The sequence below is a fragment of the Variovorax guangxiensis genome (genome assembly GCF_003952165.1).
GTDB lineage: Bacteria > Pseudomonadota > Gammaproteobacteria > Burkholderiales > Burkholderiaceae_C > Variovorax > Variovorax guangxiensis.
The window spans coordinates 1-55,905 of the sequence record NZ_RXFT01000005.1; the positions used below are offsets into that span (position 1 = coordinate 1).

The following is a 55,905-nucleotide window of genomic DNA, read 5'->3' on the forward strand; positions in this document are numbered from 1 at the left end:
GCCTCGGCGAAGCCGCCGATGCCCAGCGAGAAATCCGTCCAGTGGTCTTCATCTTCTCCCTGTACTGCCATCACGCGCTCCCTTCGGCGTTCGAGTTTTCCTTGATCCGTCCGAGCCAGCGCACCTTGTAGAACTCCGGTGCGTCGGCACGCTGCGCTTGCGTCGAGCCGTCGCTGCTGGTGATGGCTCCCCCGCGGTCGGCCGCTTGTGCGCCGGCGGTCGCCGGGCCGCGCGGTGGTTGCTCGCCTTCGCGCACGAGCCTGAACACCTGCCTGGCCGCCGTCGAGTTGTTCTCGTCGAGGTGATGGAAGATGAGTTCCTGATCGAAGGCGGCGTTCGGGTCCTGGTTCACCAGCTGCGGCGCGCGGCTCGCAGGGCCCACGAAGCTGTGGGTCGCGGCGTGTTCGCGCCACAGGCCGTTGGTGCCGTGCACGATGCCCTGCGCGTTCCAGCGGCTGAAGCTGGAGCCGCCGTTGATCAGCACTTCCTCCTTGGCCGTGATGGTGATGCGCTCCGCCTCGAGCTTGATGTTGAGCCTGCCCAGCAGGTTGATGCTGTTGCGCAGGGCCTGGATGTCGATGTCCGCGTTGCCTGCGATCAGCCGCATGCCGGCCTTGCAGGCGAACAGGCGCACCGCGTCACGCGCGCTGGCGAGCAGGCTCCTGCCCGCGCTCACACTGGTGTGCGCACCGCTGGTGAGAGCGTTGTGCCCCGTGCTGGCGACATGCGTGGAGCCCTGCGTAGCCGCTTGGATGCCGGCCGGGCTGGCCAGGGTCAGGTGCGGCCGTGCGAATTCGGAGAACTCGCCCTGCATCGCCGCGTCGGGGCTGCCCCTGATGGCCTCGTCCTGCTCCTTCAGTTCGCGAACCACCTCGTCCTGGTCGCCCGCTTCCTGCGCCCCGGCGTCGTGCGCCATCCGGCCCAGGCCTGCATGCAGCTCGCGCCCCTGCGCCAGCCGCTCCACCGTCTCGCGCATGTCCGTGATGTGGGCCTGTGCATTCGGCCGCGCCTCTGTGGTGATGAGCAAGCCGGCGCTTGCGCGCACCGCGCCGTGTCCGTCGGTGCGCAGTTCGAAGCCCTGGCCGCGGTCTTCCTGGCGGCCTGCGGTGCTCTCGATGCGGCCGATGTGCCCGAGGCTGATGCTGCTGCTGAGGTGATCGCTCTTGAGCTGGGCCTGCGGCTTGCCGCTCGTGTCGTCCAGCGCGAGATGGTTGCCGCGTTCGCCGCCACCGAGCTCCCGGCTGCGATAGCCGGCGAGGTGCTTCTGCGCGGGCAGCGCCCAGGCCGGCATGAGGTCGGCGTTGTGCACACGGCCGATGACGATGGGGCAGTCCGGATCGCCGTTGAGGAAGTCGACGATGACCCCCTGCCCGATTCGGGGCAGCGCCACCTCGCCGAAGTTCGCGCCCGCCCAGTTGGAGGACACGCGCATCCAGCAGCTGGTGTTCTCGTCGTGGCGGCCGAGCCGGTCCCAGTGGAACTGCACCTTGATGCGACCGTGCTGGTCGGTCCAGATCTCCTCCGCAGCGGGGCCGACCACGACCGCGGTCTGAGGCCCATGCGTGCGCGGCTTGGGTGTCGTGCGCCGGGGCCGCCACGCAAGGCTCGTGGGCTGGGCCTCGAACGCGAAGCGCTGCACCGAGCCTTCCGAGGATTGCCTTCCCTCGGTGGCCTGGAGGTTCTCCTGCAGGTCGTAGCTCACGCCCAGCAGCAGGTATTGCCGGTTCTGGTCGGCGCGGGGATGTTCCGCCAGGCGCATGGTGAATCCCGGCGCAAGGTCGCGCCTGTTGGAGCGGCCGCTGGCACGGCTGCGTTCGCTGTGCTGCTCCTCGTTGCGGATGGCCGCATAGGCGTCGCCGTCTTCCAGCCGGGTGTAGCCGCCGGGCCACTCGTATTGCTCGTAGCGGTCGTGGTCGTGGCCGATGGCCTTCTGGCGCGACTGGCTCAGGTCTGCCCTGGGGTGCAGGTCGTCATAGTCGTCATGCAGGAAGCGGCCGGGCCGAACCTCTTCGCAGGCCGTCCATTCGTAGACGCGCTCGCCGGCATCCGGGCCACCGGTCATGCCGGCCTGCTCGTCGACATGAAAGCGAAGTTCTTCGCCGCCGGGCAGCGGTCCGTGCGATCCGGCGATGTCGTCGGCGAAGACCAGCACGTGCTGAGCCGCTTCATGGCGGAAGAAGTAATAGACGCCTTCGTGCTCGCAGAGGCGAGAGATGAAGTCGAAGTCGCTCTCGCCGTACTGCACGCAGTAGTTCCAGCGGCGGTAGCTTCTGCCCAGCCTGCGTTCGAACGGATGGCCGTAGCGCTCGAGCACGGCCGCGACGATCTCGGGAACGCTCTGGTCCTGGAAGATCCTGAAATCGGAGCGCAGCGTGGCGAGCCACAGCCATGGACGCAGCTGCATCCGGTAGAAGCAATGGCGGTCGTCCTCGCCCGAGAGACCGAACCGGGTGGCGATGCCGTCGAGGTGCCGCGCCTCGCCGCTTTCGGTCTGGATGACGACGGTGGCGGACTTTCCCAGCATCGCGTTCGGATCGACCGCGTCGTGGCTGCCCAGCAGATCGAGATCGAAGCTGTAGAGCCGGCTCAATTCCTCGCGGCCGGCGAGACGATGGAATCGAAGGGCATCGCCCGCGGGCGTGCGGACGCCGACGCGCCGCCTCATGGCAGAAAGGCGCGTGCGAGCGCGCCGTTGACGTTGGACATGGAACTCCCTGGACAGACCGTCTCTCGTGCCGAGGACGAAGACTTTGTTTGTTCGGGATTCTGTGTGCCGAGGCACCCATGTCGATGACATCGCGCGAGCCGGCCGCGCCTTGCGTGAACTACTGCGCGATCATTCTTGCGTGCATGAAGAGGCTTGCCTCTTCGCGCAACGGTTCGTTAACGCCGCTCAGGAAGAGCGTTCACACGCCTCAGAAATCGGCGCAGCCGTTGCGCTTCTCGGTATCGACGCAGCTCGACAGGTTGGGCCGCGAGCGCACGCGCGACCATTCGCGCGCCAGCACGTCGCCGCCCTGCGTCGCGCGGTCGCCGTCGAGCGGGCCGGTGGCGAAGCAGATCGGCGGCGGGCCGATGTTGCGGTCGTACACCCAGGTCGCGGGCAGGTCGCGCAGCGCGTCGGGGCGCGGCAGGTCGGGCATCTGGTTGACGAACAGGTTGCCCGGGACCACGTTGACCGCATAGCCCTCGGCCGAGGTGAAGGCGCCGTTGATCGGATACACGCCCGGCGGGCTCGCCTGCAGCGCGGGCGAGAACATGAAGCCCGAGAAGCCTGCGCCCGTGTCGCCCAGGATCAACCCCGTGACGAGGTAGCTGAAGAGCGGGTTCGGATAGCCGAAGGGCCTGCTCGCATTGCCGATGAGCACCGTGGCCACCGGCTGCTGCGCGTAGATGAAGTGGTTAGCGCCCGCCGGGATGCTCACCGCGCACAGGCCCGAGTAGGAGCAGTGGTACAGGTTGGGGTACAGCCCCGAGCCCGCGAGCCCTCCGCGCGTTTCTCCCACCCAGGTGTCGGCCCACACGCGCCACGGCGCGCCGGCGATGGTGTAGCCGCCGGTGTTCTGGAAGCGCGATCCCGCCACCAGGTCGACCCCGCCGGTGCTGCTCACGTTGGTGCCCAGCAGCAGGTCGCCACTGAGCGTGCGCACCGCCACGGTATCGGCGGCCATCGAGCTGGCCGACACGATCTGCGGCAGGTTGCCCGCCGCGTCGTAGCCGGTGACGCTCACCGAGCCGAGCTTGACGGTGTCGACGTCCACGTAGCGGAAGGCGCCGGCCGCGCTGCCGCCGAGCGTGTCGGCGCTGACGTTGTTCGCGGCCTGGTCCAGCAGCACGCTGCCGCCGGTGGAACGTGCCAGCAGCGTGCCGGCGGTGATCGGTGCCGACGCGGTCTGCGTGATGTTGCCGCCCGAGATCAGCCCCACGGTCGCGGCCGTGAGCGCGCCGCCGAGCTGGATGCCGCCTCCACCGCCGGTGTTCTGCAGCGTCAGCGCGCCGGGCACGGTGAGCGGACCCACCACGTTGATGCCGCCAGCGTGCGCATTGCTGCCGGCCACGATGGCGGGCGCGTCCAGCCGCGTGAACTCGTCGGCCGACACCGCGAAGCCGTTGGCCGCGGTGCCGCCCAGCGTGATGGGGTTGGCTGTACGGTCGACCGCGTTGCCTGCGGAGTCGACACCGCCGGGGCGCAGGTTCAGCACGCTGCCGGCGCGGACCGTGCCGGTCAGCACCACCGCGTCCGTGCTGCCGTCGTTGCTCGCGCGCAGCACCACGTTGCGGTTGCCGTCGATGCGGCCTCCGGTGCCGAGCGTGATGCCCGTGCCGTTGGCCTGCGACTCGCCCGCCACGTCGATGTCGCCGGTGCCCAGCGTGGTGACCAACGCGTTGTTGGCTATCAGCACGCCGCCCGACTTGTCGCTGGAAACGCCCGGCGTCACCAGGCCCTTGATGCCGATGTTGCCGTCAACGCTGCGCACAGTGACGTTGCTCAGGTCGACCGCCTGCACGGCCAGCGGCCCGGTGCTCGGGTCCGTCACGCCGCTGCCGATGCCCACGATGGAGATGTCGCCGCTGGTGGTGAGGATCTGGCCCGGCCCGGTGCTCGCGCCGATGCGCACCCCGGTGCCTCCGGGCGCCGTGCCCGAGATGGTCACGTCGCCAGTACTGCTCTGGATGGTGGCGCCGCTCAGCTGCACCGTGGCGGTGAAGCCCGAGAAAGTGGGCGTGCCGCGCTTGCCCGTGATCTGCACCGCGCCGCCGGGGCCCGCGTCGCCCAGCGCGGTGGTGCGCGTATCGATCGTGGTGTTGGTGATGCCGATCGCCTGGTTGCCCGTGGGGCTGGTATCGGCCGTCATCACGACGTCGCCGCCGTTGGTGGCGATCTTCGCGCCGCTCAGGAAGATCGCTCCGTTCTGCCCGCCCACGCCCGCGTTGAGCACCACGTTGAGCGCACCCGAGTTGGACTGGATCGAGTTGTTGTTGAAGGCGCTGATGTTGTGCGCCGCGTCGAGCTCGAAGGTGAGCGGCGCCGAGCCCTTGCTGCGCACGATGGCCGCATCGGTGGCGAAGGTGATGTTGCCGTCGGTCGCGAGGCCGCCGGTGCCCGTCGTGATCGTGACGCTGGTGCCGCCGTCCAGTGCGTTGTTGATGTCGCCGTCCTGGATGGTCGAGTTGGCGAGCGGGTCGAAGGGGTTGCCCGTGAGGCTGCCCGATGCGGTGCCGTGCGCGATGTTGACGTTGTACGGGTCGATGGTCCAGGTACCCGCCGTACCCACCGGCGCCGACGCATCCACGCGCAGCCCCGTCAGGTCGAAGTGCGGTGCCGAGGTCTCGATGCTGCCGCCGTTGCCTGCGCTCGCGCCGCCGCGCGCCGAGATGCTGCCGTAGCCGCGCAGCGTGTCGCCGGCGATCACGTTGATCGTGCCGCCATTGCCGGAGGCCGATTTCGCGTCGGCGCGCAGGCTGGCCTGGTCGCTGATGGCGATGCTGTTGGTGGCTCGCACGTCGATGGTGCCGGACTGGCCCGCGCCGCCGGCGTCGATGGTGGTCACGTCGTCGAACGCATCGATCACGAGCACGTTGCGCCCGGCGAGACTGACGGTGCCGCCCGCGCCGGTGCTGCTCGACACGTCGAGCACCGGCACGAAGACGGTGCCCGACGGCACGTCGCGAACATTCACGCGCCCCACCAGCACGTCGCCGCCGCGACCGTCGATGGCGATGCGCCCGCCCTCGGCGCGCACGGTGCCGCCGGCCTCCATCGCGAGCGCCACCGCCGATGCGTCTGCGCCGATGGTCGCGACTGCGCCATCCACCGTGAAGCTCTTGCCCCCGGCCGTGCCGGAGATCGTTATGTCGCGCCCCGCGCCGGCCGTGATGCTGCCGCCGAAGATGGTCACGCCGTTGCCCGCGGCGTAGGACACGCCGCCACCGCCGTTGGCGGCCGATGCCGAGGTCAGGAAGGCGCTGTTCGCGGTCAGGCCCTGCATGTCGCCGCCGGTGCCGTCGATGGCCACGCGCCCGCCGGAGTCGATGGTCGCGCCGCGCATCGAGATGCCGCCGATGTTGCTCGTCGTCACGTCGGGGAAGGAGCTGTCGACGAAATCCACCGTGCCGCCGTACACGGCGACCGGATCGGTGGCGGTCCAGCTGCGCGAGCTGCCGGTGATGCTCACGTCGCCGGTGCCGGTGCGCAGCACCGTGCCGTTGCCTTCGGTGTTGTCGAGCAGCACGCCGCCCGCGCCGATGCCGCCCACGCCGGTGATGGCGATGTTGCCGCCGCCGGTGGTCAGGCTGGTGCCCGAGACCTGCACGCCGTCCGAACTCACGTAGTAGTTCGGGTCGCCGGCCGAACTGCTGGTGCCCTGCCCGCGCAGCACGATCGAGCCGCTGCCGCCGCAGTTGCCGGAGGCCATCGCGCAGGTGTTCAGCGAGCTGTCGAACAGCGAGACGCCCGCGCGTCCGACATTCGGTCCGCCGTCCGTGGGCGCGATGCCGCCGACCGCGTAGCCGTTGGCCGCGTCGCCCTGGCCGTAGAAGCGGATGTTGCCGCCGTTGGTGGCGATGCTCGCGTTGTTGAGTTCGATCACGCCGCCGTCGGAGCCGCCGGTCGCGTTGGCGTTGAAGTCGACGTGTAGCGCACCGCTTTCCGAGCGGATCGACGAGCCGCTGAACATCTGGATGTCGCGCAGCGAATCGACCGTGAGCCGCGCGTCGCGCCCCTCGGTCTTGACGATGCCCGCGCTGTCCTGGAACACCACGTCGTTCGACTCTCCGTCGTTGGAGCCGGTGCGCAGCGTCACGTCGGTCGCGCGGCCCAGCGCGTTGCCGATGGCGACGGAACTCACGCGCGTGTCGGCGGTGTTCTGTCCGTAGTCCGCAGGTTCGTAGACCGGCACGGTGTTGTCGACATTGAGCGTGCCCTTCGACTCGACCACCCACTTGCCGTTGGCGCCGCTCGCGCCGCCGGCCGCATCGACCTGCGCGAGCTCCGTCACCTCCACCTGCCGCGCGGTGGTGGTGATGGTGCCGCCCGCGCCGCTGCCGGCGCCGCGCGCCTGGACCTGGCCGGAAACGTGGACGTAGCCGGCGCTCAGGTCCACCGTGCCGCCCTGCCCGTTCGCGCCGGTGGCGTTGCTGCGCAGCACCGAGTCGGCAGACATGCTCACCGCGGCGTTTCCCGTCACCTGGATGCTGCCGCCGTTGCTGCCGCTGGCGTCCGCCGCCAGGCCCGACAGCCGCACGTAGTCCGCGCTCGCGGTGATCGATCCGCCTGCCACGCCGGCCTCGGTGCCGCTCGCGTCGATGGTTCCGCCCAGCAGCATCTCGTTGCTGCGCGCGCCCGACTGGCCGCCGTCGAGCACGATCTCGCCGTTGCGGGAACTCAGCGAGCGGGCACGGATCACGCCGGTCTGGCTCACCACCAGCTGGCGCGCATCCACGTCGGCCGCGGCGGCCATCAGCACCACGCGGCCGCCGTCGGCCGCGACGTTGCCGGTGTTCATCAGTTGCGCGGTGGTGGTCTTGTCGGTGGCCTGCAGGTCGGCGAGCTTGAAGGTGGTCTGCCCGTCCAGCGGCACCTTGAAGGTGGTGAGGCCGTCGCCGTCGAAGTCCAGGTTCATGGTGAGCTTGCTGGCCGACACCAGGCCCACCGAACCGCGCGCGACATTGATCTCGCCGTCGTTGCGCACCGAACCGCCCACCAGCGCCACGGTGCCGCCCGGGCCCGCCGTGATCGACGCGCCCTGCTCCAGCCGCACCTGCGCCAGGCTGTTGGCCGGGCCGGCGAAGACCAGCTGCTCGCTCTTGTCGAAGGCCTTGCTCTCCGAACCGGCGGGCATGAAGTTGTCGTTGGCGATGTCCAGCGTGGAAGCCACCAGCCCACCCACGTTGACCGACGCGCCCTTGCCGAACACGATGCCGCTCGGGTTGATGAGGAATACGCTGCCGCCCGGCAGGTTCGGGTTGCCGATCAGCGAGGTCCGCAGCGTTCCGTCGATGCGCGAGGCCTGGATGCTCATGCCGTCGCCCACCACGCGGTTGAGCAGCACCGCGCGCGTGCTCGGCTGCGCGATGTTGACCGTGCCGCCCGCGCCGATGGAGAAGGTCTGCCAGCTGGCGATGCCGCGCAGCGACGGCTGGTTGATGTTCATCACGCTGCCGTTCTGCGTCATGGTGACGCCGCCGGCAATGGAGTTGAAGCCGGTAGGCAGCACCTGCGCCATGGCCGGCGCGGCGCCCGCGCAGATCAGCGACAGCGCGATGGGCCGCAGTTGCAGGCGCCGAAATTGCGCGCGCGAGGATGGGTTGCGTTGCTTCATTTCAGTGTTCCACCACGCTTTCGCGTGACCCGCAATGCTTGAAACCGGCCCGGACGATTCGCGGGACACCGCGGAACCGGCTCTGCCGGGCCGTCGGTGTCGCCCCCGGCGAGGGGGTTGGCGAAGCGACACGAAGTGCGCGAGGCCTGGGGGAGTGCCATTTCAGAACGCCTTGATGAGCTGCACGAAAAGGCGCGGGTTGCGGCCCCCGCCGTCGGTCTGCGCCGGCGGCGTGCCGGCGCGCCAGGCCAGCGTGGCATTGATCGAGAAATTGCCCGGGCGCGACCAGCTCAGGCCCACCCCGTAGCCGCGCAGGCTGTGGCTGTTGACGCCGTCGTAGGGCATCGGGTTGCGCACGATCTTTCCGTGCGCGGCGTCGTAGAACAGGAAGGGCGTGAGCTCCTCGTTGAGCGACCAGCGCCATTCGACGGTGCCGATCACGCCCTGGTCCACCAGCAGTTCGCCGGAAGGGTAGGCACGCACAGCACGCGCGCCGCCGAGCGCGAGCTTCTCGGACGCGTCGAGGTTCTTGCTGGCCCACTGGCCTCCGACCGACAGGTACAGCGAATGGCGCGGCACGATCGACTGCAGGCGCGAGAACTGGAAGCTCAGCTTGGTGAAGCCGCCTTCGGTGCGGTGGCCGGTGATGCCGCGGTCGAAGTCGCGGCTCTCCGGGTCGCGAATGGAGAGGTTGCCGTGGTACAGGGTGCCGGAGCTGGCCCAGTAGCCGCCGCCGAGCAGCTCGTCGCGGCGTTCCCAGGTCCAGCCCAGGCTCAGGCCGTTGACGCGCTTCTTGGAGTTGAAGTCGGCCGCGCGCAGCTCGTCGGTGAGGTCCTTCACGTCCACGCCCAGGCGCAGGAACAGGTTCTGCTGGCGCTGGCGGATCAGCGGATAGCTCAGCGAGAAGTCGAGCACGTTGGCGCGCCCGCGCGCGTCGAGGTCGGCGAACTGCCCGCCCAGCTCGTAGCTCACGCGCGAAAGGCCCACGCCCGCGCGCAGCCCGCTGGTGCCGATGGGCGCCTCGTAGGCGATGCGGCCGAACTGCAGCGCGTTGCTGTTGGAGACCATCAGCCGCATGTCGAGGTTGTCGCCGATGCCGAAGGGGCTGAGCCAGCGCGCCGTGCCGCCCAGGCGGTAGCGGCCCGACTCCCTGGTGCCGTGGTTGTCGCCCTCGGCCGTGAAGGCCCATCGCGGCGCGGCGGCCACCTCGACCGAGAGGTCGGTGGTGCCGGGCTGCGTGCCCTCCTGCAGGCCCGAGGACACCTTGATGCCCGGCTGGTCCGACAGCAGCAGCATCGCGCGTTCATAGTCCGGCGCGCTCACCGCCGCACCGGGCTGCAGCGGCGCGAGGAAGCCGCGCACGCGCGACTCGGCAATGGGCGCATCGGGAGCGACGGTCACGTCGACCTTGCCGAGGCGGCCTTCGATCACGCTGATCTCGACGATCCCGTCGCGCACGGTCTGCACCGGCACCACGGCCTGCGCGAGGAAGTAGCCGCGCTCCTTGTAGCGCGCGGTGATGGCCTTGGCGAGCTCCTCCAGGTCGGAGAGCGTGACGTCGCGGCCGATGTAGGGGCCGGTGATGGCTTGCAGCTCCTCGTTGCTCAGCGCCTTCACGCCGTTGAGGCGCAGGTCGTTGAGCTTGAAGGTCGCGCCGGCGGCGCCGCCCGTGTTGCGCGGCGGCGCGGGCAGGCTCTGCGGGGCTACTGCCCCCGTGGGTGCCTGCGCAATGGGGCGGTCACAGCTTCCGCAAGGGTCCTTGGTCGGCAGCAGCTGTGTGTCGTTGTTGTCCGCTTCGGCGGCATGCGTGCGCTGGGCCGCGACGAGCAGCGTCGCGCTGACCAGGGCCGTGACCGCGAAGGCGATCGGCGTGATCGGCGTGGGGCGTTGGCAGGATTTCATTTCAGCCTCCCACCGTCAAACGCCAGTTGCCGATCAGGTTGAACGGCGCCCAGAAGAAGGGATGGGACATCTTGGGATCCTTCAGCACCGCGAGCTGCCCCGCCTGCATGGCCTTCTGGATGTCGCGGCCCTTGGAGAGTTCGCCGTAGAGCGTGCTCATGAGCACGGCGGTGGCGTCGTCCGACACCGGCCACAGCGATGCGATCAGGCTGGAGCTGCCGGCCGAGAGGAAGGAGCGCGTGAAGCCCAGCACCTCGTCGCCCTGCGCGATGCGCCCGAGGCCCGACTCGCAGGCCGAGAGCGTGACCAGCGCGGTGCCGTCCATCGGCAGCCCGAGGATCTCGTGCGCCTCCAGGAAGTTCTGCTTGCCGCCCTCGTTGGCCAGCAGGATGCGCGAGTACAGCGGATCGACCGCGTCGGCCTCGGCGTGTGCCGCCACGTGCATCAGCGGCGAGCGCGCGGCCACGTCGCGGAACTGGGTCTTGGTGGCGGCCGCGCCCATGTACACCGTGTTGCGCGGGAAGAGCCGCGCGAGCTGCTTCACCTCGGTCTCGGCGCCGGGCAGGTCGTACTTGTCCTCGATGCGAGGATTGCCGAAGGCGGTGAGCGATGCGTTCACGCGCGGCGTGCGCTGCGCCAGCTGCACCGCGATGCTCATCGACGGCGCCACGGCCACCGGATGCGTCTCGATGATGTAGCGCCCGTCCAGCCGCAGCGCCTGGAACGGCAGGTAGTGCAGCGGCCCGTGCGGCACCACCACCAGCCGCTGCCCCGGCGCGAGGCCCAGCGGCCCGAGCAGCGCGGCGCCCAGCTTGTCGGCGTTGGTGATGGCGGCGCGGCGTCCGCGCACGATGGAATTGCGGAAGGTCTCGACCAGCTCGTTGAGCTCGTCGCGCTTCACCGCCACCGTCTTCTCCGCGATGCTGTCGGGGCTCACCACCCACACCACGAGGCGGTCGGGCAGCGAGTGGAACTGCACCACGCGCTCGTCGGCCGCCAGCGTGCGCTGCAGCGTGGCGAGGTCGACGGTGTTGGCGGCCTGCTCGTTGATCTTCGCGCGCCCGCGCACCGCGTCGAGCAGCGCGCGCGAGCGGCTGTGCTCGCTCACCTCGAAGGCTTGGCGCGCATCGCCCGCGTCGCTGTAGATGGACACGCCGCGCTCGAACACCGTCTGCAGGTCCGAGAACAGGCCCATCTTGAATTCCTCGCTGCGGAACCTGGCGCGCACCTTGTCGACATCGCCCAGCGCGCGGCCCACGGCTTCGGCCGCCGCCTGCTTCTGGCCCAGCGCGAGTTCGCTGCGCGCCACGCCGTCCCAGGCCCATAGGCGGTAATACTCGGTGTCGGCACCCACCTGCCGCGCGGTGAGCGCGCGGTAGGCATCGCGCGCCTCGGCCGGCTTGTTCTCGGCCAGCAGCAGCCGGGCGCGGGTGCGGTCGAGCTGCGCGGTGAGCGGTGCATCCTTGGGCGGCGCCATGCTGCCGAGCACCTCGCGCGCCCGAGCGGGGTCGCCCGATTCGATGAGCGCATTGACCAGCGATGCCTGCACCAGCGGCGCATAGCGCTGCGAACTGTTGGCCAGCGCCTCGTCATAGCTGAGCACGGCACCCGAATAGTCGCCGCGGCGCGAGCGCACGTCGCCGATCACCTTCTGCACCGGGCCGACCACCAGCTTGGGATCGCGCGCCTGATGCTTGAGAGCCTCGCGTGCGAACTCCTCGGCCTTCTCGAGCTGGCCCGAGTAGCTGTAGACGATGGCCAGGTCGCGGTTGGCCATGGCCATCAGGTTCGGATCGTTGGTGGCGTCGGCCAGGTGCAGCGCCTTGCTCGCGGCGCGCACGCTCTGGCGGAACTCGCCCGCCTCGGCAAGCGCGACCGCCTGGCTGCAGTACTGATAGCCGGAGAGCTTGACCGAGTCCTGCCCGTAGAGCACCGCGCCTTCGCTGGTCAGCGCCAGAAGGGTGTCGGTGTCCGCAAGGCGGGCCTGCTCCGCCTTGCTGGCGGCGGCTTCGGCGCTCGTCGCCTGCTGCGCCGGTGCCGGAAGGCTCCAGCCCATCAGAAGAACGCCAGCCAAACCGAGCGCACCTGCGATGCCAGCACGATGACGTGCAGGGCGCTCCCTTCCCCATCTCGAAAACCACGCCATTGGACCCCCGCGTCTGGCCCTGTGGGCCCGCCGCGGCGGACCATCGACGTCGCGGGAATGCGCGCCGTTCAGGCCTCGGGGAGAAAGTCTAGGAGCGGCCCCCAGGCGCGCCTATTCGCAATACGGTCTAGGGCTAAAGAACTAACAGGCAGCCGAAGGGCCTGCCCTGCGCATTCGGTCACGGCGCGCCGCAAAGGGTGCGGGGGGCTTCGCGGCGAATACACATCGGCTTACATAATGCGCGCCTCAGAGCCCGCGCATGAACGCAGCGGGCCGCATCAGGGAGGTTCCATGTCACATCACAGCCGGGCCGGTCGGGCGCTTGCGCGCGCCCGCGCATACGCATGAAGCGGCGCAACGAGGCCGCGCCCCCGCCCCCCGATGCACGCAAGCTTCGCCGCAGGTCGAGCCTGTGCATGGCGGGGTGCGGCCAGGCCGTCGAATGCGGACCGCTCGGCTGGTGGCCGTGCTGCTCGAAGTCCTGCCTGAAGATCTGGAAGAACCGGCCGCCGGCGATGCCTGCCGAGCGCATCGAATGGCCGCCGCGGCAGCAGGCCGCGGGCGGCGGCTAGCCGAGATCGCCGGTCAGGCGGGCACGGCGTCGATGTTCGCGCGGTCCCAGTGCCGGTGCTTCGCTATGGCGGCGGCGAAGCGCTGCGCGATGCCCGAGGCGGCCGTGCTGTCGCCCAGGTTGGTGACCGGCGTTTCGGCCACCACCACGCCGGCGGGCGCGTCATCGGGCGAGGTCTGCTCGTCGATGCCCAGCGTGGCCAGCAGCCGTGCGCCCTCGCCCACCGTGCAGATCGCCTTGCAGTGCTTGTAGGCCTCAAGCACGAAGTGCACCGCGTCGCCCATGCCCGCGAGCGCCGCGGCGCCCTCGGCACCGGCGGGCACCAGCACCGCGTCGAACATCACCGAGGGCGTGTTGACGAAGGTCGCGTCCACCTCGATCTGCCGCCTGGATGCGCTGGCGACGGTGCCCAGGCGCGGCCCCACCACCTTGCACTGCGCGCCGGCCTGCTCGAGCGCATCGCGGATCGGCTTGAGCGAGGCCGAGTCGACGCCGTCGGCAACCAGGATCGCGATCTTGCGCGTGCGGATGGAGCCGTCGCCGGTGTCGGCCATGCTCAGCGCGGGCGACTCGTCGATGGGCAGCGACATGCGGTGGTCGCGGAAGCCCGCCCGCCCCGCGGCCGCCTTGGCATCGGGCTCGCCGATGCCCAGAGGCTCGGCGACGCGGCGCGCGAGCTTCTCGTCCACGTGCGCGAGGTTGTCGACCATGCGCTGGCGGATGGCGGGCACATCCAGCTTCGACAGCTCGAAGCGGAAGGCCGCGATGATGTGCTCCTTCTCGGCCGCGCTCTGGCTCTCGAAGAACAGGCGCGCCTGCGTGAAGTGGTCGTCGAAGGAGGCGCTGCGCCGCCGCACCTTGGGCGGGTCGATCTCCTCGGGAAAGGACTGGAAGCCGTGGCTGCCGCCGTCCACCCGGAACTCGGTGCCGCTGCCCAGAGTGTTCGGCTCGTAGGCCACCTGGCCGCGCGCGATGGTCTGGCGGTGCATGCCGTCGCGCTGGAAGTTGTGGAAGGGGCACACGCCCCTGTTGATGGGCAGCTCGTGGAAGTTGGCGCCGCCCAGGCGCGATATCTGCGTGTCGGTGTACGAGAACAGGCGCCCCTGCAGCAGCGGGTCGTTGGTGAAGTCGATGCCCGGCACGAGGTGGCCGGGATGGAAGGCCACCTGCTCGGTCTCGGCGAAGAAGTTGTCGGGGTTGCGGTTGAGCACCAGCCGGCCGATCTTCTGCACCGGCACCATCTCCTCGGGAATCAGCTTGGTGGGGTCGAGCAGGTCGAAGCCCAGCGAGTGTTCCTTGTCCTGCGGTATGAGCTGGACGCCGAGCTCCCACTCGGGGAAGTCGCCGTTCTCGATGGCTTCCCACAGGTCGCGGCGATGGAAGTCGGGGTCCTTGCCGGCGATCTTCTGCGCCTCGTCCCACGCCAGTCCGTGGATGCCGAGCTTGGGCTTCCAGTGGAACTTCACGAAGTGGCTCTCGCCGCGGCTGTTGATGAAGCGGAAGGTGTGGACGCCGAAGCCTTCCATCATGCGAAGACTGCGCGGGATGGCACGGTCGCTCATGGCCCACATCAGCATGTGGGTGCTCTCGGGCATCAGCGAGACGAAGTCCCAGAAGGTGTCGTGCGCGCTCGCGGCCTGCGGCATCTCGTGGTGCGGCTCGGGCTTGACGGCGTGGATGAGGTCGGGGAACTTGATCGCGTCCTGGATGAAGAACACCGGGATGTTGTTGCCCACCAGGTCGTAGTTGCCCTCGCGGGTATAGAACTTGACGGCGAAGCCGCGCACGTCGCGCACGGTGTCGGCCGAGCCGCGCGAGCCGGCCACGGTGGAGAAGCGCACGAACACCGGCGTCTTCGCGTCCGGGTCCTGCAGGAAGTCGGCGCAGGTGAACTGCGACATCGACTTGTAGACCTGGAAGTAGCCGTGCGCCGCGGAGCCGCGCGCATGCACGGCGCGCTCGGGAATGCGCTCGTGGTCGAAGTGGGTGATCTTCTCGCGCAGGATGAAGTCTTCGAGCAGCGTGGGACCGCGCACGCCCGCCTTCAGCGAGTTGTGGTTGTCCGGGAGCTGCAGCCCCTGGTTGGTGGTGAGGGTCGTGGGGTGCTCGACGGTGAAGCCTTCGAGCTGCTGCTGCTTGGGGTTCGCGGCATCGGCGGCGCCCGCCTTCACGGCGCTGGCGCGGCGGCCCGCGGCGGCCTTGTTCTGAGGTGACATCGTGGACTTGCTCGGATCTTTCATCGCTGATGGTTCATGCAAAGGAAGGCGGGTTTCATCAGCCCGCTTCGCCGTTGTCCAGGAACATGTCGAGCACGTTGACCAGGGCGATCAGGCAGATGCAGCCTGCGACCGCGGCCACGCCCCATACGAGGATCTCGTCGCCCCAGGTGCTGGTGAACGAGTCGAAAAGTGTCGAAAACTCCATGGTTCCCCTCCGTATTTCGCCCCTCTGTTGGCGAACTCACTTGCAAGAATCCGAAGGTTATGTTTCAGGCGGTGCGCGCACCGTAGTGGCGCCCCTTTCCCCGCTGTGGGAGAAAACGCGTGGGCGCGGTAGGAGCCCGCCGACAGCGCATCGCGCCCGCCTACGAAGCTTCGCGGGTCCCGCCCGTGGGAGCCGCGCGTGCGTCTGCCTATCATGGCCTGACCATGTTGATCAGAATCGGCTTCGACATCGAACTGGAGGTGACGGCCCCCACGGCGCTGATCCACATGCTGCAGGTGCACCCCTCGCGCGAAGGCGATCTGCAGGGCGGCGAGAACCTCGTGCTCAGCCCCTCGTTGTCCACCGACAACTACCTCGACGGCTTCGGCAACCGCTGCGCCCGCGTGCACGTTCCGCAGGGCGTGACCAGCGTGCAGCTGCGCAACCATGCACTCATCTACGACACCGGCCAGCCCGACCCGGTGGACTTCGACGCGCTCCAGCACATGGCGGCCGACCTGCCGGTGGAAACGCTTCCCTTCGTGCTGCCCAGCCGCTACTGCGAGGTCGACAGCGACCTGCTGGCGTTCGCGTGGGCCAGTTTCGCGCACACGGCGCCGGGCTGGCCGCGCGTGCAGGCGATCTGCGACTTCGTGCACCGGCACCTGCGCTTCGACTACGGAAACGCCCGGCCCACGCGCACCGCGCTCGAAGGCTTGCGCGAAGGCACGGGCGTGTGCCGCGACTTCGCGCACCTGGCGATCACGCTGTGCCGCGCGATGAACATTCCGGCGCGCTACGTGACGGGCTACCTCGGCGACATCGGCGTTCCGCCCGCGCCCTACCCGATGGACTTCAGCGCATGGTTCGAGGTCTACCTGGGCGACCGCTGGTACACCTTCGACGCGCGGCACAACACGCCGCGCATCGGCCGCGTGGTGATCGCGCGCGGGCGCGACGCGGCGGACGTGCCGATCACCATGGTGTTCGGCGCGAACACGCTGAAGCGCTTCGAGGTGACGACGGAGGAAGTGCTGCGGTAGGCGTTGCCCTCCCCGGAAGGGGGAGGGAGAAATACCTTACTTGCTGCCGTAGCCGAGCAGCTTCATCGCGGCAGCGAGGCTCTTGTGGCTGCGCTCCATGCCGGCCCATGGCTTGTTGCCGGTTTCGAAGCGCTCGGCGGCGTTGGCGACGGTCCACTGCGCGGGGCCGGTGAGCGAGGGCAGTTCGTCCCACGCGAGCGGCACCGATATGCCAAGCCCCGGGCGCGAGCGCGCCGACCATGCGCTCACTGTCGTCGCGCCGAAGCCGTTGCGCAGGTAGTCGACGAAGACCTTGCCCACGCGGTTGCGCGGCCCGCTCTTGGCGACGAAGCGCGCCGGAATGGTCTGCGCGAGATGCGCCACCACGGCCTGCGAGAAGCCCTTGACGGTATCCCAGTCGTACTGCCGGCGCACCGGCACCACCACGTGCAGCCCCTTGCCGCCGCTGGTCTTCAGGAAGGACGGCAGGCCCAGTTCGTCGAGCAGCGTGCGCACCAGCATCGCGGCCTCCTGCACCTGCGGCCATTCCACGCCCTCGCCGGGGTCGAGGTCGAAGGTCATGCGGTCGGGCCTGCCGATGTCGTCGGAGGTGGCGTTCCAGGTGTGCAGCTCGATGACGTTCATCTGCGAAGCACCGAGCAGGCCTTCCTTGGTGTCGATCTGCAGCAGCGGCTCGTGGCCCGGGTCCAGCGCAGGGTCGAGCTGGTTCACGCCGGGAATCTCGCGGGCCTGCAGATGCTTCTGGAAGAACAGCTCGCCGCCCACACCGTCGGGCGCGCGCACCAGCGACACCGGCCGGCCGCGCAGATGCGGCAGCATGAGCTTGGCCACGCTGTCGTAATAGGCGGCGAGCTCGCCCTTGGTGATGCCGCTGTGCTTGTCGATCACGCGGTCGGCGTGGGTGATCTTCAGGGACATGGACTTGCTCTTTCCTTCACTGCGGCTCTTCGCGGGCTGCGACCTGGCAGCCTCGGCCTCGATCATGCGCACCCGCTGCGGCCGCTCGCGCCGTATCTCGCGCGCGGGCTTGTCGCTGCGCAGGCCCTGGAACACGGCCTGGCGCACGCGGTGTTCGCGCGTCCATTCGCCGAACGAGATCTCGGCCACCAGCGAAGGCCTGACCCAGTGCGCCTTCACGCCGCGCGGCGCGGGTTCGAAGGGGCAGTCGTCGGTGGCCAGTTTGTCCAGCTTCGCCTTGATGTCGGCGAGGCGGTTCGCGTCGAAGCCGGTGCCCACGTTGCCGCAGTAGCGCAGCCGGCCGCCCGCCTCGTCGTACACGCCCAGCAGCAGCGAGCCGAAGCCGGCGCGCGTGCCCTTGGGCGCGGTGTAGCCGCCGATCACGAATTCCTGGCGCTGCTGGTTCTTGAGCTTGATCCAGTCCGGCGAGCGCCGCGACATGTATGGCGAGCCCTTGCGCTTGGCGACGATGCCCTCGAAGCCGATGCGCGCGGACGACGCGAGCAGGTCGCGGGGCGAGGCGTCGAAGGCATCGCTCAGGCGCAGTGGCGCGGGCGGCTTTGCGCCGAGCAGCGCGGCCAGCCTCGCGCGGCGCTCCTCGACCGGCAGGTCGCGCAGGTCCTCGCCGTCGATGAAGGGCGCGTCGAAGAGCCAGTAGACGATGGACGAGGTGGCGCCGCGGTCGAAGGCGTTCTGCAGCGCCTGGAAGTCGGGCGCGCCATTGGGACCGTCGACGGTGATCTCGCCATCGAGCCAGGCCGAACCGGTGGGCAGCCTGGAAAGCGCCTCGACGAGCGCGGGCAGCTTCGCGCTCCAGTCGTGGCCGTTGCGGGTGAAGCAGCGCACCTTCCCCTTGCCCTCGATGCGCGCCAGCAGGCGGTAGCCGTCGAACTTGAGCTCGTAGAGCCATTCGCCGGGCGACGAAGGCGGGGAGGACGCGAGGGTGGCGAGCTGGGGTTCGAGGGTGGCGGGCAGCGCCGCCTTCTTCCTTTTGGGCTCCGCGTTCTTCGCCGGCGCGCTGCTTCCTGTCTTCGCCTTGGCTTTCTTCCTCGGCGCCTGCCCCACTTCGTCCACGCCGAGGCCGGTAATCACGCTCGCGGGCTCTGCCTCCACCACGTCGTAGTCGTCGAGCGCGCGCGCCTCGCCGTCGCGCTCCTTGATGAGCAGCCAGGGCTCGTGCGATTCGTCGCCCTTGCCGTGCATGCGCACCAGCGTCCAGTGGCCGTGCAGCTTCTCGCCGCGCAGCTCGAACTTGAGCTTGCCGGCCGCCAGCGCCTTGCGCGCGTCGCCGTCGGGCAGCCAGTCGCCGCGATCCCAGACGATGACGGTGCCCGCGCCGTACTGCTTGGGCGGAATGGTGCCCTCGAAGTCGGCATACGAGATGGGATGGTCCTCGACATGCACCGCCATGCGCTTCACGCCGGGATCGAGACACGGCCCCTTGGGCACCGCCCAGCTCTTGAGCGTGCCGTCGAGTTCCAGCCTGAAGTCGTAGTGCAGGTGGCTCGCGTGGTGCTTCTGGATGACGAAGCCCAGCGCGCCCTTGCCGCGCCGGCCACCGGACCTGGGCTCCGGCGTGCGGGAGAAATCGCGCTTGCCGTGGTAGCGCGCGAGCGCCTTGCGAGCGGTGGACGAAGACGAAGACGAGGAGGATGGGGTGCGTGCCATGGCGTGCGGTCCTCGGCGGGCTCAGGCGGCGCGGCGGTGGCGCGCCGGCGCCCTGCTGCGCGTGGTGCCGCCGGTGCTTCTCGCGGCGGTCTTGCCGGTCTTGGGTTTCTTCGCGGCGGGGCGCCTGGGTCGCGGCTCCTCCTCTTCTTCTTCGGCATCCTCGCTCCTGGACCTGGCACCTCCGCCCTTGCGCAGGCTGCGCTTGAGCAGCTCGGTCAGGTCGATGACCTTGGCGCCGCGGCCTTCGGCCTGTTCGCCTTCTTCCGGCTCAGGCTGCGTCACGGTCTCGGTCTGGCCGGCCTTCACTTTCTTTTCGACCAGCCGCAGGATCTCGTCCTTGAATTCGTCGCGGAATTCCTCCGGGTCCCACTCGGCGCTCATGTCCTCGACCAGTTCCTTCGCCATCTCGAGTTCGCGCGGGCGCAGGCCGGCCTTCTTCGCGTCTTCGGAGGGCAGCGGCAGGTCGGTCCACGGGCGGATGTCGGCGCCCCAGCGCAGCAGGTTCAGCACGAGGCCGGGGCCCACGGGCACCAGGGCGGCCAGATGCTGCCTGGTCTGGATGACGACGCGGGCCACGCCCACGCGTCCGCTGCGCTGCAGGGTCTCGCGCAACAGCGCATACACCTTGGCGCCTCGGTTGATGGGCGCCACGTAGTAGGGCCGCTCCAGGTACACGAAGGGAATGCCGTTGGCCGGCACGAAGCTCTCGATCTCGATGGTCTGCGTGGTCTTCGGGTAGGCGGCGGCGATCTCCTTGTCGCTGAGCACCACGTACTCGCCGCTCTCGTACTCGATGCCCTTCACGATCTGCTCGCGCGCGATCTCGCGGCCGGTCTTCTTGTTGATGCGCTTGTAGCCGACGGGGTCCATGGTCCTCTTGTCGAGCCAGTCGAAGTCGATGCCGTGGTCGACGGTGGCCGAATACAGCGCCACCGGTATGTGGACGAGGCCGAAGCTGATGGCGCCCTTCCACAGGACGCGCGGCGCGGGTGCTTTTTTCGAGACGGGCATGTGCTGCACACTCCTTCCCCCTCGAATGTGCGCCGCCCCGGCGCGCGCGATGTAGGAGCGCGGCCCCAGGCGCCGTCAGGCCGCGCCGGTGGCTCCGGCGGCCCTGGCGACAGGTCCGAGCTGGCGCTCGCTGGGGCGCGCGAAGTAGAACCACTCCGCCCCCGGCAGCGCCATCGCGTTGGGGAACACGATGAAGCCGTCGTCCGGCGCGCTCAGCAGCGTGCCGTCGTGGCGCATGCCGATGGGCTCGCCGCGCTGCACTTCGTCGAAGGTGGCCCAGTCGCGCACGAAGCTGTCTTCCTCGTGCAGTCGGTCGGTCACGCTGGCAAGGCGCAGCAGCTTCGGCGGCTGCGCGGGGCCGCCCGACAGGCCCTCGGGCAGCGCGGCCATGCCCAGCAGTGCCAGGGTGCGGCGGATGGCGCGCCACGCCACCTCGGGCGCCTGCGGGTCGAGGTGCTGGCCGCATTCGAGCGTCACGCCATAGCCGCCGCGGCTGCGGATGTATTCGTTGGTGCCGCGGCCGAAGTCGAGCTCGGCCTCGCTGGCCGGTGTGCCGCCCGCGCGCTGCGCGAGGCCGGCGGCGTAGATGTCGAGCCAGCCCTCCACCACGATGGGCGTGCCGATGTGCAGCGCGAGCTGGCCTTCCTCGTAGGAGCGGGCGAAAGGCTCCAGCGTGCCGGTGTTGTCGCGCGGGCCGATCATCGCGAAGGCCTCGCCCTCGCTCTGGAAGGAATGCAGGTCGAGCAGCACCTCGTGGCGCTCGATGATCGGGGCCAGCACGTTGGTCACGCGGGCTTCGTAATCGGCCGGCGACCCGGTCGGCCGGAACATGCGGTTGAGGTTGCGCTCGCCCTCGCGCTGCAGGCGGCGCCGCGCGAGCGGGTTGGCCACCGGCACCATGGTGAGTTCGCCGCGCAAAAGCCGCAACGAGCCCGACTCGAACTCGCCCAGCACGCGCTCGATGCCCAGGGTGCCGGAGATCTCGTCGCCGTGTACGCCCCCCATCACGAGCAGCCGGGGACCGGGGTTCAGCGAGGCGAACGAATGGATGCGCAGGCTGTCGGTTGCCGCGTCGGCGAAAGGATCGGAAGACATCCGGGGATTATTGCGGAGCCCCTCGCCCGCAGGCAAAAGCGCTATGCGTTCGATAGCAGCAGGCTGCGGCCCGCAAAGGCCGAGGCAAGGCCTACAGGGAGTGCCTCGGCCGTCCTACCGGGCAGGCCGAAGCGCCGGCGCAGGCTCTGTGGCTGTCGAAAGGAGTCCATGCATGAACAGCAAGAGCAACCCCGGCAAGGCGCAGCCCACCGATCCGCTGAAGGATGCCGGCGGCGGCAACACCAAGGTGGAGCAGGGCGGCGAGTCGTCGCCGCGCCTGCCGCACGAGCGCGACCAGTCGTCGGACAGCCAGCAGGCCAGGGAAGGCAGCCAGCCCGAGATGGGCCGCAAGGCCCATGACGACGTGGAGCGCGGCGTGGTCGACACCGACCGCGGCCCGCCCAGCGACCGCGTCTACAACGAGAAGCTCAAGCGCTGACGACGCCCGCGAGCTGCTTGCGCATCTCGGAGATGACGGCGCCGTAGTCCTTGGCGTTGAAGATCGCGCTGCCGGCCACGAAGGTGTCGGCGCCGGCGGAGGCCACGCGCGCGATGTTGTCGGCCTTGATGCCACCGTCCACCTCCAGGCGGATGTCGCGCCCGCTCTGCTCGATGCGCTTGCGGGCCTGTTCGATCTTGCGCAGGGCCGAGTCGATGAAGCTCTGGCCGCCGAAGCCGGGGTTGACACTCATGATCAGGATGAGGTCGATGTCGTCGATGGCCCAATCCAGCGCCTCCAGGCCCAGCCCCGGGTTGAACACCAGCCCGGCCTTGCAGCCGGCCGCCTTGATGGCCTGGATGCTGCGGTGCGTGTGGGGCGAGGCGTCGGGGTGGAAGCTGATGTAGTCGGCGCCCGCTTGCGCGAAAGAGGCCGCCAGTGCGTCGACCGGCTGGATCATGAGGTGCACGTCGATGGGCACCGGGGTGCCGTCGGCGGTCTTGGCGTAGGGCTTGAGCGCCTGGCAGATCATCGGGCCGAAGGTCAGGTTCGGCACGTAATGGTTGTCCATCACGTCGAAATGGATCCAGTCGGCGCCGGCCGCGATCACGTCGGTCAGTTCTTGGCCGAGGTGCGCGAAGTCGGCGGACAGGATGGAGGGCGCGATGCGGAACGGGGTGCTCATGGCCCCCATTCTCGCAGCCGGCGCAAGCCCGACAAAAGGCCTGCGTTAGCCTCCGTTACCATCCGCCCCATGTCACACAGCCCCTTCAGCGTACAGGTCGAACCCCGCTACCTTGCCGACCAGTCCTCGGCCAAGGACAGCATCTACACTTTCTCGTACACCGTCACCATCACGAACACCGGTCCGGTGTCCGCCCAGCTGATTGCCCGCCACTGGCTGATCAACGACGCCTCGGGGCATTCGCAGGAGGTGAAAGGACTGGGCGTGATCGGCCAGCAGCCGCTGCTGGCGCCCGGCGAGACCTTCCGCTACACCAGCGGATGCCGCCTGCAGGCCTCGAGCGGCACGATGCACGGCAGCTACTTCGTGGTGACCGAGGAAGGCGAGCGCTTCGACGTGCCTATTCCGATGTTCGTTCTCGAAGCCGACATAGGCGGCGCTCCCGTCTCCCGCGTCCTGCACTAGGCACTCCCCCAGGCTTCGCGCACTTCGTGTCGCTTCTCCTTCCCCCTCGCCGGGGGCAACACCGGCGGCCCGGCAAAGCCGGTTCCGCGGTGTTCGCCGCATAGATCCCCACTCACACCCATGGCTGCCGCATCGCGCGACTTGCAGGGGCTGCTTGCCGGCCTCGATCCCACGGCCGATGTGGCGCAGCGCCACATCTGGCTCATCGACATCTTCGACTGGGTGCGCGGCGACCGCGCCTCCCCGCAGGCGGCCATCGGCCGCGTGCAACTGCTGCTGGACGCCGTCGAGGCGCGGCCCGAGCTGCGCGAGCGGCTGCGCGCCTGGTGGCGCGTCTTCACACAGACAGTCGACCTGACGGCGCTGCTGGCCGACTACGGCTTCGCCCCGCGCACCGCCTTCGCCAGCGAGCTGAGCGAGCGGCTGCGCCGCAAGATCCTGCCCGGCACGCCCGAGACCACCGACGCATCGGACCTGTTCCGCATGGTGCTGCCCGGCGTGTTCGACGCGGGCTGGATCGCCCTGCTCGACGAGACGCAACTCGGCCGCATCGGCGCCCTGCTGGCCGACGCCGCACTCGATGAAGACGGCGCGCCGCGCTGGCGCCACACGGTGATGGACGCCGTCACCTACTGCAGCAGCCAGGTCGTGGCCGCCGGCTTCTCGCCCGAGCTGCGCCTGCGCATGAGCACCGACGCGGTCGGCGAAACACGCCCCTTCCACGCGCTGATGGCCGACCTCGACGAACTGCGCGAGCAGATGTTCGACCGCCCCGGCGAGCCGCACGACGAAGAGGCGCTGCAGGCCGCCTTCGTGGCCTTCCGCGACCGGCTGGACGCCTGCCGCGCCGGCGCGGCCTCGGTCTACACGCACCTGGAAGACAACGGCATCTCCGTCGGCCTGGTGTTCCGGCTGCGCCAGCTGCGCGAGCGGGTGCTGCGCATCCGCGAGCTGCTCGACTGCCTGATGGCGGCCAACCCCGGGCCCAGCGTGGCGCGGCTGGTGGGCCGGCTGGTGCTGGCCGGCGGCGAGCGCAACAGCATCCGGGCGCTGATCGCCTCCAACTCCTCGATGCTGGCCGCCAAGGTGACCGAGCGCAGCGCCGAGACCGGCGAGCACTACATCACCCGCGACCGTGCCAGCTACCTGCAGATGGTGAAGAAGGCGGCTGGCGGCGGCGCTTTCACTGCCCTCACGGTGCTGTTGAAATTCGGCATCTACGCTCTGGGGCTGTCGGCCTTCTGGAGCGGCCTGAGCGCGGGGCTGATGTACGCGGCCAGCTTCGTCGCCATCCAGCTGCTGCACCTGACGCTGGCCACCAAGCAGCCCGCGATGACCGCGCCGGCAATGGCGGCGCGGCTTCGCGACATCAGGTCGGACGCGGGCGTGGACGATTTCGTCGACGAGGTCGCCAACCTGGTGCGCTCGCAGGTGGCGGCGGTGCTGGGCAACGTGCTGGTGGTGGTGCCGGCGATGGCGGCTGTCACGCTGCTGTTCCAGTTCGCGCTGGAACGGCCGCTGCTGGACGCGGCCCATGCGGCGGCCACGCTGAAATCGCTTTCGCTGGCCGGGCCGACCGCGCTTTATGCGGCAATCACCGGCATCCTGCTGTTTTCGGCCAGCATCATCGCCGGATGGACAGAAAACGCCTTTGTCCTGCATCGACTGGACTCTGCAATGCGTTACAACCCCCGCATCGGCGCTTTTCTCGGCGCCGCACGGGCTCGTCGCTGGGCCGATTTCATGCGCACCAACATTTCAGGCTTCGCCTCCAACATCTCGCTGGGACTCATGCTCGGGCTGCTGCCCGCGTTCGCGGGTTTCTTCGGGCTCGGGCTGGACGTGCGGCACGTGACACTGTCGGCCGGACAGATCGCCGCCGCGGCGGCATCCACCGGCCTGGCTGTGTTGCAGCAGCCTGCGCTGTGGTGGGCGGTGGCGGCGATCCCGGTCATTGGCGCGCTCAATGTGAGCGTGAGTTTCTACTTCGCTTTCCGCCTGGCGCTGCGCGCGCACAGCGTGAGCCTCGGTGACCGCGCGCGCATCCGCAGCGCGATCTGGGCCCGCTGGCGCAGCCGTCCGGTGAGCTTTTTCCTTCCTGGATGAATTTGACGAGCTTCTTCAACGATCTGCTGGGTTTCTGGTCCGAGTGGGTACGCCCCTCGGCCGGCCTGCCCACCGTGCTGTGGTCGCTGCTGCTGGCGGCGGCAGCGGCCTCCGGCCATCTCGTGCAACGCTACCTCGGGCTGCCCAAGGTGATCGGCTACTCGCTGGTCGGGGCGGTGGTGGGCTTCGCCGGCTTCGAGGGCGCGATCTGGCCGCTGCGCGGCATCAGCCTCTTCCTGCTCGAGCTCGGCGCGGCCGTGGTGCTGTTCGAAGCCGGCGGGCGGCTGCCGCTGCGCTGGTTCCGCCACAACCCGATGGTGCTGGTGCAGAGCCTGCTCGAAGCCACGCTCACCTATTTCGGCGTGTACTGGATGCTCACGCTGCTGGGCCTGCCCGAACCGGTGGCCAACCCGATCGCGCTGATGGCCATCGTCGCCTCGCCGGCGGTGCTCAGCCGCGTGATCATCGACACCCGCGCCGCCGGCCCCGTGACCGAGCGCGCGATGACGCTGGCCACGCTCAACACCTTCTATGCGCTGGCGCTGGGCTACGCGCAGGCCGGGCTGATCGAGCGCGCACCGCAGACCATGCTGCAGAAGCTCTACCCGGTGGCGGTGGTGCTGGGCCTGTCGTTCGTGGTGGGCGCGATCATGGCGCTGGCGCTGCGCTCGGCGCTGCGGGTGATGAGCCCGTCGAGCGAGAACACCTCCATCCTGCTGCTGGCGATCATCGCGGCCGGCGCGGCGCTCACCGCGCACGTGGGCGGCTCCGCACCGCTGGCAGCGCTGATCGGCGGCGTGCTGCTCAAGACGCTCAACCCCAAGCCCTGGGCCTGGCAGCGGCAGCTGGGCACGGCCTCCTCGCTGCTGACCATGCTGATGTTCGTGCTGGTGTCCATCGTCGCGGCGCAGGCCGACTGGACCCTGCCGGTAGCCAGCGTGGTGCTGGCCGTCATCGGCATCCGCCTGCTGACCAAGATCGCCGGCGTGGCCGTGGCCAACCCCGGCAGCGGCGCGAGCTGGAAGCAGGCTTTCTGGGTCGGCTGCGCGATGTCGCCGCTGTCCTCCATCGCACTGCTGATCGCCTCCAACTTCGCCACCGCCTCGCCGCTGCTGGGCACGATGATCACGCAGGTGGCGCTGCCCTCGATCCTGCTGATGGAGGTGGTTGGCGCGGTGCTCGCCACGCTGGCCATCCACGCGGTGGGAGAAAGTTCGGTGCCTTGGGCGCCACGGGCCTTCAGCATCACCGAGGACACGCAGCGATGAGCACCACCGCAACCACCCCCATCGACCCGGACAGCGACGACGTGCGCTCGGCGCCGCTGCCTGCCGACCCAGCGAGCCGCGCGGTCAAGCTGGAGCCCTTCAACAAATCGGAGGCGCTCTCGCTCGGCGTGGAACTCGAGCTCCAGCTCGTGAACACGCACGACTACGACCTCGCCCCCTACGCCGAGGACATGCTGCGCCTGATGGCCCAGACCCCGTTGCCCGGCAGCGTGGTGCCCGAGATGACGTCGAGCATGATCGAGATCTCGACCGGCATCTGCCACTCCGCGCAGGACGTGATCACGCAGCTCTCGCCGATCCGCGAGGCGCTGATCCGCAACGCCGACAAGCTCAACATCGCGGTGGTGGGCGGCGGCACGCACGCCTTCCAGCAGTGGCACGAGCGGCGCATCTACGACAAGCCGCGCTTTCGCGAGCTCTCGGAGCTGTACGGCTACCTGAGCAAGCAGTTCACCATCTTCGGCCAGCACGTGCACATCGGCTGCCCCGACGCCGACGCGGCGCTGCTGATGCTGCACCGCATGTCGCGCTACATCCCGCACTTCATCGCGCTGTCGGCGTCGTCGCCCTTCGTGCAGGGGCAGGACACGCAGTTCGACTCGGCGCGGCTGAACTCGGTATTCGCATTCCCGCTCTCGGGCCGCGCGCCCTTCACGCTGAGCTGGAAGGAGTTCGAGGCGTATTTCGAGCGCATGACCCGCACCGGCGTCGTGCGCAGCATGAAGGACTTCTACTGGGACATCCGCCCCAAGCCCGAGTTCGGCACCATCGAGATCCGCGTGTTCGACACGCCGCTCACGGTGGAGCGCGCCGCCGCGCTCGCCGGCTACGTGCAGTCGCTGGCCGCGTGGTTCCTGCAGGAGCAGCCCTTCGAGCCGACGGAAGACGACTACCTCGTCTACACCTACAACCGCTTCCAGGCCTGCCGCTTCGGCCTCGACGCCGTGTACGTCGACCCGGCCACCGGCCAGCACATGCCGCTGCGCGACCACATCCTGATGACGATGACCCAGCTCGAATGGCACAGCGAGGCGCTCAACGCCACCAGGGCGCTGGGCGAGCTGCGCACCAGCGTGGAGTCGAACCGCAACGACGCGCGCTGGCTGCGCGAGAAGCAGGGCAAGGAACGGCTGCTGGCGGAGGTCGTGCGGCAGGCGGCGCTGCGGTTCCGCGGAGCGGCTTAGAGGCTCCCTCTCGCTGCTTAGTGCAAACAGGGATATTCGGCGCAATTTGACGCATCGGCCACGATCTTTGTGCGTTCGGTATCCCTTATCCTTGCCGCATGGCAACCCAAGCACTCATCAACCCAACGCTACTGCGATGGGCACGCGAGCGTCTGGGCCTCAGCCTGGATGACGCTGCGCAAAGTGCGAACGTAAAGCCGGAGCGCCTTGAAGCCTGGGAGAGCGGAGAGAGCCGCCCTACGTTTCGCCAAGCTCAGCACCTGGCACACGCTTTTCACGCTCCTTTTGGATATTTGTTCCTCCAAGAGCCTCCGGAGGAACTGCTCCCACTCCCCGACCTAAGAACCGTTGGTGGAGTACCCGTCCCGCGACCCAGCATAGATCTTCTCGACACAGTGCGCATCGCACTGCAACGGCAGGAGTGGTACTTGGAATACCAGAAGGATCACGGTCGCGACCCACTGCCTTTTGTTGGGCGATTCACTGCGAACTCGCCGGTGGTAGAAGTCGCCGCAGATATCAGAAGTGTCTTGAACGTGGCCGTCGAACAAGGTCAGCGTACCTGGGAAGCTTACTTTCGAGATCTCATTGAAGCAGCCGAGCGTGTGGGCATCCTCGTCATGCGAAGCGGCATTGTCGGCAACAACACTCGTCGAAAGCTCGACGTCAGCGAGTTCCGTGGATTTGCGATCAGCGATCCGCTGACTCCCGTGGTCTTCATCAATTCTGCTGATGCACCAGCCGCCAGGCTTTTCACTTTGATGCACGAATTGGCGCATATCTGGATCGGTGCCAGCGGCATTTCGAGCGTTGCCCCGGGCAATAGTCGCCGAGAGGAGACTTTCTGCAACGCGGTCGCTGGAGAGTTTCTCGTCCCTCGAGAATTGTTCTGGCAGCTTTGGCACGCAGGTCCTGCAGAGTTGAGCCTTCTGGTGGCGGAGCTGGCTCGGCGCTTTCACGTCAGTCGCCTTGTCATCATGCGTCGCGCTTTCGATCTGGGACTCATCGATCAAACAACGTACACAGACCACTACCTAGCAACTCTTGCAGAGTTCAGAACCCAAGATAACAACGGCGGAAATTTCTATCGAGCTGCCGGCGCAAAAAATAGCCGGCGTTTCGCACAGGCGGTAGTGACAGAAGCGCTCAGCGGCCGCTTGCTTCTTCGAGAAGCGGGACGCTTGCTCGGTGTGCAACCCAACAAGATTCGGGAGTTCGCGGAGCAGATCGGCGTATGAGTTATCTCCTCGATGCGAACACACTCATCGAAGCGAAGAATCGCTATTACCAGATGCGCTTCTGCCCTGGCTACTGGACTTGGCTCACTCGGAACAAGGATGCAGGCAGGTTGGCGAGCGTGGAGAGCGTGAGTACTGAACTGCGGCGAGGCAACGACGAGCTCGCGCAGTGGGTAGTGACGCAGTCGGATCTGTTCTTGTCAGAGTCAGATGAAACGACGCAACATGCTTTTGCCGAGATTGCCGCACACGTCGCCGATCAAGCAGCGACCATGAAAGCCGGTGCGTTGGAAGAATTTCTCAGCGGAGCCGACCCGTGGTTGATCGCCAAAGCACGCGTCACTGGATACATCGTGGTAACTCACGAGCGGCTGAACATGGAGAGCCGCCGAAAATTTCTGATCCCCAACGTGTGTTCGCACTACGGCGTTGAGTGCATCAATACATTCGACATGTTGAATCGGCTGGAAGCTCGCCTCGTTCTAGCGGACTGAACTACGAGTGGCTCCAGCGAGGATCGTGCCGGGAGTTCCCTCCGGCGCCGCAGCGCTTATGCTCTCACCCCCATGGGTGAATTCGACCTGATCGCGCGCTACTTCAAGCGCCCCGCCACGCGCTCGCCGCTGGGCGTGGGCGACGACTGCGCATTGCTCGCGCCGGCCGCGGGCATGCAGCTCGCCGTTTCCTCGGACATGCTGGTCGAGGGACGGCACTTTCTTTCCACCGTCGAGCCGGCCCGGCTGGGCCACAAGGCGCTGGCGGTGAACCTCAGCGACCTGGCCGCCTGCGGCGCGAAGCCACTGGCCTTCACGCTCGCGCTGGCGCTGCCCGGCGTGGACGAGCCGTGGCTCGAAGGCTTCTCGCGCGGCCTGCTCGCGCTGGCCGACGCGCACGGCTGCGAACTGGTAGGCGGCGACACCACGCGCGGCCCGCTCAACATCTGCATCACGGTGTTCGGCGAAGTGCCGGCCGGCGCGGCGCTGCTGCGCTCGGGCGCGCGCGCGGGCGACGACATCTGGGTGAGCGGCACGCCAGGCGAGGCTCGGCTGGCGCTCGAAGTGTTCCGGGGCACGATCGCGTTGCCGGCGGACGCCTTCGATACGGCGCGCAGGCGCATGGAGCAGCCCACGCCGCGCGTGGCGCTCGGGCAGGCCCTGCGCGGCATCGCCACTTCGGCGGTGGACGTGAGCGACGGGCTGATCGGCGACCTGGGCCACATCCTCGCGTCGAGCGGCGTGGGCGCCACGCTCGACGTGGACGCGGCCACCGCGCTGATCTCGGTCGACACCGGCAACCTGGGCGAGGAACTGCGCCGCACCTGCGCGCTCTCGGGCGGCGACGACTACGAGCTGGTCTTCACCGCGCCCGCCTCGGCGCGCAACGCGGTCGGGCAGGCAGGCATGGACAGTTCAACGCGCGTCACGCGCATCGGCCGCATCGAGGCCGACGCCGGCCTGCGCATCGTCGACGCGGCCGGCGCGCCGGTGTCACAGCGCTTCGGCTCGTTCGACCACTTCGTCTAGTTTTCCTGCAATCCCTCTCTTTCGGGAAACACCGTGGAACCGGCTTTGCCGGGCCTCAGATGTTGCCCCCGGAAGGGGGTTGGCGAAGCGACACGAAGTGCGCGCAGCCTGGGGGAGAGCCTATCCTCCGCGCACCACGGCCTGCATCTTCTGCTGAGCCGCGTTGATGGCAGCCGACTGGCCGTTGAGCTGCTGCAGCATCTTGTTGAGCTCGGCCTGCACCGTCGGGTCGGTCACGGCGATGCTGCTGCCGCTGATCTGGATCTTCGACTTGTTCTTCTCCATGAAGTCGCCGATGGCCAGCGCGCTGTCGAACACGGTGTCGAGCGCGGGGAACACTTCCTTGAAGGTGGCCGAGGGCGTGGTCACGGTCTTGGCGTAGGCCTTGTCGTAGACCTGCTTCAGGTCGTCGGGCTGCTTGAGCTGCGCGTGCGCGGCGTCGGCCCTGGCGGACTGCTGGTCGAGCGCGGTGCGCAGGCCGCCGAGGCCGTCCTTCGCGGCCTTGAGGTCGTCGCGGCGCGCGGGCAGGTCGGCGATGGAGCGCAGCGCGCCCTTGGCCATGATCTGCGTCATGGGCTGGCTCACCGACTTGTTCATGCCCTCGTTGAAGTCGGTGATCACCGCGTAGTGCTGCGCGTAGTCGCCGAACGAGGCCTTTTCTTCGGCCGTGGGCACCGGCACGCGCAGGCCGGGCTTGTCGAGCACTCGGGTCTGCAGGAAGGAGATGAAGGCCTTGCGCTGCTCGGCCTCCTTGTTGCCGCAGGCCACCAGCGCGAGGCTGAAGGCGACGAGGAGCGACATGGCCCCGAGACGTTGAATGAAAGTTCTCATGGGCCGGGCCCCCTCTTTAGTTGTTCCGGAAAAATTATAGGGAGCGCTTCAGCGCGTCGATGAATGCGCGCGCGGCAGCCGAGAGCGAGTGGCCGCGCTTGGTGACGATGGAGATGTCGCGCGCCACGCGCGGCGAGCTCAGTACCTTGATGACCAGCGAGGAGTCGGCCTCCGCGCGCGCGAAGGCCGAGGGCATGATCGACGCGCCCATGCCGGCTGCCGTCATCCAGATGGCGGTGGAGAGGAACGACACCTCGTTCACCACGTCGAGCGCCACACCCGCCTCGGCGGCGGTGCCGTCGATGAGCGGTCGCACGCCGTAGCCGGGGCGCACGGTGATGACGGGGTGGCCGCGCAGGTCGCTCCAGCGCACCACGCGGGGCTTGGCCAGCGGGTGGTCTTCGCGGCAGACCACGGCGAGGTGGTCGCGCATGAGGCGCTGCACCTCGACCTCCGCGCCGGGGCGCTCGGGGGTGCCGATGCCGAAGTCCACGTGCTCGCCGATGATGCGCGAGATGAACTGGTCGGGCGCGCAGTCGTTCACCAGCACGCGCACGCCGGGATGCTGCTCGTTGAAGGCGCGCATGGCATCGGGCAGCAGCAGGGCCGCGAGCGTGGGCGTGATGGCGAGCGTGACGCGGCCGCGTTCGAGCGCGGCCAGCTCGCGGAAGTCGTTCGACAGCGAATCCACGTCGCGCAGGATGCGCTCGACCGTCGACACCATCTGCTCGGCCGCCGCCGTGGCCTTGAGCGAACGCGTGGTGCGGTCGAAGAGGCGGGTGTCCAGCCCCTCCTCGAGCTGGCGGATCAGCATGCTCACCGCCGACTGCGTGACGAACAGCCGCTGGGCCGCCGCGCTGAGCTGTTTCAGCTGGTAGACGGCGAGGAACGCACGCAGCTGGCGGATCGTAGGACTGAAGTTCGCATTCATCAGCAAAGATGATATTTCATTAGAAATTTCTTGATTTACGAATGAATCCGCCCATCGTTCAATCATCGAAAAGACACATCACATTCAAGGAGTCCTGATGGCCGCTGCACCTCTTGCCCCCGGGAAGAGCGCGCTTCGCCGGCAGCTGCTGCTCACCGCGGCGGGCGCGGCGCTGACCGGCGGCAGGAGCTTCGCGCAAACGCTTTCGTCCTCGCCACCGCCATCCCAGCCTCCCGCTGGCGACTTCCCGAACAAGCCCATCCGCCTCGTCGTGACCTTCCCGCCCGGCGGCAGCGCCGACGCGGTGATGCGCCTCTTGGTGCCCCGGCTCAACGAGAAGCTGGGCCAGCCCGTGGTCATCGACAACAAGCCCGGCGCGGGCGGCAACGTCGGCCTCTCTCTGGTGGCAAAGACGCCCGCCGACGGCTACACGCTGGGGCTTGGCGCGGCGGGCGCGCTGACGGCCAACGTGAGTCTCTATCCGCAGATGCCCTTCGACCCGGTGAAGGACTTCAAGCCCGTGGGCATGGTCGCGGCCACGCCCTTCGTGATCGTGGGACATCCTTCGATCGCCGCGCGCACGCAGCGCGAGCTGATCGCGCTGGCCAAGGCCAGCCCCGGCACGCTCTCGATCGGCCACGGCGGCAACGGCACGGCCATGCACCTGTCGGCGGCGCTCTTCGCGCAGATGGCCGAGGTGAAGTTCGTCGAGGTGCCCTACCGCGGCTCGGGCCCGGCGGCGCTCGACGCCATCGCGGGGCAGATTCCGCTCGCGCTGGTCGACCTGCCCGCCTCGCTGCAGCAGATCAGGGCCGGCAAGCTGGTCGCCTTCTCGGTGACCAGCGCGCAGCGCGTGCCGATGCTGCCCGAGGTGCCCACGGTGGCCGAGGCCGGCCTGCCCGGCTACGACTCCACCGGCTGGTTCGGCGTGGTCGCGCCCGCAGGCACGCCGGCGCCCATCGTCGCGCGGCTGAACGCCGAGATCAACGCGGCGCTGGGCGACGAGCAGATCAAGGCCACGATGCGCAACCTCGGCGCCGAGCCAGCGCCGACCTCGCCCGAGGCCTTCGAGGCCTACATCCGATCCGAGACGAAGAAGTGGGCGAAGGTGATCCAGACCGCCCGCATCCGGCTCGACTGACGACACCGCCGCCAGAACATGACCGACCTCGACCACACCCGCGCGCTGCAAGCCGACGTACTGATCATCGGCGCCGGCCCGGTGGGCCTCACGCTGGCCATGGACCTCGCCTCGCGCGGCGTCTCGGTCGCGATCTGCGAGACGCGCCGCTTCGCAGAGCCGCCGAACGTGAAGTGCAACCACGTGGCCTCGCGCACCATGGAGCAGTTCCGCCGCCTGGGCGTGGCGCAGAAGCTGCGCGATGCGGGCCTGCCTGCCGACTACCCGAACGACGTGGTGTTCCGCACCAGCGTCACCGGCACGGAGCTCACGCGCATTCCCATTCCGTGCCGGCGCGACCGCTACACCGAGACCGAGGGCCCCGACGCATGGTGGCCCACGCCCGAGCCGCCGCACCGCATCAACCAGATCTACCTGGAGCCCATCCTGTTGAAGCACACGGCCGCGCTGCCTGGCGTGCAGCTGCTCAACCGCACGCAGTTCGCGGGCTTCACGCAGGACGACACGGGCGTGACCGCGATCGCCACCGACATGGACAGCGGCGTCACGCGCAGCATTCGCTGCCGCTACATGGTGGGCTGCGACGGCGGCTCCTCGGCCGTGCGCAAGCAGATCGGCGCGAAGCTCGAGGGCACGGCGGTGATCCAGCGCGTGCAGTCGACCTTCATCCGCGCACCGGGGTTGCGCGCGCGCATTCCGGGCAAGCCGGCGTGGTCGTACTACGCGATGAACACGCGCCGCTGCGGCACGATGTTCGCCATCGACGGGCGGGAGACCTGGCTGGTGCACAACCACCTGAACGCCGAGGAGCCCGAGTTCGATTCGGTGGATCGCGACCGCTCGCTGCGCGAGATCCTCGGCGTGGGCCCCGACTTCGAGTACGAGATCATCAGCAAGGAAGACTGGATCGGCCGCCGCCTCGTGGCCAACCGCTTCCGCGAGGGCCGCGTATTCCTCGCGGGCGACGCGGCGCACCTGTGGGTGCCCTACGCGGGCTACGGCATGAACGCGGGCATCGCCGACGCGCTCAACCTTTCGTGGCTGCTGGGCGCCGTGGTGCAGGGCTGGGGCGACGAGGCCATGCTCGACGCCTACGAGGCCGAGCGCCTGCCGATCACCGAGCAGGTGTCGAACTTCGCGATGAACCACGCGCAGAAGATGATCCGCGCGCGCCGCGCCGTGCCGCACAACATAGAGGAACCCGGCCCCGCCGGCGACGCGCTGCGCGCCGAGATCGGCCACGAGGCCTACGAGCTGAACGTGCAGCAGTTCTGCTGCGGGGGCCTGAACTTCGGCTACTTCTACAGCGGCTCGCCGATCATCATCGCGGACGGCGAGCACATGGCGCCGCCCTACTCCATGGGCGAGTTCACGCCTTCCACCGTGCCCGGCTGCCGCGCGCCGCACTTCTGGCTGGCCGACGGCCGCTCGCTCTACGACGCCTTCGGCCCCGGCTACACCATGCTGCGCTTCGACCGCAGCGTGGACGTGCGCCCGCTGGAACGCGCCGCGGCCGCCTACAACATGCCGCTCACCGTGCTCGACATCGAGACGGAAGAGGTGCCCAAGGCCTACACCCACCGCCTCGTGCTGTGCCGCGCCGACCAGCACGTGGCCTGGCGCGGCGCGCACCTGCCGGCCGAGGTCTACGACCTGGTGGGCATGCTGCGCGGCGAGGGCAAACGCATCCGCGCGCGCCGCAAGGCGCTGGCCTGGGAAGGCGTGATGGCCTGAGCTACTGCTTTCACCAGCTGCGCCGCGCAACGACGCGGTACGCGAGCCATGCCGCGGCGGCCGGCGCGAACGCGAATCCCGCGAACAGCCACACGGCCGCCGATTTCGCCCCTTCAGCGCCGCCCGGCACGCTGAGCCCCGCCGCGTTCGCCACCAGCCCCGCCACCGCCGCGCCCACGGCCATGCCGTAGAGCTGCACGGTGGTGATCGAGGCCGAGGCCAGCCCCTGCTCGCCCTTAGGCGCCAGCGACATCACGCGCGTGATCAGGTGCGGCCAGCCGATGCCCACGCCGAGCCCCACGGCCGCCAGCGCGATGGCGATCAGCACGGTCTCGAATCCCGCGTCCATCTCACCCGGCGAAGGCAGCAGCCATGCGAGCGCCAGCAGCCCCAGCGTGCAGGCCACCGGTCCGGCGCGCAGCATGCGGTCGGCGCCCGCGCCGATGCGGCCCGAAGAAAGCAGCGAGCCCGCGCTCCAGCCGCCCGCCATCGCGGCCGTGAGATAGCCCGCCGCCAGCGGCGAGTGGCCGTGCAGCAACTGCAGGAAGTACGGCACGAAGATTTCGGTGGTGCTGCCGATCAGCAGCAGCGCCACGCTGGCGTAGATGGCGCCCAGCGGCGCGCTCACGGCGTAGGCGCCGTGCGGCAGCACGCGCACGGCGGCGCGGCTGTCGATGCGGGTGGCAGCGAAGCCGATGGCCAGCCCCGCCGCCACGCCGGCGGCCTGCCAGCGCAGGTCGGGCACGAGGCCGCTGGCCGCGATGGCGAGCACCGAGGCCGCGAGCAGGCCGATCTGCAATGCCGGCACGCGCGGCGGCGTGGCGGGCCGCTCGTGCCTCACGCCCATCGACGGCCGCAGCTGCACGAGCACCAGCAGCGCCTGCCCCGCCGCCACCGGCAGCAGGAACCAGAAGGCCCAGCGCCAATGCCCGGCCTGCGCGAAGAGCCCGCCCACGGCCGGCCCGCACAGCGTGGCCACACCCCACATGCCCGACACCAGCGCCACCGCGCGCGGCCACAGCCGCTGCTCGAACACCAGCTGGATCAGCCCGTAGCTCAGCGCCGCGAGCAGCCCGCCGCCCAGCCCCTGCACCGTGCGGCCGGCAAGCATCCACGGCATGGCCGGCGCGAGCGCGCAGCCGACCGAGCCGGCGCCGAACACCGCCAGTGCCGCCAGGCAGGCGCCGCGCGGGCCCAGCACCGCGAGCAACCGCACCGACAGCGTCGCCCCGAGGATCGAGCCGATCACGAAGAGCGTGGTGCTCCAGGCGTACCAGTCGAGCCCGCCGATCTCGCGCACCACCGAGGGCAGCACGGTGGTCACGATGTGGACGTTGACTGCATGCAGCGCGACACCGCCCGTGAGCGCCAGCGCGCGCCAGCCGTTGCGGCCGCTGAAGAGCTCGCTCCAGGCGGCGGTGGAGGACGGGGGATGCAGGGCGGCGGAAGAAGAGGAGGAAGAACGAGAAGACGCGGAAGACATGGCGCGGGCCGGAAGGCCAGAAGAAGCGGAACGAGCCCGGATACTAGGCGCCGCCAACGAATTAAACAAGCCATTGCTTTGATAAATAAAACATCACCGGACCGCCCCACCTCCGGATGCGCGACACTCCTTTCCCGATGCAAGCCGCTTCCCCCAATACTTCGTCCCCGTCTTCCTCCTCGTCCACCACGACTTCCGGCGCCATGCCCCGACCACCGATGCGCCGCGCCACGCTGCGCTTCCTGCTGTCCCACCCCGCGCACTTCATCGCGCTGGGCTTCGGTTCGGGCCTCTCGCGCCTGGCACCCGGCACGGTGGGCACGCTGTGGGCCTGGGTGGCGTTCTCGGTGATGCAGCTGTGGTTCACGACGGCCACCATCGGCTGGATCATCGCGGCCTCGCTGCCCATCGGCTGTTGGGCCTGCACCGTGACCGCGCGCGACATGAACGTGGCCGACCCCAGCCCCGTGGTGTGGGACGAGGTGATCGCCTTCTGGATCGTGCTGTGGCTGGTGACGCCCGCAGGCCTGCTCGCGCAGACCGTCGCCTTCCTGCTCTTCCGCTACTTCGATGCCGCCAAGCCCGGACCGGTGGCCTGGGCCGATGCGCTCTTCAAGCAGCGCGACGCCGTGCGTGTGAGCTGGTGGCGCGCGGGCTTCGGCATCATCCTGGACGACCTGGTGGCGGCCTTCTGCACGCTGCTGGTCATCGCGCTGTGGCGCGCGTGGTGAGCATCATCGATTCCTCTTCTTCCCTTTCTCCTCTCCCATGCAACTGAAGAAAGCCCTCGCGGACCACGACACGCCCGAACTGGTCGTGGTGCTGGCCGAGCTGCTGCAGAAAAAGGGCTGGATGCTGGCCACCGCCGAGAGCTGCACCGGCGGGCTGATCGGCGCGGCCTGCACCGACCTGGCGGGCTCGAGCGCGTGGTTCGAGCGCGGCTTCATCACCTATTCCAACGAGGCCAAGACCGAGCTGCTTGGCGTGGACGCCGGCGTGATCGCCGCGAACGGCGCGGTCAGCGAGCCGGTGGCGCGGGCCATGGCCACGGGCGCAATCGCGCATTCCCCGCCCTCGCGCGTGGCGCTGGCCGTAACCGGCGTGGCCGGCCCCACGGGCGGCACGCCCGACAAGCCGGTGGGCACGGTGTGGTTCGGCTGGTCGGTCGATGGCGCGGTGCGCACCGAGCGCCGCCGTTTCGATGGTGACCGGGCCACGGTGCGCGCGGCGACGGTGCACCACTCGCTGCAGACGCTGGTCGAGCTGCTGCTCGCGCGCTGAGCCTGGAATTCAGGCCGTCATGAAGTCGGCCAGCGGCCGGCGCGGCGCGGGCGGCACCGGCGCCATCGGATAGCCGAGGCGGCACATCATCTGCACCGTGGGGCTGCGCCTGTCGCGCGGCAGCGCGGTGCCCAGCAGCATGTCGTGCACGGCGGCGTGGTGCGGCGCCATTTCGGCGAATTCCTCCAGCGGCTGGCTCATCGGGTGCATGCCCAGGCCCAGGTCGGTGGCGCGCAGCTGCTGGCGCACGTAGGCGCGGCCTGCCGCGATCTGCTCGGTGCGGCTGTTGCCGCGCGTGCTGAGCCAGATGAAGCCCATCGCGGTGTTGGCCTGGTCCTCGAAGAGCTGCAGGGTCTGGCGGAACGACAGGCTCTGCTCGGAAGCCGGCGTGCGGCGGTCGAACTGGCCCAGCGCGACGGCGATGCGCAGTGCCGGGTCGTTCAGCGAGAAGCCGTCGCGGTGCGCGAGGATCTCCTGCGGGCCGACGCGCAGCAGCCGCAGGTTTTCCATCGCCGTGCCGGGCGTGGTGAGCTCCACCCGGGCGGCCTCGGCGCAGAGCTTGCGCAGCGGCAGCACCCGCGCCATGTCCACCGTTCCGGCCGAGCTCACCATGCCGCCCGTGGGCACCATCGAGGCCAGGCCCTGCAGGATGTCGGCCGACACCGGCCGCGTGAGATCGAAGCGCTGCTTGGGCGTGCGCCGCCGCAGCACCTGCGCGAAGAGCGGATCGGGCACGCCGCCGCCCGCCAACCGCAGCCGCGCCACCGGAATGTGCGGCCAGCGCAGTGGCTCGCCGCTCAGCTCGCCCTGCGGCCACAGCTGCACGCTGGCCTGCAGGCCGTGCTGGGCGAGCGCCATCACCAGCAGCTCGATGAAGGCGCCATGGCCGATGAGCACCTGGCGGCCGAAAGGGTCGGTCTCGGGCTGCACACGCTCCCGGTCGCAATACACCACGATGGCGTCGGGCTCGCGCAGGTCGACCAGCCAGGGCTGGCGGTTGTAGGCGGTGGGGGCGGTGACGGCGTAGGCGACCGCGCGCTTGCGCAGGTCGGGCTCGTCGCCGGGGCCGTTCCATATCTCCAGCGCGGCGGCCGGCACTTCCGAGTTCAGCCACCAGGTCGCCAGCGCGGCCGCACCCGCCGCCACGACAACGCCGCCTCCCAGCAGCCGGACAAAGTTTCTACGCTCATCCATTGCGCGGATTATCGAAAGCGGGCCACCGGTTAACAATGGCTTAAGCTTCCATAACTGCTATGCAGAACTGAATACCCGATGAGAGCGGACAACGACCTGGGCTTCGACTGGCGGCTGGTGCGCGCATTCCTGGCCGCGCTCGACCACGGCAGCCTGCTGAAGGCCGCGCGCGCGACGGGTACCAGCCAGCCGACGCTGGGGCGCCATATCGCGGAACTGGAGTCGCAGCTGGGCGTGATGCTGTTCGAGCGCACCGGCCGCGGCCTGCAGCCGACAGCCATGGCCGAGCGACTGGCGGACTCGGCCCGCGCCATGGAAAGCGGCGCGCAGGCGCTATCGCGCAGCGTGTCGGGCGCCAGCGCGCAGACGGCGGGCTCGGTGCGCATCTCGGCCAGCCAGGCCACCGCGCGCCAGATGCTGCCGAGCCTGCTGGTGCGCATGCGCCAGGAGCTGCCCGAGATCCAGGTCGACCTGGTGTCGACCAGCGAAAACAGCAACCTGCTGCAGCGCGAGGCCGACATCGCCATCCGCATGTCGCAGCCCACGACGGCCACGCTGGTGGCGCGCCGCATCGGCAGCTTCGCGCTGGGCGCCTTCGCCCATTCCGACTACCTGCGCCGCCGGGGCACGCCACGGCAGACCTCCGACCTGTACCGGCACGACGTGCTGGGCTACGACAGCATCGACACCATCATCCGGATGTCGGCCCAGCTGGGCACGCCGCTGCAGCGCGAGCATTTCTGCTTCCGCACCGACGACATGGGCGCCTACTGGGAGGCGCTGCGCCAGGGCATGGGCATCGGCTTCGTCAGCGAATCTCTGGCACGCACCGACAGCGCCGTGGTGCGGGTGCTGCCGCAGCTGAAGATCAGGTCGCTGCCGGTGTGGCTGGCGGTGCACCGCGAGATCCGCACCGACCGCCGCATCCGCGCCGTCTATGATTTCCTGGCGCGCAACATCCCCGCGTCCATCTAGACGCCGCGCCTAGCCCACAACCAACGCCAAGAGGCCTCATGACCGCAGCCACCAATGCCCAGACCATCGAGCGCTTCTACAGCGCCTTCGCCAAGCTGGACGCCCCCGCCATGGAAGCCTGCTACGCACCCGATGCGGTGTTCGACGACGAGGCTTTTTCGCTGCGCGGGCGCCGCGAGGTGGGCGGCATGTGGCGCATGCTGGCCGGCGGCACCAGGGCCAAGGGCGCCGACGTGTGGAAGCTGACCTGGCGCGACGTGAAGGCCGACGACAGCACCGGGAGCGCCCACTGGGACGCGCACTACCGCTTCACCGCCACCGGCCGCATCGTGGACAACAGCATCGACGCGCGCTTCACCTTCACGCCCGACGGGCTGATCGCCACGCACCGCGACAGCTTCCCCTTCTGGACCTGGTCGCGCCAGGCGCTCGGCACGCCGGGCCTGCTGCTCGGCTGGTCGCCCATGCTGCGCAAGAAGGTGCGCGCCACCGCCGCAGCCAACCTCGCAACCTTTCTCGCACGACAGCCATGAGCAACACCAACGACACCGCCCTCGCCTTCTCCAACAACGAAGCCCAGCACCGCTACGAGGCCACGCTCGACGGCAAGCTGGCCGGCTACGCCGAATACAACCTGCTGACCGACGCGATCATGTTCACCCACACCGAAGTGCTGCCCGAGTTCGAGGGCAAGGGCGTGGGCTCGGGCATCGCGAAGCACGTGCTCGGAGAGGCGCGCGCCAAGGGGCTGCATGTGATTCCGGTGTGCCAGTTCATCGCGGGCTACATCCGCAAGCACCGCGACTATGTCGACCTGGTGCGCCCCGACATCCAGCGCGCTTTCAAGATTTGAACAGGGCTCGCCCCCAGGCTGCGCGCACTTCGTGTCGCTACGCCAACCCCTACCGGGGGCAACACCTGCGGCCCGGCAGAGCCGGTTCCGCGGTGTTCCCTGATCAGGCCGAAGAATTCTTCGGCGCGGGCAACCACGCGAAGGCCGCGATGCCCGCGACCAGCAGCGCGGCGATGGTCGCCAGCACGGCCGTGAGCGGATCGGCGCCATGCGCCGCCGCAATCGATGCGGCCACTCCGGTGCCCCACTGCATGAGCGCCACGCCGAGGAACATCGCCATGGTGAACACGGCCATCGCGCGGCCGGTGAGCGTGGCGGGATAGGCGCCGCGCACGTCGGCGTACTGCCAGACGATGAAGCCCGAGAGCACGCCGATCAGCACCATGCCGGCGATGTCGAGCCAGGCCGAGTGCAGCACCGCGATGAGCGAGAAGAGGCCCGCGTAGCCCAGGCCGCAGACCAGGATCCAGCGGCGGCGCGAGACGGCGTCGCTGCGGTCGAGCCGGCCGAACAGCGGCGCGCCGACGAGCGAGATCACCGACACCGCCAGCGCCACGTTGCCGCTCTGCACCAGCGAGTAGCCGTGGCGCTCCATCATCAGCGGGCCCAGCCAGAGGCCGCGCAGCGAGATGAAGGCGGCGTAGGTGACGGCGCCCAGCACCATGATGCCCAGCGTGTGCGGCATGGCGAAGAGCGCGCCGAACTGGCGGATGGCCTCGGGGACCGACTCGCGCTTGCCCGCCAAGGCCGTGGCGGGCTCGTGCACCCAGAACCAGATTGCGAGCCATGCCAGCGCCGCCGCCACGGCCAGCACCAGGAAGCCCGCGCGCCATGAATACGCCTGCACCAGCCAAGCCAGAGGCGTGCCGGTGACCAGCATGCCCACGCCGCCGATGGCCAGCACCATGCCCGACACGGTCGCGAAGCGCGCCGGCGGAAAGTGCCGCGCGATGAAAACCGTGCACACCAGGAAAGCCGGCGCGCAGCCCACGCCGATCAGCGCCTGCCCCGCCACCAGCACCAGGTAGCTGGACGACACCGCCGACAGCAGCGCCCCCGCGATCGCGACAGGAAAGGCAACCAGCACCGTGCGTCGCACGCCGTGCAGGTCGATGCCGATGCCCATGAAGAGCTGCATCGCGCCGAACGCAAAATGAAAAGCCCCCGAGAAGATCCCGAGGGCCTGTGCGGAAAGATGGAAATCGGCCTGCAGCGGACTCGCCATGATGGCGCCCACCGTGCGGAAGGCCTGGCTCAGCGCGACCCCGGCGCACAGCGCCAGGACCATCGCCCAGGCCGCGCGCGGCGTCAGGGGCGCAGCATCGCCGGCGGTGCCGCTGTCAGGTGGCACCGTGGCACTTCTTGTATTTCTTGCCGCTGCCGCACGGGCAAGGGTCGTTGCGGCCGGGAGTCGCTTCCTTGCGGATCGTTTCGGCCTTCGGTCCGAGGCTCTTCCAGAGCTGGCGCAGGTCGTACACCGCCCAGATGGCGGCGCCGAAGTCGTCGAGCCGCTGCTGGCTCACGCTGGGCGGGGCCTCGTCGCTGTACATCGACAGCGTGGGCTTGCCGGTGTCGTCCTCTGTGAGGGCGACGATATTGTCCAGCGCGTCGTTCAGCATGCGCGCGGCGTCCTTGTCGCGCGGCTCGGCCCAGTCCTCGGGCCAGTTCTCCACGGCGTACATGAAGCCCAGCGCCCAGACCTGGGCGAAGGAGGGAATGGCCTCGCCGGCCACTTCGGCGCGCTCTTCCTCGGGCAGGGAGGCGATGGCGCCGCGGGTGTCGAGCACCTCGGGCTGCCAGCTGCGTTCGTCGTCGAGGGTTTCGACGGGGGCGTCGAGGCCCTCCTCGATCTCGATCCAGCGGCGCTTCCAGTTCCAGACGAACTCCATGTGCTGGGCGGACGAGAAGCTGTCGCCCAGCAAAACGGGCCAGTATTCGGACGGCATGATGGGCCGGCGGGTGCAGATCAGGGCGGCCATGAAGCCCTCGCAGAACTCCCACTGGGGGATTTCCTCGTCGTGCTCGCGCATGGCGTCGAGGGCCTGGTCGAGGGCGTCGAAATCGTCGGGACCGAGGGGAATGCGGGCTGCGGGGGTGCTGTCGGGAGGCGAAATGGGGTCGGGAATGGTCGTCATGGCAAGTTCGAGGCAGCCCTCTATGATGCAGCAGGCCACGGTCGAGACTATTTCTATGCCCACGATTATTCCGTTTCCGACGCGCTACAGCGCCTTCGCCCTGTGCGTGGTCGGTCTGGTGGCCTGCCTGGCCTTCGTGCTGGTTTCGCCGCACCTGTGGCTGGCCTGGATCGGGGTGGCGGTTTTCGCGGTACTCACAGGTACCGGCGTACACGACCTTCGGCAGGCCCGGCACGCCATCCTGCGCAACTACCCGGTGATCGGCCATCTGCGCTTCCTGCTGGAGTTCATCCGCCCCGAGATGCGGCAGTACTTCATCGAGAGCGACTCCGAGGCCGCGCCCTTCTCGCGCGCCCAGCGCTCGCTGGTGTACCAGCGCGCCAAGGGCGAACCCGACAACCGCCCCTTCGGCACGCAGATGAACGTGACCATCGCGGGCTACGAGTGGATCAACCACTCGATGCGGCCGACCAGGCTGGCCGGCCACGATTTCCGCATCGTGATCGGCGGCACGCCGCAGCCGGCCGGCGCGAACCCGGCGCAGGTCTGCACGCAGCCGTACAGCGCCAGCGTGTTCAACATCTCTGCGATGAGCTTCGGGGCCCTGTCGGCCAACGCCATCCTCGCGCTCAACAAGGGCGCGAAGATGGGTGGCTTCGCGCACGACACCGGGGAAGGCTCGATTTCGCAGCACCACCGCGTGCACGGCGGCGACCTGATCTGGGAGATCGGCTCGGGCTACTTCGGCTGCCGCAACGACGACGGCAGCTTCAGCGAGGAACGCTTCACCGCCAACGCGCGCGACCCGCAGGTGAAGATGATCGAGATCAAGCTGAGCCAGGGCGCCAAGCCCGGCCACGGCGGCGTACTGCCGGCCCCCAAGGTCACGCCCGAGATCGCGGCAGCGCGCGGCGTGCCGGTGGGCGTGGACTGCATCTCGCCCGCCTCGCACAGCGCCTTTTCCACGCCTACGGAAATGATGCATTTCGTTGCCCGGCTGCGCGAACTCTCGGGCGGCAAGCCCACCGGCTTCAAGTTCTGCCTGGGCCATCCGTGGGAATGGTTCGGCATCGTCAAGGCGATGCAGGCCACCGGCATCACGCCCGACTTCATCGTGGTCGACGGCGCCGAGGGCGGCACCGGCGCGGCGCCGGTCGAGTTCAGCGACCACGTGGGCGCGCCGCTGCAGGAAGGGCTGCTGCTGGTGCACAACACGCTGGTGGGCGTGAACCTGCGCCACCGCATCAAGATCGGCTGCGCCGCCAAGGTGATCACCGCCTTCGACGTGGCGCGCATGATGGCGCTGGGCGCCGACTGGTGCAACGCGGCGCGCGGCTTCATGATGGCCCTGGGCTGCATCCAGGCGCAGAGCTGCCACACCGGCCACTGCCCCACGGGCGTGACCACCCAGGACCCGCTGCGCCAGAAGGCGCTGGTGGTGCCGACCAAGGCCGAGCGGGTGCAGAACTTCCACCGCAGCACGCTGCACGCGCTGCAGGAGCTGGTGCAGGCCGCGGGCCTGGACCATCCGCAGCAGATCACCGCACACCACATCGTGCGCCGCATTTCCGATACCGAAGTGCGCCTTCTGAGCAACCTGGTGATGCAGGTGCAGCCGGGCGCCCTGCTCGGCCCGCTCGACGAGCAGCACAATGTCTTCCGTACCTACTGGCCGCTGGCCAGTGCAGAGAGTTTCCAGCCCGTCACGCAGGGCCCGCAGGGGCTGGTGGCGGGCTTCGCAATGGCCGCATGAACCCACTGAGTAGAGGCGCCAGCCGGCGCCCGCAAACGCGCAAGGGCGCAGCTTCGGCGCCCGCGCCCCTTGACGCGATTTCTCCCCGACCGCCCGCGCCCGGCGACTACGCCGAGTTCCTGCGCGCGACCCTGCCGCAGCAGCAGAAGAACGTGGCCAGCCACCGCTTCGGCAGCGAGCGCGTGTGGCTCAAGAAGGCCGGCCCGCGCCACGGCAAGTGGGGCTACCGCGTGATGGCGGCAGTCGCGCGCATGGCGCGGCTGGACATCATCAAGCCCGTGCCCAACCCCGGCGGCGAGGCCGCCATCGCCACCGAGGCGCGCCGGCTCAAGCAGCTCGCCGCCGCCGGCCTGCGCGTGCCGGTGGTACTGGCGCAGCAGCCCGACGGCCTGCTGATTTCCGACCTCGGCGAAAGCGGCCGCGCGACCGTCGTGCTGCAGGAGCGGCTCGACCAGGCTGCCGCCGCCGGCCCCGCCGCGCTGCTGTCGGTATGGCGCGAGGGCCTCGCCGCCATCGCCGCCGTGCACGTATGCGGCCAGCACCTGAGCCAGGCCTTCGACCGCAACCTCGTGCAGTGCCCCGACGGCGTGATCGGCTACATCGACTTCGAGGACGACCCCGCCGAGGTCATGACCCTGGCCGAATGCCAGGCCCGCGACTGGCTGAGCTACCTGCATTCGACCGCGATGATGCTCGAAGCCGCCGCGCCCCAGGCCGCGGGACAGCACTGGCACGCCGCGCTGGCTGATGTGAACGAAGAAGTGCGCGAGCGCATCGCGAATGCCGCGCGCCGCATGAAGTGGGCGCAGAAGCTGCCGGCAAGCCGGCGCTGGGGGCGCGATACGCAGCGCGTGCGGGCAGTGGCGCGGCTGTTGGGGCGGTGGCATCTGACGCCTGCCAGCGGGGTGCAGCACTAGCGGCGGTCGAGGCGCTTCTGCCGCCAGATGCAGAACAGCCGGTTGCCGAGCCAGCCGCCGATGACGGCGCAAAGAGCCTGCGCCGCAAGAGCGACGATGAAGGCCTGCGATAGATCGCTCTCGTTGCGGGCTCTGTTCATCTCGTACCACTGCCCGATGGGGACGAGCACGCCTTTGGTCACGAAGAAGCTGAGCGCCAGCGCCCCGGCCAGAATGCAGAGCAGCCGAACGAGCAGCTGCGTCAAGCCAGGCAGACTCATGCTCCGTCCCTCTTCCTGCGCCATCTGCGGAACACGAGGTCGCCCAACCAGCCTCCAGCAAATAGTGAAGCAAGCTGAACGGCGAGCGCGACCATGTACGCGCGGCTCAGGTCGTCGTCGTTCTCCGCAAAGTTGAGCTCATACCAGTGGCCCACGGGCCCGATGAGCTTGTAGAACACAAGGCCGGGCACGACTGCACCGATGGCGATGGAGAGTGCGCGGACGACGGGAAGAAGAATGGCTGGGAGGTTTCCGCTCATCACAGGATTGGGACATGGCTTGGCCAAGCCGGAAATCTAGTGCCGCGTCAAAACCTCTCGATGAAGGAAAAGTTGTCAATTGCTTCCTGACGCTGGGCACCCGCACCCGTCGCCAGCCACCGCTAAGCCCCGAACGCCGCCTGCACCACCACCCCGCGCAGCGCCAGCCGCTTCTTCATCGACAGCACCGCCCGGTCCTTGCTCAGCAGCAGCGCCTTGTGCGCCACGGCCAGGTCGATGAAGACCTGGTCGTCGGGGTCGCTGCAGACGCAGGGGGCGCGCGGCGGCGTGCCTTCGAGCATGCGCACGCGCGCGTCGAAGTCGGCGAGCACCGCGGGCAGCTGCAGTTCACGCTGGGCCATGCGCCTGGCGATCAGCGGATAACCCAACACCCGCTGCAGCTCGGTGCGCATGGCGGCGGTGGCCAGCCAGCTCAGTTCGCCGGCGGCGAGCCGCTCGGTCAGCGGGCCCCACGCGGGGTCTTCGAAGACCAGCAGGTCGAGCGCGATGTTGGTGTCAATGACGACAAGGCCGATGGTGGGATCTGTCAATGTCATGGAATGTGCGGGAAAACAGCGCCGATGTTGCACCATGCGATGCTGCGGTCAGTCCGCCGTTAGCACGCCGCCAGCCCGGCAGACGACAATCGGGGCTTCCGCCATCCTTCTCGCCCATCCCTCCTTCATGAAACGCCTCCCGCTGCTGTGCCTTGCCCTGCTCGCATCCGTGGGCGTGCGGGCCGAGTGGCTGACGCTGGCGGGCACGCCCGGCGACGACAGCGGCAGCTACGTTCAGGTCGATCCGACCAGCGTGGAGGCCGACGGCTCGAAGCGCGCGGTGAGCCTTCGCATGAGCCTGCCGCAGGACCACACGGGCCGCGAGGGCATCAAATACCGCTCTTTCCAGGCCCAGGCCAAGGTGGACTGCGAGACCCGCAGCGCGCGCTATGTGAGCGCCACCTACTACGGGCATCCGAACTTCGTCGGCGAACCGATCGCGGTGCGGCATTTCGAGGACGGCGACGTGCGGCCCGTGACGCTGGCCGGCGCGCTGGACCTCGTCACGCGCACCATCAACGCGGCCTGCGCCGTGCGGCCAAAGGAGTCCAAGGAACCGCCGCAGCAGCAGCCCAGGCCCGAGGGCGAGCCCGCGCTACCTGCGCGCTGAACCCGCGACCATGTCGAAGCGGAACAGCCTGCATTCGATCGGGCCGTTCCACATCGGCACGCGGCGCGATTCCTTCAGGCGCATCTGCCTGGGCAGCTTCAGGTCGGGCGTGAGCACCCAGGCGGTCCAGCCGGCGTAGTTCTTCTTCCAGTGGGCGGCGAGCTGGGGGAAGAAATCGCTGCCATCCCCTTCGGAAGACTGCGCCGTCTCGCGCGCGCCGGGACGGCCCGCGCCTGCCACGCCGCCCACGGCGATGCGCTCGCCGTACGGCGGGTTGAGCATGATCACACCGCCGCCCTCGACAGGAGGCATGCGCTGCAACGCGTCGCCGCCGCGGAACTCGACGGCCCGCGCCACGCCGGCGCGCTCGGCATTGCGCTGGGCGAAATCGACCATGCGGTGCGACACGTCGGAGCCGAAAACCGCCGGGGCGCCGTCACCGGCCACGGCCGCCTCGGCGTCCTTGGCCTCCTGCCTGATCGCCGACCACACGTGCGCCTGGAACGGCAGCAGCTTCTCGAAGCCGAAGCGCCGCAGCGATCCGGCGGCGATGCCGCTCGCGATCTGCGCCGCCTCGATGGCGATGGTGCCGCTGCCGCAGCAGGGGTCGTACAGCGGCTGGCCCGACACCTCGCCGGTTTCGGGGTTCCACCAGCCGCTGGCAGCCAGCATGGCGGCGGCCAGGGTTTCCTTCAGCGGGGCGTCGCCCTTGTCCTGGCGCCAGCCGCGCTTGAAAAGCGGCTCGCCGCTGGTGTCGATGTAGAGCGTGCAGGTGTCTGTGGTCAGGTGGGCGAACACGCGGCAGTCGGGCCACTGGGTCTCGATGCTCGGGCGCACGCCGTTGGCCTTGGCGCGGAAGCGGTCGGCAATGGCGTCCTTGATGCGCAGGGTGGCGAAGTTCAGGCTCTGCAGCGGGCTGTGCTGGGCGGTGGTCTCGATCTTGAAGGTCTGCTTCGGGGTGAACCAGATCTCCCAGGCCACGCCGCTGGCGATGGCGTAGAGGTCGTTCTCGTTGCGGTAGGGGGCGTGGGCCAGCTCGACCAGCACGCGCTGTGCCAAGCGGCTGTGCAGGTTGAGCTTCAGGCCGTCGCGCCAGCCGGCGCGCACGCGCACGCCACCGCGCAGGGAGAGCAGGTCTTGCCCGGCGCGGCCGGTCAGGGCGTGCACCTCCTGGGCCAGGAATTCCTCGACGCCGGCGGCGCAAGGCAGGAAAAAGGAGAGATCGTTCACGGAAAACTGGCTACCGGTAAGCCCGAAGCCCGACTAGGGGACTCCATTGTCGCCGCGACGCGAACCTTCCTCTATATAGTCAATTTTGCCGATGACCCCCACCCCCGCATCCACGCCAGCACCGGCGGCCGCCGGCAACGGCGACCGCTTCGCGATCCAGTGCGAGGTGCTGCGGCTTTCGATCCGCCCCATCGGGCCGGTGCTGCTGGCCCAGTACCTGCTGAACTGCGGCGTGGCGGCGCTCTTCGCCTGGCAGGTGTCGCTGGCGCGAGCGCTGGTGTGGATCGCGCTCATCACCGGGGTGACGGTGATGCGCGGCTTCTTCCCGCAGCGCCTGCCCGAGCCCTTCACGCCCGCCAGCCTGCGCGAGGCCCAGCGCACGCACACGCTGCGCACCGCCGTCTGGGAGCTGGCGCACGGCCTGGCCGGCGTGCTGCTGTTCGACCCGGCCAGGGCCGACCTGCAGCTGCTGCTGGGCCTGATCGTCATGGGCATGACGCTGTCGTCGGCCTTCTCGGTGTCGTTCTACACGCCGGCCACGCAGCTGGCGATCACGCTGCTGCTGGCGCCGATCATCGTCACCGGCCTCTGGCTGGGCGCGCCGGTGATGGCGGCAGTGGCGGTCATCGGCATCGGCCTGACCGCGATGATGTGGAAGCTGGTGGCCGAGCGGTCGCGCCAGCTCGAGGAGAACATCGGCCTGCGCCTGAACGAACACCGCCTGCGCGAACAGGCCCTGGTCGGCCTTCGCGCCTCCGAGCAGGCGCAGGCAGAGCGGCTGCGCTTCTTCTCGGCCGCCAACCACGACCTGCGCCAGCCGGTGATGGCCATCGGCCTGCAGGCCGAGGTGCTGCGCCAGCAACTGAACGACGGCGCGAGCATGGAGGCGGTGCAGCACACGGTGGGCTCGCTGGCCCGCGCCCAGCAGGCGCTGGAGGGGCTGACCAACCAGCTGCTGGAAATCGGCCGCATCGAGGCAGCCGTCGATCCGCTGCGCCCCACCAGCGTGGCGCTGGCGCCCCTGCTGCACGAACTGGCGCGGCAGGCGGGCCACGGCCGCGTGCTGGTGCGCTGCCCGCCGGATGCCATTGCCTGGAGCGATACGGTCTCGCTGCGCCGCGTGCTCGCCAACCTGGTCGACAACGCGGTCAAGTTCACGCCGCGCGGGCGCGTGCTGCTGGCGGTGCGGGCCCGCCGGCGCGGCACCGGACAGGCCTGGCGGGTGGAAGTGCGCGACAGCGGCATCGGCATCGCGCCCGAAGCGCAGCAGCGCGTGTTCGACGACTTCGAGCAGATCGGCAACGTGGAGCGCAACCTGCAGCGCGGCCACGGGCTGGGCCTGGCGATCGTGCGGCGGCTGGCGGCGCAGCTGGGCATCGAGGTGACGCTGCGCTCGGCGCCGGGGCGGGGCTCCGTGTTCGCCTTCGAGCTGCCTGCCGCGCCCGAGGGAGCGACGGTGTCTCCGCCGCCCGCCACGCCGGCCGCAGGGCAGGACGACGGCACCGACGCTGCGCGCACGCTGCGCCCCGGCCTCGCGGTGCTGGTGGTGGAAGACAACGCGGTGGTGGCCGACAGCCTCACGGCCCTGCTGCGGCAATGGGAGGTGGAACCGCGCGTCTACGGCAGCGCGGCCGAGGCGCTGGCGCTGGCCGACCTGCATGCGCTCGACGCGGCGCTGTGCGACATCCGCCTGCCGGGCGCGCTCGACGGCATCGCGCTGGCCGAGCGGCTGCAGCGGCAGAAGCCTTCGCTGGCGATCGCGCTGATCTCGGCCGACATCAACGAGGCCACGCAGCGGCTGGCCGCCGAGCGCGGCTGGCATGCGCTGCGCAAGCCGGTGCAGCCGGAGGAGCTGCGCCGGCTGCTGCTGGGCGCGCAGCAGCAACAGGCGCGCGGCTGACACAGGCACCGGGGATCGACCTGGCACGGCCCGTGCTGACATCGCTTCCGGGATATGCTCCGCGCACAGGCCGCCGCCCTGCCTCCGATGTCCACCGACACGCCTTCCACCCTTCCTGCCGCCGGCTCGCGCGGCCTGCGCTACGACCCGTTCGCCATCGCGCTGCACTGGCTGCTCGCGGTGCTGATCGTCGGCTCCTTCGGTGTAGGGCTCTACATGACGGGGCTGCCCTTCTCGCCGCTGCGGCTGAAGGTCTACAACTGGCACAAATGGGCGGGCGTGACCATCCTCGCGCTGTCGGCGCTGCGGCTGCTGTGGCGGCTGGGGCATCGGCCGCCGGCGCTGCCGCCGGGCACTTCGGGCTTGCAGAAGGCGGGCGCCCGCATCAGCCATACGCTGATGTACCTGCTGTTCTTCGCGGTGCCGCTGTCCGGCTGGGCCTACAGCTCGGCCATGGGTATGCCGGTCTCGTGGTTCGGCATGCTGGCGCTGCCCGACTTCGTGTCCACCGACCATGATTTCGCCGAGGCGGTGCTGCAGCCGCTGCACCGCAACTGCGCGTTCGCGCTGGCGGGCATCACGCTGCTGCACGTGGCGGCTGCACTCAAGCACCACTGGATCGACCGCGACGGTCTGCTCAAACGCATGTGGCCGGGGCCACGCCAGGAATCTGCCGGATCATGAGTTCACTTACTTCTCGCCTTCCTTCCCGACTTCCTTCCCGACTTCTCCCGCCGCTGCTCGCGCTTGCAACCGTATTGCCGGCCGCTGCAGGCCCGGCGACGCCGTCCGGCGCGAAGCTCGTCGCCGACAAGAGCCAGATCGTGTTCGTCACCAGGCAGATGGGCGTGCCGGTGGAAGGCAGCTTCAGGAAGTTCGACGCGCAGGTGGCCTTCGATCCGAAGAAGCCCGAGGGCGGCAGCGTCGCGCTGCAGATCGACACGGCCAGCGCCGGCTTCGGCGTGCCGATGAGCGACGCCGAGTTGCCCAGGCAGCCGTGGTTCGACGCCGCGCACTTTCCGCAGGCGAGCTTCCAGTCGAGCGCAATCAAGGCGCTGGGCGAAGGCAGATTCGAGATGGCGGGCAAGCTCACCATCAAGGGCATCGCCAGGCAGGTGACGGTGCCGGTCAGCATCGCACCGGCGCAGGGGAGCAACTACGCGGTGGCCACCGGAAGCCTTACGATCCAGCGGCTCGACTACAAGGTGGGCGAAGGCGAATGGACCGACACCTCGGTGGTCGGCAACGAGGTGCAGGTGCGCTTCAGGTTCACACTCGCGGGGCTCGGTCCCCTGTGAGGCCGCGGCCCCTTCCTTCCTCACGCGGACATCCCGAATTTCTTCTTTCCTCTCTTTCATGACACAGGCAGACAAAGCCATGAAAAAGCTTCTTCTCGCCGCGGCCCTGTCGGCCGCCGCATTCACCGGCAGCGTGACGGCGCAACAACAAGCGCAGCTGCCCTCGGAATTCGCGCCGGCGGCCGCCGCCAAGCCCGCGGGCGGGCCGGCCAGGAACGCCAACTACGTGATCGACCCGACCCACACCTTCGTGATGTACGAGATGGGCCACTACGGCACCACCACCAACCGCGGCCGCTTCAGCACCAAGGACGGCTCGGTGCAGATCGACGGCACCGGCGCCAGCGGCAAGGTCGACATCACGATGGACATCAGCTCCATCAACACCGGCGTCGACCTGCTCAACCGCCACGTGCAGAGCAAGGACTTCTTCAACGTGGCCGAGTTTCCGACCGGCCGCTTCGTGGCCGACCGCATCGACTTCTCCGGCGACAAGGTGGTCGACGTGCCCGGCAAGCTCACGCTGATGGGCCAGACCCGCCCGGTGACGCTGAAGGCCGTGCGCTTCAACTGCTACCTGAGCCCGCTGATCAACCGCCAGGTGTGCGGCGGCGACTTCGAGACCACCGTGGAGCGCAGCGACTGGGGCATCACCTGGGGCCTGAACTTCGGCTTCGAGAACAAGGTGAAGCTGCTGGTGCAGGTCGAGGCGGTCAACGTGCAGTAACACCGGAGGCGACACCATGATGGACACCACCCTCGCCCTGCTCGGCATCGCCGGCGCCATGACCGTGGGCGCAATGAGCCCCGGCCCCAGCTTCGTGATGGTGGCGCGCACCGCAGTGACTTCGCGCGCCGACGGCCTCGCCGCCGCGCTGGGCATGGGCGCGGGCGGGCTGGTCTTCGCGATCGCCGCGCTGGCGGGGCTGCAGGCGGCATTCCTCGCGGTGCCGGCGCTGTACCTGGCGATCAAGGGGCTGGGCGGTGCGTACCTCGTGTACCTGGGTTTGCGCATCTGGCGCGGCGCGCGGCAGCCGCTGGCGGTGGCGCAGGAAGCCGGCGATCCGGCACAGCGCCCGCAGGGTCGGGGAAAGCGCACCTTCCTGCTGGGCCTGGCCACGCAGGTGAGCAACCCGAAGACGGCCGTGGTCTACGCGAGCATCTTCGCGGCCTTCCTGCCGCGCGAGGTGCCGCTGGTGCTGGCGCTCACGGTGCCGGCGGTCATCTTCTGCATCGAGACGGGCTGGTATTCGATCGTGGCGCTGGCGCTGTCCTCGGCGGCGCCGCGCTCGGCCTACCTGCGCTACAAGGTCTGGATCGACCGCGCAGCCGGCGGCGTGATGGGGCTGCTGGGGCTGCGGCTCGTGTGGTCGGCAGTTCGCGGCACCTGAGGCTGCAGAGCTACAGCAGGCTCTCGGGCGTCAGCGGCGCCAGGATCTCGAGCATGGTCCGGTCCCAGAAGCCGGAGTCAGGCTCCTCGGTCAGCACGGTGACCTTGCCGCCGCCCTCGTCGCTGACCCATTCGATGCGCGACTCGTTGCAGCCCTCGGCGAAGCGCAGCCTGTAGGCACCCTGCTGCTTGAGCACGTCGATGAGCTTCAGCGCCTGCTGCGCCATCTCGGGGCTGCGGATGAACAGGCCGATCTCGGTGTTGTGCGTTTCCGAGCGCGGATCGAAGTTCATCGAGCCGACGAAAAGAATGCGCTGATCGATCACCGCCGACTTGGCATGCAGCCGGCCCACCGAAGTACCGAAGAGGCCCAGGCGCACGCTGCTGCGGGTGCGCTTGGTGCTCAGCTCGTAGAGGTCGGCGCCGAGCTTGAGCATGTCGGGCCGGTAGCGGCGGTAGGCGGTGTGCACCAGCGGCTCGTCGGTGGCGGCCAGCGAGTTGGTGACCACGCTGATCTTCACGTTGCGCCCGCGGATCTCGCGCATCACGTCGAGCCCCGAGGCGCCCGGGATCAGGTAGGGCGAGACGATGGTCACTTCCGAGCGGGCGCGGCGCATCTGCTCGACCACGTTGTAGCGCACGCTGTCGACGTCCAGCAGCGGCACGCCGCCGTAGGAGGCCGTCTTGCCGATCACGCGCTCGGGCGAATCAGCATAAGCCTCGGCGGTGGTCCAGATCAGGCCGAGCTTGCCGGCGTCCAGGTCTTCGGCCATCGGGCTGTAGCCGAGCAGGTCGTTGGGCGCGGGCTTCGGCGGCGGGGGCGTGGTGTCGGGGCCGGTGGCCAGTTCGAAGCGCTTCTGCAGTTCCTCGCGCGGCAGGTCGCTGGCCACCACGGACTGGATCGGCCGCACGTAGACGCTGTTCCAGTACTGGTCGAACAGGCTGCCCAGGCGCGGGACCAGCGCGCCGGTGACGAAGGTGTCGAGGTCGATGAAGTTCTCGCCCGAGGTACGCCTGAAGTACTGGTTGCCGATGTTGCGCCCGCCCGCCACCGCCATCGCGCCATCGGCGATGAACAGCTTGTTGTGCATGCGGCGGTTGACGCGGCTGAAATCGAAGAGCGAGGCGGTGAAGCGCTTCAGCAGGCTGCCGCGGCCGGCCGGGAAGGGGTTGAACAGGCGCAGCTCCACGTTGGGCGTGGCAGCCAGGCCAAGCAGCAGCTCGTCCTCGCCGGAGGTGTAGAGGTCGTCCATCAGCAACCGCACGCGCACGCCGCGCTGGGCGGCGTCGCGCAGGGTGCGCAGCAGGTAGCGGCCGGTCTCGTCGTTCTCTATCTGGTAGTACTGCACGTCGAGCGTGCGCTGCGCACGGCGCGCGAGCTGGATGCGCGTGTCGAAGGCGAAATCACCGCCCGGCATCAGGCGGAAGCCGCTGAGATCGGGGTCGGGCTGGGAGGCCAGCGCGATCTTGCCCAGGGCGGTGTCGGCCGAGACGGCGATGGTCTTGGTGGGCGGGCGCGGGGCCTCGTCGGGCAGGGTGGCGCACCCGGCGAACAGCAGCACCGCCGCCATGGCGAAGACCCAATGCCCGGCGCGCGACATCAGGCCACGGCTCATCGGCTTCTTTCTAAAGTGCCTTGCGCAGGTTGGCAGGGGCGATGCGCAATGCTTCGCGGTACTTGGCCACGGTGCGGCGCGCGCACTCGATGCCCTGCTCCTTCAGCATCTCGGAGATCTGGCTGTCCGACAGCGGCTTCTTCACGCTCTCCGAGCCGACGAACTGCTTGATGAGCGCGCGCACCGCGGTGCTCGACGCGTTGCCGCCGGTCTCGGTGCCCAGCGCCGAGCCGAAGAAGTACTTGAGCTCGACCGTGCCGAAGGGCGTGGCCATGTACTTGGCGGTGGTCACGCGCGAGATGGTCGATTCGTGCAGGCCCAGCTCGTCGGCGATCTCGCGCAGCACCAGCGGGCGCATGGCGAGCTCGCCGTGCACGAAGTAGCTCTTCTGCCGTTCGACGATGGCGTTGCTCACGCGCAGGATGGTGTCGAAGCGCTGCTGGATGTTCTTGATGAACCAGCGCGCCTCCTGCAGCCGCTGCGACAGCGCCTGGCTGCCCTCGCCCTTGTGCGACTTGAGCGCGCCGGCGTAGATGTCGTGCACGCGCAGGCGCGGCATCACGTCGGGGTTGAGCATGACGCGGAACTTCACGTTGGTGCCGCGCCCGGTCTTGGTGACGATCACGTCGGGAATGACGACGTTGCGTTCCACGTCGACGAAGCTGCGGCCCGGCTTGGGCTCCAGCCGTGCGATGACCTGCAGCGCCGAGCGCACCAGCTCCTCGCTGCTGCGGGTGAGCGTGGCCAGGCGCTTGAAGTCGCGGCGCGCGAGCAGTTCCATGGGCTGCTTGCAGATGGCCAGCGCGGTCTTGCGGACCAGCTCTTCTTCCTCGGTCTCTTCGTCACTGGCCATGGCGCGCAGCTGGATGCTCAGGCACTCGCCGAGGTCGCGCGCGCCCACGCCCGCGGGCTCCAGGCTCTGCAGCAGGCCGAGCGCCACCTGGAAGTGGTGCACGAGGTCGTCGAACTCGTCGTTGTCGTCGCCGGCCAGGCCCGAGGCCAGCGCGGGCAGCGAGTCTTCTAGGTAGCCGTCGTCGTTGAGCGATTCGATGAGAAAGCGCAGCGCGGCGCTGTCGCTCTCGTTGAGCCGCAGGCTCAGCGCCTGGCGGTGCAAAAAGGACTGCAGCGACTCCTGGCTGCGCGCGAGCTCGGTGGCATCGGCGCGCTCGTCGTCGCCGGCGTTGTTCTGGCGCGCGGGTGCGTCGCCGCCCCATTCGCTGTCGTCGGGCGCCATGTCGACGGTGCCGTCGCCTTCCCAGTCGGGCTCGCGCTCGGAGATCTCGGCGGCGGGGCCGTCGGAGTCGGCCGTGGTGGTGGTGCTGGTTTCGGTGGCAGCAGTGGACGTGCCGGCAGCGGGCGAAGCGAAGTCGCTCTCGCCGTCACCACCATCGCCGCCGTCGTCGCGCGGCACCGGGGCATCAGCCGTGTCGAGCCCGAATTCCTCGCGCGCGGCCTCCTCGGCGGTGCGCTCCAGGAACGGGTTCTCGTC

The 55,905-nt window shown here is 69.2% G+C and carries 47 protein-coding genes and 1 pseudogene (1 of these 48 only partly in view); 26 read left to right on the top strand and 22 right to left on the bottom strand.

From position 1 onward, the window contains the following. Nucleotides 1-70: 70 nt before the first annotated feature. The 4 genes from EJP67_RS13085 to EJP67_RS13100 all read right to left on the bottom strand — a co-directional run bounded on the left by EJP67_RS13085 (nucleotide 71) and on the right by EJP67_RS13100 (nucleotide 12,297). Entirely contained in the window at nucleotides 71-2,665 is a 2,595-nt protein-coding gene (locus EJP67_RS13085) for a type VI secretion system Vgr family protein (protein ID WP_126022155.1), read from the bottom strand. A gap of 250 nt (nucleotides 2,666-2,915) precedes the next feature. Next, complete coding sequence (locus EJP67_RS13090) at nucleotides 2,916-8,321, bottom strand: two-partner secretion domain-containing protein (protein WP_126022156.1); 5,406 nt, start codon at nucleotides 8,319-8,321, stop codon at nucleotides 2,916-2,918. A 162-nt stretch (nucleotides 8,322-8,483) separates the two neighbouring features. Next, on the bottom strand, nucleotides 8,484-10,223 hold the full coding sequence (locus EJP67_RS13095; RefSeq protein ID WP_126022157.1) for a ShlB/FhaC/HecB family hemolysin secretion/activation protein: 1,740 nt from the start codon (nucleotides 10,221-10,223) through the stop codon (nucleotides 8,484-8,486). Between the two features lies 1 nt (nucleotide 10,224). Continuing rightward, nucleotides 10,225-12,297: a CHAT domain-containing protein gene (locus EJP67_RS13100; RefSeq protein ID WP_240650641.1), complete on the bottom strand. Its 2,073-nt coding sequence runs from the start codon at nucleotides 12,295-12,297 to the stop codon at nucleotides 10,225-10,227. Nucleotides 12,298-12,713: 416 nt separating this feature from the next. Between EJP67_RS13100 and EJP67_RS13105 the strand changes: the two genes are divergently transcribed. Beyond that, nucleotides 12,714-12,941, top strand: coding sequence for a hypothetical protein (locus EJP67_RS13105; RefSeq protein WP_126022159.1), 228 nt, complete (start codon nucleotides 12,714-12,716; stop codon nucleotides 12,939-12,941). A gap of 13 nt (nucleotides 12,942-12,954) precedes the next feature. Here EJP67_RS13105 and katE read toward each other — a convergent pair whose 3' ends face one another. Together katE and EJP67_RS33615 are read right to left on the bottom strand one after the other, a co-directional pair. Beyond that, nucleotides 12,955-15,156, bottom strand: coding sequence for a catalase HPII (gene katE, locus EJP67_RS13110; protein ID WP_240650642.1), 2,202 nt, complete (start codon nucleotides 15,154-15,156; stop codon nucleotides 12,955-12,957). 58 nt (nucleotides 15,157-15,214) lie between these two features. Continuing rightward, nucleotides 15,215-15,364 carry a hypothetical protein gene (locus tag EJP67_RS33615; protein WP_019655668.1) on the bottom strand — a complete coding sequence of 50 codons (150 nt, stop codon included), beginning with the start codon at nucleotides 15,362-15,364 and terminating at the stop codon, nucleotides 15,215-15,217. 224 nt (nucleotides 15,365-15,588) lie between these two features. Here EJP67_RS33615 and EJP67_RS13115 point away from each other — a divergent pair, with 224 nt between their 5' ends. Then, a complete protein-coding gene (locus EJP67_RS13115) occupies nucleotides 15,589-16,407 on the top strand; it encodes a transglutaminase-like domain-containing protein (RefSeq protein ID WP_126022161.1) in 819 nt (272 codons plus the stop codon). Between the two features lie 36 nt (nucleotides 16,408-16,443). Here EJP67_RS13115 and ligD read toward each other — a convergent pair whose 3' ends face one another. The 3 genes from ligD to EJP67_RS13130 all read right to left on the bottom strand — a co-directional run bounded on the left by ligD (nucleotide 16,444) and on the right by EJP67_RS13130 (nucleotide 21,138). Further along, on the bottom strand, nucleotides 16,444-19,032 hold the full coding sequence (gene ligD / locus EJP67_RS13120; protein ID WP_126022162.1) for a DNA ligase D: 2,589 nt from the start codon (nucleotides 19,030-19,032) through the stop codon (nucleotides 16,444-16,446). Nucleotides 19,033-19,053: 21 nt separating this feature from the next. Further along, nucleotides 19,054-20,043, bottom strand: coding sequence for a non-homologous end joining protein Ku (ku, locus tag EJP67_RS13125; protein WP_126022163.1), 990 nt, complete (start codon nucleotides 20,041-20,043; stop codon nucleotides 19,054-19,056). Nucleotides 20,044-20,118: 75 nt separating this feature from the next. Beyond that, on the bottom strand, nucleotides 20,119-21,138 hold the full coding sequence (locus EJP67_RS13130) for a succinylglutamate desuccinylase/aspartoacylase family protein (RefSeq protein ID WP_126022164.1): 1,020 nt from the start codon (nucleotides 21,136-21,138) through the stop codon (nucleotides 20,119-20,121). Nucleotides 21,139-21,310: 172 nt separating this feature from the next. Here EJP67_RS13130 and EJP67_RS13135 point away from each other — a divergent pair, with 172 nt between their 5' ends. Then, complete coding sequence (locus EJP67_RS13135) at nucleotides 21,311-21,577, top strand: hypothetical protein (protein WP_126022165.1); 267 nt, start codon at nucleotides 21,311-21,313, stop codon at nucleotides 21,575-21,577. Here EJP67_RS13135 and rpe read toward each other — a convergent pair. Continuing rightward, nucleotides 21,567-22,262, bottom strand: coding sequence for a ribulose-phosphate 3-epimerase (gene rpe / locus EJP67_RS13140; RefSeq protein WP_126022166.1), 696 nt, complete (start codon nucleotides 22,260-22,262; stop codon nucleotides 21,567-21,569). The genes EJP67_RS13135 and rpe overlap by 11 nt on opposite strands. A gap of 69 nt (nucleotides 22,263-22,331) precedes the next feature. Here rpe and apaG point away from each other — a divergent pair, with 69 nt between their 5' ends. The 8 genes and pseudogenes from apaG to thiL all read left to right on the top strand — a co-directional run bounded on the left by apaG (nucleotide 22,332) and on the right by thiL (nucleotide 30,067). Beyond that, complete coding sequence (apaG, locus tag EJP67_RS13145) at nucleotides 22,332-22,727, top strand: Co2+/Mg2+ efflux protein ApaG (RefSeq protein WP_126022167.1); 396 nt, start codon at nucleotides 22,332-22,334, stop codon at nucleotides 22,725-22,727. A 120-nt stretch (nucleotides 22,728-22,847) separates the two neighbouring features. Then, on the top strand, nucleotides 22,848-24,833 hold the full coding sequence (locus EJP67_RS13155) for a site-specific recombinase (protein WP_126022168.1): 1,986 nt from the start codon (nucleotides 22,848-22,850) through the stop codon (nucleotides 24,831-24,833). Next, entirely contained in the window at nucleotides 24,830-26,101 is a 1,272-nt protein-coding gene (locus EJP67_RS13160; protein ID WP_126022169.1) for a cation:proton antiporter, read from the top strand. The genes EJP67_RS13155 and EJP67_RS13160 overlap by 4 nt, the downstream gene beginning before the upstream one ends. Next, nucleotides 26,098-27,306 (top strand): YbdK family carboxylate-amine ligase, encoded by a 1,209-nt coding sequence (locus tag EJP67_RS13165; protein ID WP_126022170.1) that lies wholly within the window; start codon nucleotides 26,098-26,100, stop codon nucleotides 27,304-27,306. Before EJP67_RS13160 ends, EJP67_RS13165 begins: the two co-directional genes overlap by 4 nt. Nucleotides 27,307-27,404: 98 nt before the next feature. Then, nucleotides 27,405-27,590 (top strand): annotated as a pseudogene (locus tag EJP67_RS33935) (helix-turn-helix domain-containing protein); the annotation flags it as partial. A gap of 144 nt (nucleotides 27,591-27,734) precedes the next feature. Further along, nucleotides 27,735-28,544, top strand: coding sequence for an ImmA/IrrE family metallo-endopeptidase (locus tag EJP67_RS13170; protein ID WP_240650666.1), 810 nt, complete (start codon nucleotides 27,735-27,737; stop codon nucleotides 28,542-28,544). After that, on the top strand, nucleotides 28,541-29,038 hold the full coding sequence (locus EJP67_RS13175; RefSeq protein ID WP_126022172.1) for a DUF4411 family protein: 498 nt from the start codon (nucleotides 28,541-28,543) through the stop codon (nucleotides 29,036-29,038). Before EJP67_RS13170 ends, EJP67_RS13175 begins: the two co-directional genes overlap by 4 nt. A 72-nt stretch (nucleotides 29,039-29,110) precedes the next feature. Next, nucleotides 29,111-30,067: a thiamine-phosphate kinase gene (thiL, locus tag EJP67_RS13180; protein WP_126022173.1), complete on the top strand. Its 957-nt coding sequence runs from the start codon at nucleotides 29,111-29,113 to the stop codon at nucleotides 30,065-30,067. A gap of 120 nt (nucleotides 30,068-30,187) precedes the next feature. Here thiL and EJP67_RS13185 read toward each other — a convergent pair whose 3' ends face one another. Continuing rightward, on the bottom strand, nucleotides 30,188-30,898 hold the full coding sequence (locus EJP67_RS13185; RefSeq protein WP_126022174.1) for a DUF3053 domain-containing protein: 711 nt from the start codon (nucleotides 30,896-30,898) through the stop codon (nucleotides 30,188-30,190). A gap of 34 nt (nucleotides 30,899-30,932) precedes the next feature. Next, complete coding sequence (locus tag EJP67_RS13190) at nucleotides 30,933-31,829, bottom strand: LysR family transcriptional regulator (protein ID WP_126022175.1); 897 nt, start codon at nucleotides 31,827-31,829, stop codon at nucleotides 30,933-30,935. Nucleotides 31,830-31,926: 97 nt separating this feature from the next. On the opposite strand from EJP67_RS13190, the gene EJP67_RS13195 reads away from it, so the two are divergent. Together EJP67_RS13195 and EJP67_RS13200 are read left to right on the top strand one after the other, a co-directional pair. After that, nucleotides 31,927-32,970, top strand: a complete 1,044-nt coding sequence (locus EJP67_RS13195) for a tripartite tricarboxylate transporter substrate binding protein (protein ID WP_126022176.1) — start codon at nucleotides 31,927-31,929, stop codon at nucleotides 32,968-32,970. Nucleotides 32,971-32,988: 18 nt separating this feature from the next. Beyond that, on the top strand, nucleotides 32,989-34,704 hold the full coding sequence (locus EJP67_RS13200; protein WP_126022177.1) for an FAD-dependent oxidoreductase: 1,716 nt from the start codon (nucleotides 32,989-32,991) through the stop codon (nucleotides 34,702-34,704). A 10-nt stretch (nucleotides 34,705-34,714) separates the two neighbouring features. On the opposite strand, the gene EJP67_RS13205 is transcribed toward EJP67_RS13200, so the two are convergent. Continuing rightward, a complete protein-coding gene (locus EJP67_RS13205; protein WP_126022178.1) occupies nucleotides 34,715-36,187 on the bottom strand; it encodes an MFS transporter in 1,473 nt (490 codons plus the stop codon). Between the two features lie 203 nt (nucleotides 36,188-36,390). Here EJP67_RS13205 and EJP67_RS13210 point away from each other — a divergent pair, with 203 nt between their 5' ends. Together EJP67_RS13210 and EJP67_RS13215 are read left to right on the top strand one after the other, a co-directional pair. Then, a complete protein-coding gene (locus tag EJP67_RS13210) occupies nucleotides 36,391-36,918 on the top strand; it encodes a phosphatidylglycerophosphatase A family protein (protein WP_126022179.1) in 528 nt (175 codons plus the stop codon). Between the two features lie 37 nt (nucleotides 36,919-36,955). Further along, nucleotides 36,956-37,468 carry a CinA family protein gene (locus tag EJP67_RS13215; RefSeq protein WP_126022180.1) on the top strand — a complete coding sequence of 171 codons (513 nt, stop codon included), beginning with the start codon at nucleotides 36,956-36,958 and terminating at the stop codon, nucleotides 37,466-37,468. A gap of 9 nt (nucleotides 37,469-37,477) precedes the next feature. Here EJP67_RS13215 and EJP67_RS13220 read toward each other — a convergent pair whose 3' ends face one another. Next, nucleotides 37,478-38,662, bottom strand: a complete 1,185-nt coding sequence (locus tag EJP67_RS13220; RefSeq protein WP_165909628.1) for an Acg family FMN-binding oxidoreductase — start codon at nucleotides 38,660-38,662, stop codon at nucleotides 37,478-37,480. A gap of 78 nt (nucleotides 38,663-38,740) precedes the next feature. Here EJP67_RS13220 and EJP67_RS13225 point away from each other — a divergent pair, with 78 nt between their 5' ends. Genes EJP67_RS13225 through EJP67_RS13235 form a run of 3 tightly spaced genes read left to right on the top strand, consistent with a single transcriptional unit; the run spans nucleotide 38,741 to nucleotide 40,490 of the window. Further along, a complete protein-coding gene (locus tag EJP67_RS13225; protein WP_126022182.1) occupies nucleotides 38,741-39,637 on the top strand; it encodes a LysR family transcriptional regulator in 897 nt (298 codons plus the stop codon). Nucleotides 39,638-39,675: 38 nt separating this feature from the next. Beyond that, entirely contained in the window at nucleotides 39,676-40,170 is a 495-nt protein-coding gene (locus tag EJP67_RS13230; RefSeq protein WP_126022183.1) for a nuclear transport factor 2 family protein, read from the top strand. After that, a complete protein-coding gene (locus EJP67_RS13235; RefSeq protein WP_126022184.1) occupies nucleotides 40,167-40,490 on the top strand; it encodes a GNAT family N-acetyltransferase in 324 nt (107 codons plus the stop codon). Before EJP67_RS13230 ends, EJP67_RS13235 begins: the two co-directional genes overlap by 4 nt. A gap of 103 nt (nucleotides 40,491-40,593) precedes the next feature. Here EJP67_RS13235 and EJP67_RS13240 read toward each other — a convergent pair whose 3' ends face one another. After that, nucleotides 40,594-41,778, bottom strand: coding sequence for an MFS transporter (locus tag EJP67_RS13240; protein ID WP_126022536.1), 1,185 nt, complete (start codon nucleotides 41,776-41,778; stop codon nucleotides 40,594-40,596). Nucleotides 41,779-41,830: 52 nt separating this feature from the next. Continuing rightward, nucleotides 41,831-42,625, bottom strand: a complete 795-nt coding sequence (locus EJP67_RS13245) for a UPF0149 family protein (RefSeq protein ID WP_126022185.1) — start codon at nucleotides 42,623-42,625, stop codon at nucleotides 41,831-41,833. A gap of 55 nt (nucleotides 42,626-42,680) precedes the next feature. Here EJP67_RS13245 and EJP67_RS13250 point away from each other — a divergent pair, with 55 nt between their 5' ends. Together EJP67_RS13250 and EJP67_RS13255 are read left to right on the top strand one after the other, a co-directional pair. Then, the gene (locus EJP67_RS13250) at nucleotides 42,681-44,378 is read left to right on the top strand and encodes an FMN-binding glutamate synthase family protein (protein WP_126022186.1); all 1,698 of its coding nucleotides are present in this window, start codon (nucleotides 42,681-42,683) and stop codon (nucleotides 44,376-44,378) included. Further along, nucleotides 44,375-45,295, top strand: coding sequence for a BUD32 family EKC/KEOPS complex subunit (locus EJP67_RS13255; RefSeq protein ID WP_126022187.1), 921 nt, complete (start codon nucleotides 44,375-44,377; stop codon nucleotides 45,293-45,295). The genes EJP67_RS13250 and EJP67_RS13255 overlap by 4 nt, the downstream gene beginning before the upstream one ends. Here EJP67_RS13255 and EJP67_RS13260 read toward each other — a convergent pair. The 3 genes from EJP67_RS13260 to EJP67_RS13270 all read right to left on the bottom strand — a co-directional run bounded on the left by EJP67_RS13260 (nucleotide 45,292) and on the right by EJP67_RS13270 (nucleotide 46,372). After that, nucleotides 45,292-45,540: a hypothetical protein gene (locus tag EJP67_RS13260; RefSeq protein ID WP_240650643.1), complete on the bottom strand. Its 249-nt coding sequence runs from the start codon at nucleotides 45,538-45,540 to the stop codon at nucleotides 45,292-45,294. The two genes, EJP67_RS13255 and EJP67_RS13260, sit on opposite strands and share 4 nt — an antisense overlap. An 11-nt stretch (nucleotides 45,541-45,551) precedes the next feature. Continuing rightward, the gene (locus EJP67_RS13265) at nucleotides 45,552-45,815 is read right to left on the bottom strand and encodes a hypothetical protein (RefSeq protein WP_126022189.1); all 264 of its coding nucleotides are present in this window, start codon (nucleotides 45,813-45,815) and stop codon (nucleotides 45,552-45,554) included. A gap of 122 nt (nucleotides 45,816-45,937) precedes the next feature. After that, the gene (locus tag EJP67_RS13270; protein WP_126022190.1) at nucleotides 45,938-46,372 is read right to left on the bottom strand and encodes a putative toxin-antitoxin system toxin component, PIN family; all 435 of its coding nucleotides are present in this window, start codon (nucleotides 46,370-46,372) and stop codon (nucleotides 45,938-45,940) included. A gap of 127 nt (nucleotides 46,373-46,499) precedes the next feature. Between EJP67_RS13270 and EJP67_RS13275 the strand changes: the two genes are divergently transcribed. Then, nucleotides 46,500-46,982 (top strand): surface-adhesin E family protein, encoded by a 483-nt coding sequence (locus EJP67_RS13275; protein WP_126022191.1) that lies wholly within the window; start codon nucleotides 46,500-46,502, stop codon nucleotides 46,980-46,982. Here the strand turns inward: EJP67_RS13275 and EJP67_RS13280 are convergent. Then, on the bottom strand, nucleotides 46,968-48,212 hold the full coding sequence (locus tag EJP67_RS13280) for a THUMP domain-containing class I SAM-dependent RNA methyltransferase (protein WP_126022192.1): 1,245 nt from the start codon (nucleotides 48,210-48,212) through the stop codon (nucleotides 46,968-46,970). The genes EJP67_RS13275 and EJP67_RS13280 overlap by 15 nt on opposite strands. A gap of 91 nt (nucleotides 48,213-48,303) precedes the next feature. Between EJP67_RS13280 and EJP67_RS13285 the strand changes: the two genes are divergently transcribed. The 5 genes from EJP67_RS13285 (at nucleotide 48,304) to EJP67_RS13305 (ending at nucleotide 52,801) form a co-directional block, all read left to right on the top strand. Next, entirely contained in the window at nucleotides 48,304-50,112 is a 1,809-nt protein-coding gene (locus EJP67_RS13285; RefSeq protein ID WP_126022193.1) for an ATP-binding response regulator, read from the top strand. An 87-nt stretch (nucleotides 50,113-50,199) separates the two neighbouring features. Then, nucleotides 50,200-50,796: a cytochrome b gene (locus tag EJP67_RS13290; RefSeq protein ID WP_126022537.1), complete on the top strand. Its 597-nt coding sequence runs from the start codon at nucleotides 50,200-50,202 to the stop codon at nucleotides 50,794-50,796. Next, a complete protein-coding gene (locus EJP67_RS13295) occupies nucleotides 50,793-51,410 on the top strand; it encodes a YceI family protein (RefSeq protein WP_126022194.1) in 618 nt (205 codons plus the stop codon). Before EJP67_RS13290 ends, EJP67_RS13295 begins: the two co-directional genes overlap by 4 nt. 79 nt (nucleotides 51,411-51,489) lie before the next feature. Further along, entirely contained in the window at nucleotides 51,490-52,137 is a 648-nt protein-coding gene (locus tag EJP67_RS13300; protein ID WP_126022195.1) for a YceI family protein, read from the top strand. Between the two features lie 16 nt (nucleotides 52,138-52,153). Then, nucleotides 52,154-52,801: a LysE family translocator gene (locus tag EJP67_RS13305; protein WP_126022196.1), complete on the top strand. Its 648-nt coding sequence runs from the start codon at nucleotides 52,154-52,156 to the stop codon at nucleotides 52,799-52,801. Nucleotides 52,802-52,811: 10 nt separating this feature from the next. On the opposite strand, the gene EJP67_RS13310 is transcribed toward EJP67_RS13305, so the two are convergent. After that, the gene (locus tag EJP67_RS13310; protein ID WP_126022197.1) at nucleotides 52,812-54,416 is read right to left on the bottom strand and encodes a phospholipase D family protein; all 1,605 of its coding nucleotides are present in this window, start codon (nucleotides 54,414-54,416) and stop codon (nucleotides 52,812-52,814) included. 10 nt (nucleotides 54,417-54,426) lie between these two features. Next, nucleotides 54,427-55,905 carry the 3' portion of an RNA polymerase factor sigma-54 gene (rpoN, locus tag EJP67_RS13315; RefSeq protein ID WP_126022198.1) on the bottom strand. It continues 123 nt past the right edge of the window, so the window shows 1,479 of its 1,602 coding nt (coding positions 124-1,602); its start codon lies off the right edge, out of view — the gene reads right to left on this strand; it ends in the stop codon at nucleotides 54,427-54,429.

What these genes read in the sequence shown, in the direction of transcription:
- EJP67_RS13085 (WP_126022155.1), bottom strand. Translation starts at nt 2,665, where the DNA reads ATGAGGCGGCGCGTCGGCGTCCGCACGCCCGCGGGCGATGCCCTTCGA.
- EJP67_RS13090 (WP_126022156.1), bottom strand. Translation starts at nt 8,321, where the DNA reads ATGAAGCAACGCAACCCATCCTCGCGCGCGCAATTTCGGCGCCTGCAA.
- EJP67_RS13095 (WP_126022157.1), bottom strand. Translation starts at nt 10,223, where the DNA reads ATGAAATCCTGCCAACGCCCCACGCCGATCACGCCGATCGCCTTCGCG.
- EJP67_RS13105 (WP_126022159.1), top strand. Translation starts at nt 12,714, where the DNA reads ATGAAGCGGCGCAACGAGGCCGCGCCCCCGCCCCCCGATGCACGCAAG.
- katE (WP_240650642.1), bottom strand. Translation starts at nt 15,156, where the DNA reads ATGTCACCTCAGAACAAGGCCGCCGCGGGCCGCCGCGCCAGCGCCGTG.
- EJP67_RS33615 (WP_019655668.1), bottom strand. Translation starts at nt 15,364, where the DNA reads ATGGAGTTTTCGACACTTTTCGACTCGTTCACCAGCACCTGGGGCGAC.
- EJP67_RS13115 (WP_126022161.1), top strand. Translation starts at nt 15,589, where the DNA reads ATGTTGATCAGAATCGGCTTCGACATCGAACTGGAGGTGACGGCCCCC.
- ligD (WP_126022162.1), bottom strand. Translation starts at nt 19,032, where the DNA reads ATGGCACGCACCCCATCCTCCTCGTCTTCGTCTTCGTCCACCGCTCGC.
- ku (WP_126022163.1), bottom strand. Translation starts at nt 20,043, where the DNA reads ATGCCCGTCTCGAAAAAAGCACCCGCGCCGCGCGTCCTGTGGAAGGGC.
- EJP67_RS13130 (WP_126022164.1), bottom strand. Translation starts at nt 21,138, where the DNA reads ATGTCTTCCGATCCTTTCGCCGACGCGGCAACCGACAGCCTGCGCATC.
- EJP67_RS13135 (WP_126022165.1), top strand. Translation starts at nt 21,311, where the DNA reads ATGAACAGCAAGAGCAACCCCGGCAAGGCGCAGCCCACCGATCCGCTG.
- rpe (WP_126022166.1), bottom strand. Translation starts at nt 22,262, where the DNA reads ATGAGCACCCCGTTCCGCATCGCGCCCTCCATCCTGTCCGCCGACTTC.
- apaG (WP_126022167.1), top strand. Translation starts at nt 22,332, where the DNA reads ATGTCACACAGCCCCTTCAGCGTACAGGTCGAACCCCGCTACCTTGCC.
- EJP67_RS13155 (WP_126022168.1), top strand. Translation starts at nt 22,848, where the DNA reads ATGGCTGCCGCATCGCGCGACTTGCAGGGGCTGCTTGCCGGCCTCGAT.
- EJP67_RS13160 (WP_126022169.1), top strand. Translation starts at nt 24,830, where the DNA reads ATGAATTTGACGAGCTTCTTCAACGATCTGCTGGGTTTCTGGTCCGAG.
- EJP67_RS13165 (WP_126022170.1), top strand. Translation starts at nt 26,098, where the DNA reads ATGAGCACCACCGCAACCACCCCCATCGACCCGGACAGCGACGACGTG.
- EJP67_RS13175 (WP_126022172.1), top strand. Translation starts at nt 28,541, where the DNA reads ATGAGTTATCTCCTCGATGCGAACACACTCATCGAAGCGAAGAATCGC.
- thiL (WP_126022173.1), top strand. Translation starts at nt 29,111, where the DNA reads ATGGGTGAATTCGACCTGATCGCGCGCTACTTCAAGCGCCCCGCCACG.
- EJP67_RS13185 (WP_126022174.1), bottom strand. Translation starts at nt 30,898, where the DNA reads ATGAGAACTTTCATTCAACGTCTCGGGGCCATGTCGCTCCTCGTCGCC.
- EJP67_RS13190 (WP_126022175.1), bottom strand. Translation starts at nt 31,829, where the DNA reads ATGAATGCGAACTTCAGTCCTACGATCCGCCAGCTGCGTGCGTTCCTC.
- EJP67_RS13195 (WP_126022176.1), top strand. Translation starts at nt 31,927, where the DNA reads ATGGCCGCTGCACCTCTTGCCCCCGGGAAGAGCGCGCTTCGCCGGCAG.
- EJP67_RS13200 (WP_126022177.1), top strand. Translation starts at nt 32,989, where the DNA reads ATGACCGACCTCGACCACACCCGCGCGCTGCAAGCCGACGTACTGATC.
- EJP67_RS13205 (WP_126022178.1), bottom strand. Translation starts at nt 36,187, where the DNA reads ATGTCTTCCGCGTCTTCTCGTTCTTCCTCCTCTTCTTCCGCCGCCCTG.
- EJP67_RS13210 (WP_126022179.1), top strand. Translation starts at nt 36,391, where the DNA reads ATGCCCCGACCACCGATGCGCCGCGCCACGCTGCGCTTCCTGCTGTCC.
- EJP67_RS13215 (WP_126022180.1), top strand. Translation starts at nt 36,956, where the DNA reads ATGCAACTGAAGAAAGCCCTCGCGGACCACGACACGCCCGAACTGGTC.
- EJP67_RS13220 (WP_165909628.1), bottom strand. Translation starts at nt 38,662, where the DNA reads ATGGATGAGCGTAGAAACTTTGTCCGGCTGCTGGGAGGCGGCGTTGTC.
- EJP67_RS13225 (WP_126022182.1), top strand. Translation starts at nt 38,741, where the DNA reads ATGAGAGCGGACAACGACCTGGGCTTCGACTGGCGGCTGGTGCGCGCA.
- EJP67_RS13230 (WP_126022183.1), top strand. Translation starts at nt 39,676, where the DNA reads ATGACCGCAGCCACCAATGCCCAGACCATCGAGCGCTTCTACAGCGCC.
- EJP67_RS13235 (WP_126022184.1), top strand. Translation starts at nt 40,167, where the DNA reads ATGAGCAACACCAACGACACCGCCCTCGCCTTCTCCAACAACGAAGCC.
- EJP67_RS13240 (WP_126022536.1), bottom strand. Translation starts at nt 41,778, where the DNA reads ATGGTCCTGGCGCTGTGCGCCGGGGTCGCGCTGAGCCAGGCCTTCCGC.
- EJP67_RS13245 (WP_126022185.1), bottom strand. Translation starts at nt 42,625, where the DNA reads ATGACGACCATTCCCGACCCCATTTCGCCTCCCGACAGCACCCCCGCA.
- EJP67_RS13250 (WP_126022186.1), top strand. Translation starts at nt 42,681, where the DNA reads ATGCCCACGATTATTCCGTTTCCGACGCGCTACAGCGCCTTCGCCCTG.
- EJP67_RS13255 (WP_126022187.1), top strand. Translation starts at nt 44,375, where the DNA reads ATGAACCCACTGAGTAGAGGCGCCAGCCGGCGCCCGCAAACGCGCAAG.
- EJP67_RS13265 (WP_126022189.1), bottom strand. Translation starts at nt 45,815, where the DNA reads ATGAGCGGAAACCTCCCAGCCATTCTTCTTCCCGTCGTCCGCGCACTC.
- EJP67_RS13270 (WP_126022190.1), bottom strand. Translation starts at nt 46,372, where the DNA reads ATGACATTGACAGATCCCACCATCGGCCTTGTCGTCATTGACACCAAC.
- EJP67_RS13275 (WP_126022191.1), top strand. Translation starts at nt 46,500, where the DNA reads ATGAAACGCCTCCCGCTGCTGTGCCTTGCCCTGCTCGCATCCGTGGGC.
- EJP67_RS13285 (WP_126022193.1), top strand. Translation starts at nt 48,304, where the DNA reads ATGACCCCCACCCCCGCATCCACGCCAGCACCGGCGGCCGCCGGCAAC.
- EJP67_RS13290 (WP_126022537.1), top strand. Translation starts at nt 50,200, where the DNA reads ATGTCCACCGACACGCCTTCCACCCTTCCTGCCGCCGGCTCGCGCGGC.
- EJP67_RS13295 (WP_126022194.1), top strand. Translation starts at nt 50,793, where the DNA reads ATGAGTTCACTTACTTCTCGCCTTCCTTCCCGACTTCCTTCCCGACTT.
- EJP67_RS13300 (WP_126022195.1), top strand. Translation starts at nt 51,490, where the DNA reads ATGAAAAAGCTTCTTCTCGCCGCGGCCCTGTCGGCCGCCGCATTCACC.
- EJP67_RS13305 (WP_126022196.1), top strand. Translation starts at nt 52,154, where the DNA reads ATGATGGACACCACCCTCGCCCTGCTCGGCATCGCCGGCGCCATGACC.
- EJP67_RS13310 (WP_126022197.1), bottom strand. Translation starts at nt 54,416, where the DNA reads ATGAGCCGTGGCCTGATGTCGCGCGCCGGGCATTGGGTCTTCGCCATG.